Genomic DNA, 57,671 nt, shown 5'->3' with positions numbered 1-57,671 from the left:
TGCCATTGATCGGTGAGTTTGAAACCATAGGCTTTGCCTAATGCTTCCAGCGTTTGATTGTAATAGGGGGACGAGGATTTTGCCCAAGGCGCAATTGCGCCATCTTTTATGCGCAGGCTCTCATCGGGCACGATGAGGTTGGGATCAATTGCCTGCTGGGCGCCAAGGCCATCACAGGCAGGGCAGGCTCCAAACGGATTGTTGAAGGAAAACAGGCGCGGCTCAATCTCGGCAATGGTGAAGCCGGAGACAGGGCAGGCAAATTTCTCCGAAAACAAAACCCGTTCATGGGTGTCATTCTTCGATTTATTGGCGCTGTCGGCCGCGGTTTCTTCAGGCGGCAGCGGTTTATCGGCGAATTCGGCAATGGCCAGCCCTTCCGCCAGTTGCAGGCAGGTCTCCAGACTGTCGGCAAGGCGGGAAGCGAGATCGGCGCGCACAACCACGCGATCAACCACCACATCAATATCGTGCTTGTATTTTTTATCCAATGCCGGCGCATCGGCTATTTCGTAGAAAACACCGTCGATTTTAACGCGCTGGAAGCCTTTTTTCTGTAATTCTGCCAGTTCCTTGCGATATTCTCCCTTACGGCCGCGCACAATGGGCGCCATAATATAAAGGCGCGTACCTTCCTCAAAAGCCATGATACGATCAACCATCTGGCTGACTGTCTGGCTCTCGATCGGCAAACCGGTGGCCGGTGAATAAGGCACACCAACACGGGCATAGAGCAGGCGCAAATAGTCGTAAATTTCTGTGACTGTGCCCACTGTGGAGCGCGGATTGCGGCTTGTGGTTTTCTGCTCAATGGAAATTGCAGGAGACAGGCCGTCAATCTGATCAACATCGGGCTTTTGCATCATTTCCAGAAACTGGCGGGCATAGGCTGAAAGGCTTTCAACATAGCGGCGCTGCCCTTCTGCATAAATTGTATCAAATGCCAGCGAGGATTTGCCGGAGCCGGATAATCCGGTCATGACAATTAATTGATCACGCGGCAGGTCGATATCGATATTTTTCAGATTATGTTCACGGGCGCCGCGAATGGAAATATATTTTTGATCGCTCATCAGATCGTGCCTGCAGTTGGTGCAAAACTGAATTCATACGCATCCTTTGTCAGGAATGCACAAAATTTCAAACAGTGCTGGCTTTGATGATTTTTAACGTTTCAAACACCATCACACAAATTTATAAGACTTATAGAACAAAATACGAACAATAGTCCAGCAGGATTTTATGTAATTTTACGCCTCATATTTTGGTGGCAGCCGCTGTAAAAGGGGGCTGTAATATAATGTGAAAACCTGTGAGTTGACGAAGGGGCAGGACAGGCGCACACTGAACCTGTCTTCAGCAAAAGCGGAGGATTTGGCGAAAGCCACCGGCTGAAGATGGGTGAAAGCCCACAGGAGCTTGCACTGTTCCGCGAAACAGGAGGAATAGAAGGATGAGTCCGCCTGACCAGAAATGACGGTATTGCACCGTCGAAAATTCATGTTTTTTCTGAAACTGCCGGTTTTTCATAAAACTGTCTGAAAAGATGGTTTTGGGAAAATATTCAATGATGGATTTTACATATCCGCCCTGTCAGGGTGAGGGATGTAAGGTTTGGGTTTGTCAGGCTTAAATGTTTCGGAGTCTATAGCTGAATGCTATATCTGCGGTCCGGAACGCGCTGTTACAAATGAAAGTTGACGTGTGGTTTTATTGAAAAAACAACAATTTAACTTTTCTGCAGATTTTCTGCCATTGCGGCGGATTTCTGAAAGCTTGCCGGCGAATGACTACCGGCAAAATGGGATGAACCCCAATCCAAAGCCCTGCGCGCCAGAATAAGTGAGCGGCAGGGCATTTTTTTGCCGGCTGTTGCGGGTTTTGGACAAAAATATCGTGGCGGGGCAATTTGTCTGATTATTTCCCCCGATCTGCCTCTTGATTAACCTCGCTGGTTAACTTCAACAGCTGTGTTTTTCTGCTTCATCTCCATGTCGTATAATCTGCGTAAAGTTGATGAAATGGTTTTTATGCGGGCGGGGGCAGATTGTCGCTTGGCACCTTCCTTATTGCGAACATGGGCAGTTCGCTTTATGCGATGCTGTAAAGGCGTTAATGCAGCACGATTGAGATATTTATGAATCTTCACAACAAAAATTTGAGCGATTTGCCGGATACAGCTTTGCAGGAGCATATGGCTGCGTCCGGAGTATCTGCGCCGGCTGATGAGCCGGTTGATTATGCAACAGCACCGGACAGTGACGGGAATAATGATGGCTGCCATCCGTTGTTTCGCAATGTGCTGTCTTCTGTCGGGTTTAACAAGCTGCGCAAGCGTCTGCTGCGCCAGACCCGTCAGGCTCTGGATGATTTTGCCATGGTGTGCCCGGGTGATCGCTGGCTGGTGGCACTGTCTGGCGGCAAGGATTCTTACGGGCTGCTGGCTCTGCTGCTGGATCTGAAATGGCGCGGTTTATTGCCGGTTGATCTTATCGCCTGTAATCTTGATCAGGGGCAGCCTGGTTTTCCAAAACATATTTTGCCGGATTATCTGACCAAAAACCAGATTGCACATCGCATTGAGTATCAGGATACTTATTCCATTGTGACGGATAAAGTGCCTGAAACCCAGACCTATTGCGCCTTATGTTCGCGTTTGCGCCGCGGCAATCTTTATCGTGTTGCCCGTGAGGAAGGGTGTTCGGCACTGGTGCTTGGCCATCATCGTGAAGATATTCTGGAAACCTTTTTTATGAATTTGTTTCATGGCGGGCGTCTGGCCTCCATGCCGCCTAAATTGCTGAATGATGAGGGCGATTTGCTGGTGTTGCGCCCGCTGGCCTATGCGGCAGAGGATGATCTGGCAAAATTTGCGGCTGCGATGGATTTCCCGATCATTCCCTGCAATTTGTGCGGCAGTCAGGATGGTTTGCAGCGCAATATGATGAAGGCCATGCTGAATGATATTGAAAAACGCATGCCTGGCCGCAAGGATACGATGATCCGCGCATTAACCAATGTGCGCCCCAGCCATTTGCTGGATCGCAAGATTTTTGATTTTGCCTCATTGCTGGCACCGGAGCAGCCTATTCTTGAAAAATAACGGAAGCTGATATGTTTGATCGTCAGGAAATTAACTGGCTGGCTGATTTGCTTGCCGCAACCGCTGATGCGGAAATTCTGCCGCGTTTTCGCCGGCTGGACAGTCATGATATTCGCCGGAAAACTTCAGCGGCCGATCTGGTGACCGAGGCCGATATACACTCAGAAAAGATGATTACGGCTGCGTTGCGGGCGCGTTTTGCCAATGCGATGATTGTGGGGGAAGAGGCTTGCAGTGATAATCCGGCCTTGCTTGAAGGCCTTGGCTCTGCCGAGCTGGCTTTCACCATTGATCCGGTGGATGGCACATTCAATTTTGCATCCGGTGTGCCATTGTTCGGTGTCATGCTTTCGGTAAATATTAAAGGCGAGACGATTGCCGGTATTATCTATGATCCGATGGGGCGTGACTGGCTGATTGGCGTGAAAAGTGCGGGTGCCTATATCCGCCGCGCGGATGGCAGCGAACAAAAAGTGCAGGTTGCCAAGGCGCCGCCGCTTAAAGAAATGACGGGTTGTGTATCCTGGCAATATTTGCCGGAGCCTGACCGCACATTGGTGGCTGGTAATCAGGCCAGATTTCTCTCACATCTTGGTTATCGCTGTGCGGCGCATGAATATCGGGTGATAGCCACTGGGTGTGCGCATTTTGCTGTTTATAACAAGTTGATGCCGTGGGATCATTTGCCGGGCAATCTCATTCATCAGGAGGCGGGCGGCTATACTGCCAGGCTTGATGGCAGCGCCTATAGGCCGGGTCATGTTGATGGTGGTTTGATTGTTGCCCCTGATAAGGCAAGCTGGCAGGCTATCAAGCAGGCGCTGTGGCAAAAATAACAAGAGCCCGCCATAGATTGGCGGGCTTTATTTGTTTTATTTTTCAATCGTATGCTGTGGCGAGGCGGAAACTGTGCGGAATAATTTTCCCTGTTCGGCAATCAGCACAAAGACCATGGCAATTGCCCCGACGCTGAAATAACCAAGCGCCATCGGAATTGTTGTGCCGTTGAAGGACTGGCCGATGAGCATACCGATGGTGGTGCCGATAAGGGATTGCACAAAACCCAGTACAGAAGAGGCCGTGCCTGCCACTTGCCCCAGCGGCTCCATGGCCAGAGCGTTAAAATTGCCGCCTATCGAGCCAAAGCAGAACATGATCAATGCAAAAATCACGATATAAAGCGGGAAGGGCACCGGCCCCTGAAAGGCCACAGATAATACAAAGAGCAAAAAGCTGAGCGTGATAAAGGTAATCAGCAGGACTTGTGAGATACGGCGCATGCCAAACCGGCCGACCATGCGTGAATTAAGGAAAGAAGACAGCGCCATAAAGGCTGCCACTGCAGCAAATGCCACAGGAAAACCACGCCCCAGATCATAAATGCCGACATAGATCTGCTGGGCGGAATTGATAAATCCGAACAGCGAGCCAAGCATGAAAGAGGCTGCCAGCGTGTAGCAAAAGGCAATGCGATTACCAAGCACAATGCGAAAACCGCTGATGACAGATTTTGCCGTGAAAGGACGGCGATATTCTGCCGCCAAAGTTTCAGGCAGGCGCAAATAGGCCCAAAGGCCGATTGTGCAGGCAAAAAGCGCCATGAAACCGAAAATCATATGCCATTCGGCAAAAACCATAATCAGCTCACCGGTGGCAGGGGCAATGACCGGAACAATCATGAAGACCATCATGGCAAGCGACATGATCTCGGCCATTGCACGGCCGGAATAACGGTCACGGACAATGGAAACGGTCATCACGCGGGTGGCTGCGGCTCCGATACCCTGCAAAAAGCGCAGCACGAGCAACATGCTGAAATCAGGTATCCACATACAGGCCAATGATGTGAGAACATAAATGCCAACGCCGATCAGCAAGGGTTTTTTGCGTCCGAACCGGTCGCTGACCGGGCCGTAAAACAGCTGCGAAACTGAAAAACCAAACAAGTAAACGGAAATGACATATTGGTGGTGGTTGGCTGTCATTACCCCAAGGGTTGAGCCTATCTCGGCTAAAGCGGGCAACATAATATCAATTGCCAGCGCATTGATGGCCATCAATGCGGCAATAAGGGCAATAAATTCTGTGCGGGATAATTTAAACCCGTCTGAAGGCAGATTGCCGGATGAGGGCATAACGCCCGATAAGGGTTCACTTTTCATCTATTATCAAACCTCGTCCGGATGATTTGAACCGGATCAGAAAAATCAATGTACAGATCAGGAGGCACAGCAAACAAGCAATCATTGCTGCCTTGCCAGTCATGGTCTATCAGGTTGATCAAACCTGAATGTGAATTGGTCCGGATCGCGCAGTTTTGCAAAGTTTGCGCTGTCTCCGGTTTGCAGGATTTTGCATAGAGCGGTCTCAGGTTGAGGTAGCAACACTGTACCGCTCCGGGCATTTGTCTTGTCCGCATTCTGTGTCACTAAAACTGCTCAACAGTTTTGTCGCAAAATGCTCCGGCCGCTTATGCCATATTTCGGCGAAAACCATGTATCATATGAATACAGGCTATCCGCAATTTATGCCCGGGATTTCAGGAGTTATATTTATCAGCCAACAAAATATGCGGCCTTATGCCAAGGCAATGCCGCTGATAAATATTGTTTGAAAAACTGGCAGATTGTCAGAATGTTTCGTTTTTGTGCTGTTTGTTCAACACAGGATAAAACGAAGCAGTTCTGTATCCTGATATCTGTACCATATATAGATTCATTAAGATGACAATCTTGCCGGAATGATAATTTTTAATTTAAAATTTTAAATATAAAAAAACGGCAGCTGTACTGCCGTTTTTAAAATATCACAATTTCGTGATAGCGCGAAATAGCCGTTACAATTTGCGCTGATGCTCTCTCATCACAGGCTTTGCGTTTTAGCTGCCTGCAAAATTTTGGCCATAGAGCCTGCCTGAGACAATTCCCTTTTGCCAAAGATTATATCAGGCTGCTTTGGTGGCAATGCCTTTTTCTGCAAAAAGAGCCTGCAATTCACCGGCCTGGAACATCTCGCGCACAATATCGCAACCGCCGATAAATTCACCCTTTACATAGAGCTGGGGAATGGTTGGCCAGTTGGAATATTCCTTGATACCCTGACGCATTTCATCAGAAGCCAGAACATTGATGCCCTTATAATCAACGCCGATATAATCCAGCACCTGCACAACCTGACCGGAAAAACCGCATTGCGGAAAATCCGGAGTGCCTTTCATAAAAAGCACAACATCGTTGTTTTTAACTTCATTATCAATAAGGGCGCTGATGCCGCTCATGGAAGGATCCTTTCATTGCCGGCGGGACAAGTTCCGCCAGAGTTAGGCATTAAATTGAATTTCTGCGCAGCTAATAAACGAAACTGCAATCATGTTCCAGAATGCGCATTGCCGCAGATTTATTGTGCGGCTCGGGCAGAGTAATACTGCCGGAGCCGGCTATTTAAATTTCGGCTTATTCCGGTGCGCGGGTTTGCAGGGCAAGGGCGTGCAGAACTCCGCCCATATTGCCGCCCAGCGCGTCATAAACCATTTGATGCTGCTGCACGCGGGTTTTGCCGCGGAAGGCTTCCGCAACGACTTCGGCAGCGTAATGATCACCGTCTCCGGCAAGGTCGCGGATGCTGACAACAGCGCCGGGAATGCCTGCCTTGATCATGTCTTCAATATCACCAGGTGCCATAGCCATATTAAAATCCTCCGAGAGCATTTTTTCTGATTAGATTTATAAATACCCTTTAATTTCCGTTTGTTCAAAACGGCTGTTTTTACCGAGTATTATTTAAGTTGGAGCCTGCGCCTAGGTGTTTCAAGGCGCAGGCTCATTTATTCGCCGGTATTGAGAACCGGTATTATGATTTGCCGTTCATATAGTCAGGGAACCATGATTCATAGGCCTGATGCAACTCTTCAACAGGCAGGGCTCTGGCATTGCCCAGAATAACCGCCTTGCCGCCGGTACGGCCAATAAGCGGGACAGAGACCCCTGCTTTTTCAGCGCGTGCCTGCACTTGTGCCAGATTGGCCTGTGTTACCGTGAGCACATAGCGCCCCTGATCCTCACCAAAGAAAGTGAGAACAGGACTATGTGCCGCAGGCTGGCTGATGGTTGCGCCCATGCCGCCCTTGATTGCCATTTCAGCAACCGCCTGTGCCAGACCGCCTGATGAGCAATCGTGGACGGCGGTCACAAGGCCGTCTTCAATCAGGCCGCGCACAAAATCACCGGTTGCTTTTTCATGCGCCAGATCAACATGCGGGGCAGGGCCGTCAATGCGGTTGTGGATGTCGCGCATATAGGCGGATTGGGCAATATGCGTGCCCCAGCCTTCCGGCGCGCCGGCAAGCAGAATGGCTTCTCCCTCTGCGGCAAAGGCAATGCGCGCCATTTTCGCCCAGTCCCTGATCAGGCCGACACCGCCAATGGTTGGTGTTGGCAGAATAGCCCGACCATTGGTTTCGTTATAGAGCGAGACATTGCCGGAGACGATCGGAAATTCCAGTATACGGCAGGCTTCGCCAATTCCCTTAATGGCATGAACAAGCTGGCTCATGATTTCAGGCCGTTCAGGATTACCGAAATTGAGATTATCGGTTGAGGCAAGCGGCGTGGCACCGGTTGCGGTGAGGTTGCGCCAGCATTCGGCCACAGCCTGTTTGCCGCCCTCATAAGGATCAGCTTCCACATAGCGCGGCGTTACATCCGAGGAAAAAGCAAGCGCCTTGGTCTCATGGCCGTCAACACGGATGACACCGGCATCGCCGCCCGGCAATTGCAGGGAATTTCCCTGAATCAGCGTATCATATTGTTCATAGACCCAGCGGCGGGAAGAGCCATTGGCAGAATTGAGCAGGCTGATCAGGCTGTCTGCAATATCGGCTTGCGGAATATCATCTGCCGCAAGCGGCTTTGGTGCAACAGCCGGCGTCCACGGGCGGTCATATTCCGGCGCTTCATCGCCAAGCTCCTTGATTGGCAGATCAGCAACTTGTTCCCCCTGATGGAATACACGGAAGCGCAGATCATCGGTGGTTTTGCCGACAATGGCAAAGTCCAGCCCCCATTTTCTGAAAATTGCCTTGGCCTCATCCTCTTGTTCAGGGCGCAGTACCATCAGCATGCGTTCCTGACTTTCCGAGAGCATCATTTCATAGGCTGACATATGCTCTTCGCGCACCGGCACGGTGTCGAGGTTCAGTTCAATACCGAGATCGCCTTTGGCCCCCATTTCAACCGCGGAGCAGGTAAGCCCGGCTGCTCCCATATCCTGAATGGCGATAACAGCGCCGGAAGCCATAAGTTCAAGGCAGGCTTCCAGAAGGCATTTCTCGGTAAACGGATCGCCAACCTGAACGGTCGGGCGTTTTTCTTCAATGGATTCATCAAATTCAGCCGATGCCATTGTTGCGCCGCCAACGCCGTCGCGGCCGGTTTTAGCACCAAGATATACAACCGGCAGGCCAACGCCTTCGGCTTTGGAATAAAAAATCGCATCGGATTTTGCCAGCCCTGCCGCAAATGCATTAACGAGAATATTGCCGTTGTAACGCGCATCAAACTCAACTTCGCCGCCAACGGTCGGCACGCCAAAAGCATTGCCATAACCGCCAATGCCGGAAACAACGCCGGAAACAAGATGACGGGTTTTGGGGTGATCAGGCTCGCCAAAACGCAGTGCATTCATCGCGGCAACAGGGCGTGCGCCCATGGTAAACACATCGCGCAAAATGCCGCCGACGCCGGTGGCTGCCCCTTGATAGGGTTCGATATAGGACGGATGATTGTGGCTCTCCATTTTGAAAACCACACAGTCGCCGTCATCAATATCAACAACACCGGCATTTTCACCTGGCCCCTGAATAACGCACTTGCCGGTTGTTGGCAGGGTGCGCAGCCATTTCTTGGAGGATTTATACGAGCAATGCTCATTCCACATGGCGGAAAAAATACCCAGTTCCGTGAAGCTTGGTTCACGGCCGATCAGGTCAAGAATGCGCTGGTATTCATCGGGCTTGAGGCCGTGTGCGGCAATCAGTTCCGGTGTGATCGGGTAATCATTACGGATTGACTTTTTGCTGTCCATATCGGTGTCGCTGTCTTCTCTGGTCTGTGAGCGGATGCTCGGATATGTGATGGGTAATGCTCAGTTTTATAATTTAGCAGCTTCGCTGGCGGTTTACATTCAGCAGCTTCGCTGACAGTTTACATTTAGCAGCTTCGCTGGCCGGCAGCCCAGCGCGCTGTATCGCGCTCGATGCGTTGTGCAAGCGGGCTTTGCATGAGCGGGCCAAAATGCTCCATACGCCCCGGATTGCCCTCAGCCTGCACAACCAGCAATGGCCGGTCATTGGGATTATTGGCAGGTACCACCAATATGCGCGGCCTGCCGGTGAAAGAATTGAGCTCCGGAGCAAGGCTGTATTTACGAAAATCCGCATCGCCGGATTTGAACCAGCATTGCTTAGCGCCCAGTGCCACGCGCTCCATGGTTGCCAGCGCCGTGTGGCTGACATTTGCCGCGGGAGGAGTGTTTTTTGGAGACGCGAAACAACCGCTCAAAGCGATTGCAGTCAGAATTGTGACAATCATATGCGCCGGTTTCATTAAAGACAGTGCCTTGTAACATAACGGGGTAACGGAAATTTTGATGCAAGGCCTGAAGACTGTTTTCAGGCCTCGCCGGTCATCAATATTCAGTTTTTGGTTTTTGTCAGCGCCTTGCGGGCATCCTGCATCTCGCCAAGCACCGCGGCAATCTCCGCAATGCCCTGCGCATTGGTCAGATAGCCTTCAATTTTGGGGCAATCTTCAAGGATTGTTTCAAAATTGGGAAAACGGCGCAGGCTCTCCAGCAGAAAGCGGGCAGGGGCAAGCCATGCATCTGCCAAAGATACCTCTTCGCCCAAAGCATAGGGGCCGGAAGAAATGCGGCTTTCAACCGTCATCAGCGCATGGCGTATATGGGTGAAAATCTGCGCGGTTTTTTCAGGCGATGGCGGATTGGCCGGCGCAAGCAAAACCGGAATAATGGATGGCAAAATATCCAGATCAATGAGGCGCATGATGATGCGGATCTGTGCCCGATCCTTGGGATCTGCCGGCAGCATCGGCTTTTCAGGAAAACGCTCTTCCAGATATTCAGCAATAACAGATGCCTCAAACAGGGTTTCACCGGAACCGGTGATCAGCACCGGTATGCGGCGCATGGGCGATATTTCACGAAAACTCTCCGGCAGTGGCGGGCCGGCAGGGGCATCAATCAGCTTGAGTGGCAGATTTTTAACTTCAGCAATAATGCGGATAAAGGCGCAATAGGGCGATAAAGGCTTGTTGTAGAGCTTCATAATATTTCTCCCGTTTATGCTGTTTGCCGGTTTTGCCACAGAGAAGATAATTCAGGGAAAAGCCCGCCCAGTCATAATTTTCTGTATGGGCTGTGCGGGCAATTTTTCGTTTTACGAAGCCAGACGCTCCAGTGCCGAGGCAAATAATGCGCGGCCATCTGTGCCGCCATGTGCCTGTTCAATCAGATTTTCCGGATGAGGCATCATGCCAAGCACATTACCCCCTTTATTGGTGATGCCGGCAATATCATTGACAGAGCCGTTTGGATTGGTGCCTTGCGCATAACGGAAGACAACCTGATCATTATCTTCAATGGATTTAAGCACATCGTTTGTCGCAAAATAATTGCCGTCGTGATGGGCAACAGGGCAGCGGATGATCTGGCCTTGCGCATAACCGCGGGTGAAAGCGGTGCGGTTATTGGCCACTTCAAGTTTCACTTCACGGCAGACAAATTTCAGCGATGTGTTGCGCATCAATGCGCCCGGCAACAGGCCGGCCTCAAGCAAAATCTGAAAGCCGTTGCACACGCCGATCACACGCACGCCGGCTTCTGCCTTTTTACGCAGTGCCTGCATTACCGGCATACGCGCGGCAATAGCGCCGCAACGCAGATAATCGCCATAAGAAAAGCCGCCGGGAATGACGACCAGATCCACATCGGGAATTTCAGTATCGGTCTGCCACACGGTTTGCGGAGCCTTGCCGCCGATTTTGGTCAGCGCGGCAATCATATCGCGGTCGCGGTTGAGACCCGGAAGAAGGATAACTGCTGATTTCATAATGCAGGTTACTCTCTTTTAATCCTAGGCAGCACAGGCAAAGCACAAGTTACTCTGGCAAAGCTGCATCAATATCTCTTTGTTATATGGCGCTGAACAGCGGCCAGATAAAGAGATCAGGCGATATCGAAGCTGTAATCTTCAATAACCGTATTGGCGAGCAGTTTTTCGCACATGGCTTTCAGTTCTGTTTCCGCTTTTGCTTTGTCTGCAGTATCGAGAACAACATCAAAAACCTTGCCCTGACGCACAGAATTGACGCCATTAAAGCCAAGGCTGCCGAGAGCGCCGACAATTGCTTTGCCCTGAGGGTCGAGAACGCCGTTTTTGAGGGTGACGGTGACGCGTGCCTTAATCACTTTGTTATCCTGTAATCTAGAAGAGGAAATGTTTGGTTCCCGCAATGCGAAAACACTGCCCGAAAGACACAGCCCGGAAAGCGGCAGACTTCCCGGGCTGAAATCACATTATTTTACCAGAGTGGGGCCGGTAGGGCGCGGCGGCTCGTTCTCATTGATAATGCCGAGACGGCGCGCAACTTCCTGATAGGCCTCAACCAGCCCGCCCATATCGCGGCGGAAACGGTCTTTGTCCATTTTTTCATTGGTGGTCACATCCCACAGCCGTGCTGAATCCGGCGAAATTTCATCGGCCAGAACCACACGCATGGTATCGCCCTCAAACAGGCGGCCACATTCAATTTTAAAATCGACCAGCTGAATGCCAACACCAAGAAACAGGCCGGTGAGGAAATCGTTGATGCGGATGGCAAGCGCCATAATATCATCAAGCTCTGCGGGTGTTGCCCAGCCAAATGCAGTAATATGCTCTTCTGATACCATCGGATCGTCAAGCGCATCGGCCTTGTAATAAAACTCAATGATCGAGCGCGGCAGCACCGTGCCTTCCTCAATACCCAAACGCTTGGCAAGCGAACCGGCCGCAACATTGCGCACAACCACTTCCAGCGGGATAATCTCCACTTCCTTGATCAGCTGTTCGCGCATATTGACGCGGCGGATAAAGTGGGTGGGGATACCGATCTTGTTCAACTGGGTGAATATATATTCGGAAATGCGGTTGTTCAGCACTCCCTTGCCGTCAATCACTTCATGCTTTTTGGCATTGAAAGCTGTGGCATCGTCTTTGAAAAACTGAATGAGAGTGCCTGGCTCTGGTCCTTCATAAAGGATTTTGGCCTTGCCCTCGTAAATACGGCGGCGTCGATTCATGGGGTTGTCGAACCTCTGGGGTTTGCTGAAGACCGATTGAGACCATGGTCTCTTCAGGGGCGCGGCCATTTTAGCCGCAATGTCTGCGTTCCCTAGCGCATATGAGAGCTTTTAACAATCATCCTTTATGCCGCTATGTTATTTTTCAGCATTTGTTATATGCTTTTTCTGTGCGCAGTCTCTGGTTGTGCTGTTATAAGCACCCTATATGTCTGGCAGGCAGGTGTTTATAAATTTGCCGGCAAAGATGTGGCAGCGTGTTTTGCTGCTGCGGGTGTTCAGTTGTTGACCCTGAAGGTGAGGAACCTATGAGCGGAATGGATGAACGGCGTGATGCTTTTGAAAAGAAATTTGCCCATGATGAGGATTTGCGTTTTCGCGCAGTAGCACGCCGCAACAAGCTGCTTGGCTTGTGGGCTGCGGAAAAACTGGGCAAATCCGGCGATGATGCGCAGGCCTATGCCATGCAGGTTGTGCGCGCTGATCTGGAAGAAGCCGGTGATGAAGATGTCATCCGCAAGCTTGTTGCCGATTTTAATGCTGCATCTGTTGCGGTGGGGGATGCAGAACTGCGGGAGAAAATGCAGGCCCTGCTTGAAGAGGCTGTTCAACAGATCAGCGCTGAATAATGTAAGCATAAATTGCATTCAATAATGCCGTATGGACATGCGCCATACGGCATTTTTATTTGTTATGCTACTGATATCCGGAACATTCCCTTTGGGATAGAACTGTTTTATTATTCATATTATTCCGTTTGTTAGCGCATATAGGCTCAGTCAGCGGATTTGCTGATTATGCTGATAGTGCGGCTTTCCGGCTCTGATTATTTACCGGATTCTGTTACAGGTGATTCATGGTTTCATCTTCTTCTTTGGCGGCAAGGCTGCGCTTTGGTGAAAATATCTGCTCGGCCTGGAGCATGTTTTCTGATCCGCTTTTGCTGGAGGCAGTATGTGCATTGAATTTTGATGCGGTGACGCTGGATATGCAGCACGGCGCCCATACGCAAGCCAGTGTGCAATATGGTGTGGGCACAGTCAAAAATGCCGGAAAGCCGGTTTTGGTGCGCATTCCTGTCGGTCGTTTTGATATGGCAAGCCTTGCGCTGGATTTTGGCGCCGATGCGGTTATCGCACCAATGATCAATTCTGCCGATGAGGCTAAAGCTTTTGCAAATGCGATGAAATATCCCCCTGTCGGAGAGCGTTCATGGGGGCCGTTGCGCAGCAAGGCCGGTTATGGCAGCCCGGGCTCCAATGATTATCTGTTGCGGGCTAATCAGGAGACACTGAGCTTTGCAATGATTGAAACCCGCGCTGCCTATGAGGCGCTGGATGCGATTCTGGCTGTGCGCGGCATTGATGGCGTGTTTGTGGGGCCTGCGGATTTTTCCATTGCATGGAGCAATGGCCGTGAGGCTAATCCGCATTCTGAAGCGATTGCAGAACCTTTGCGCCAGATTGCCCAAAAGGCGGCTGCCAGCAACAAGATTGCCGGTATTTATGCGCCGGATATCGCCTTTGCCAAACGCTATAATGCATCGGGCTTCCGCTTTGTAACCCTTGCTTCAGACAAGGCCTATTTGTCAGCCGGCGCCAATGCCATGCTGCAGGCATGGCAGGAAAAATAATTGAACAGGAACACAAAAAGCCGCGCATTGGTCAAGCGCGGCTTTTGTCATGAAAATTGGCTATTAACCGGGATACCGGAATTATTTTTTACTTTAAAGCCGCGATAAAAATTCCGTGAAAACCATGGTGCCTTCCGGCCAGGGGCCATGGCCTGATTCTGTATTGATATGGCCTGATTCGCCGGCATCTATCAGCAATGATCCCCATGCAGCGGCAATATCTTCCGCAGCTTCAAATTTTGAAAAGGGGTCATTGCGGCTGGCTATGGTAATTGCAGGGAATGGCAGCCGCTCACGCGGATAAGGGCCAAAGGTCATCAGATGTTTCGGGCGGATGGTTTTATCCGTTACATCCGGCGGGGCAACGAAAAAGCCGCCTGCAACCTTATCTTTAATATGCGCAATTGCATGTATGGCGGTTGGCACGCCCAGTGAATGGGCAACAAGCACCACGGGTTTGGTTGCCTCGTCAACATGTTTGATGAGTGAGGCAACCCAATCTTCCCGCACAGGTTTTGACCATTCTGCCTGTTGCACACGGCGTGCGGTGGAAAGTTTTTTCTCCCAGCGGCTTTGCCAGTGATCGGGGCCGGAATTGGTATAACCCGGTATAATTAAAATATCTGCGTCTTTTACTTTCATGGGGCTGATCTACTCTTCCTGAGCAATTTATTCAATATTCTGTTCTGTTCTGTTCCGTTCAAGACATAGCGGTTTGTGCGGGAATGGAAACTGCAAATGTTTTTGTAAATAAAACGGGCGGGCGTGCAGGATAACGGCAATAAGGGGGAGGTGATGGCTGATCCTGAATATGCATATTATGATTATGCGGCAGAATTTAAAGGGGGAATTTTATCCGCATCATTGTGCACTGGAGTGTGAACAGCTTGTTTGCCGGTTTGAGGATTGAAACGCAGCCCTTTCAGCGTGATGTATACCCCATGCCGAAGCGTGTTCTATGCCTGTAAATGGCCGCAAGCCGGCTATAAACCGTAACAAGGATGAAGATAATGGGTCAATTGCCATTTGCTGTCACATGCCCTGCCTATATTGAGCGTGTCGGGCTAAAGTCACGGGATGCGGAGACATTGGCGCAATATTATCAGGATGTTATCGGCTTGCGTGAAATGGCGCGCCGAGGCGTTTCTGTCATTCTTGGTGCCGGTGATCGTGAATTGCTGGAAATTGAACAATCATCTGCCCTTAAACCGGATGATCCGCGCAGTGCGGGCCTGTTTCATACTGCTTTTCTGCTGCCTGCACGTGCTGATCTGGCGCGCTGGATCCGCCGTGCGATTGACCGGCAATTGCCGGTTGCCGGCGCATCTGACCATGCAGTGAGCGAAGCCGTCTATCTGACTGATCCCGATGGCAATGGTATTGAAATTTATGCCGACCGTGCGCCTGAACAATGGCGCCGGAATGGAGATCAGGTGCATATGGTAACCGACAGAATGGATGTGAATGATATTTTGCAGGAACTTAATAACGCGCCTGCAGAATGGATAAAAGCACCGCAGGGCACAGTTATCGGCCATGTCCATTTGCGTGTTGGCCAGATTCAGCCGGCTGAAGATTTCTGGCATGATGAACTGGCTTTTGACACGGTGGCAAAATATGGCACAAAAGCAGTGTTTCTTTCTACCGGCGGTTATCACCATCACATTGCCAATAATATCTGGCAAAGCCATGGTGCTGAAAAGCGTGATCCTGATCGCAGTGGCCTGTCCTTTGTACAAATTAATGATATGCGCGCCGGCAAGCCCCGTGTGGTTGAAGACCCGTGGGGCAATGAAATCCGCATCAATAAAATTTAACAAGCCGGAAGGAATGTAAAACACCGCCTGAGCTTTTCAGGCGGTGCTTGACAGGATTAAACAATAAGCTGTTTAGAAGCAGTTTTATTTTTGCGTGCCGAAAACACGGTTGAAAATCGTATCCACATGTTTGGTGTGATAGCCGAGGTCGAATTTTTCACGGATGACTTCTTCAGAAAGTGCGGCGCGCACTTCCTCATCTGCCAGCAATTCTTCCAGAAAGTCCTTGCCCTGTTCCCAGACCTTCATCGCATTGCGCTGAACAAGGCGGTATGCATCCTCACGCGAGACACCGGCCTGTGTGAGCGCCAAAAGCACGCGCTGTGAATGCACCAGACCGCGGAATTTGTTGAGATTGTTCATCATATTTTCAGGATAAACCAGCAGCTTCTCAATCACACCGGTGAGGCGATGAAGCGCAAAATCCAGCGTAACGGTTGCATCCGGGCCGATCATGCGCTCAACAGAAGAGTGGGAAATATCACGCTCATGCCACAGTGCCACATTTTCCATGGCGGGCATGGCGAATGAGCGCACCATACGGGCAAGGCCGGTGAGATTTTCTGTCAGCACAGGATTGCGCTTATGCGGCATGGCCGATGAGCCTTTTTGGCCGGGTGAGAAATATTCTTCCGCTTCCAGCACTTCGGTGCGTTGCAGATGGCGGATTTCAACCGCCAGACGCTCAACCGAAGAAGCGATAACACCAAGTGTTGCAAAGAACATGGCATGGCGGTCACGCGGGATGACTTGTGTGGAAACCGGCTCAGGCTTCATGCCAAGAGCTTTGGCCACATGTTCCTCAACGCGCGGATCAATATTGGCAAAAGTGCCGACAGCACCGGAAATGGCGCAAGTGGCAATTTCCTCACGCGCTGCAACAAGGCGTGCGCGGCAGCGTTCAAATTCGGCATAGGCCAGCGCCATTTTTACGCCAAAAGTTGTTGGCTCTGCATGAATGCCGTGGCTGCGGCCGATGGTGATGGTGTCTTTATGTTCAAAAGCGCGGGTTTTCAGTGCTGCCAGCAGCTTATCGAGATCGGCGATAAGCAGGTCGCTGGCACGCATTAATTGCACGTTAAAACAGGTATCCAGAACATCTGATGATGTCATGCCCTGATGGATAAAGCGGGAATCGGGACCGACAAATTCAGCCAGATGGGTGAGGAAGGCGATAACATCATGTTTGGTAACCGCCTCAATCTCGTCAATGCGTGCCACATCAAATTTGGCCGCGCCACCTTTTTCCCAGATGGTTTTGGCGGCTTCTTTCGGGATAACGCCGATTTCAGCCAGCGCATCACAGGCATGGGCTTCAATCTCAAACCAGATGCGGAATTTTGTTTCCGGCGACCAGATGGCAACCATTTCAGGGCGGGAATAGCGCGGGATCATGTGCGTTTCCTAAAAATTTATTCGACAGGAAGGCCGGCAAAGCCGGCAGCGTAAATAAAGTCAGACGGAGTTTTAACTGCGAGCCTGTTCCGCAGCCTTGCGGATGGCGGCAATATTGGTGCGGTAGCCTTCAAGATTACCAGCCTTATAAACAGAAGAACCGGCAACAAGGGAATTGGCGCCGGCCTTGGCTGCCGCGCCGGCATTTTCTGCCGTCACACCGCCGTCAATCTGCAAATCAATCGGACGGTTGCCGATCAGCGCATGAACCTGCTCAATCTTTGGCAACATGGAGGAGATGAATTTCTGGCCGCCAAAACCCGGATTAACCGTCATAACCAGAATAAGATCAATATCATCAATCACATTTTCCAGAGCGGAAACCGGTGTTGCGGGATTGAGCGCAACGCCGGCTTTTTTGCCGAGATTTTTAATCGCCTGTAATGAGCGGTGCAGGTGCGGGCCTGCTTCAGCATGAATTGTGATCTGATCAGATCCGGCCTTGGCAAAAGCCTCCAGATAGGGATCACAAGGCGCAATCATCAAATGGGTGTCAAAAAACGCATCCGTGTGCGGGCGGATTGCCTTTACCACATCAGGCCCGAAGGTAATATTGGGCACAAAATGCCCGTCCATCACATCAATATGAATCCAGTCTGCGCCGGCGGTCACAACATCCTTGATTTCCTGACCAAGTCGGGAAAAATCAGAAGCGAGAATGGAAGGCGCAATAAGAATCGGGCGGGACATGGGAGAATCCTTGTTTTAAAAGCCTGCAGCAGGACTTTGTTCCATTTTGAGGCGGTTACCATGTCCGGCACCGGCGCACAAGTTTATGTGAGGTCGCATAGCGCCAAACCTGCAATTAACCCCAGCGTTTATGGAACCACATCCATTGCCCGGGATATTCGCGCACCCAAGCCTCAACCGTATCATTGAGCAATTGCGCTGTTGCGGCAATATCCACCTGACCTTCCGCATCACGGGGTAATTCCATGCGTTCTTGCAGCTCCAAACGATAACGCCCGCCGGGCAGGCGGATGCAGCGTGCCGGATAAACATCGCAATCATATTGGCGGGCAAGCTTGGCCAAAAGCGGGTTGGTTCTAACCGGCAGATTGAAGAATGTACTTTCAACGCCACGGTGGAATTTCTGGTCAACCAGCATGCCCACATTATCATTTTGGCCAAGCACTGCGGCCAGCGACCATGCCGCACCGGCTTTGGAGGGCACCAGATGCCCCATATTGGTGCGGCGCGCTTTCAACACTTTGCGGGCGATAAACGGATTGTTTGGCGGGCGGAAGAGGGCGGTTACATTGAGGCCGAAAGTTGCAGCGCAAATCGGCAGCAGTTCAAAATTTCCCGTATGGGCGGTGAAGAAAATATGCGGCTTTTTCTCATCAAGCAGACGGCGGAAAATCTCTTCGCCCTCAACCTCAATCAGCCCCGGCTCTTTCGCATCAGGATCAAAATCAAAGATTGCATCGAGAAACACATATTCAGCCAGCAGACGCGCCATGCTATCCCACATTTCCAGTGCGATCTCCTGTAATTCAGCCGGAGATTTTTCAGGATAGGCATTGGTAAGATTGCGTATTGCCACTTTATGGCGCGATGACAAGGGGCCGATTTTGCGGGCAGCCCAGGCCGTAAAGCGAATGGCTGCTCTGGCCGGCAGCAACCGCAAGAATGCCAGCAGAATGAACACAGCCTGCGCCCACAGCCAGTAATTGGCAATTTTCAGCTTTTGCCAATATTTGAACGCAAGAAGTTTCAGTTTGAACATGAAGAGCCTTAAGTTTTTATAAATTTACAGCGCCCTGCCTGTTTAAAAAGCCGGGCGCTGTTGTGAGTGCCGGAAAATAGCCGGTCAGTCGATTTTCAGAATAATTTTTCCGAAAACGTCACGGGTCTCCATGCGTTTTAACGCCGTGTCGATTTCATCAAAACCAACGATTGTGTCAATAACCGGTGAAACCTGACCTTGCGCCATTTTCTGCATGGCATTGGCCATATTTTCCATGCGACAGCCAAAGGAGCCCAGAAGCTTGAGTTGCTGCTGGAACAGCATCATCAGATTCATATTGGTGGAAACGCCAGAAGTGGAGCCGCAGGTTACCAAACGGCCGCCGCGCTTGAGCGAGAGCATGGAGCCTGCCCATGTATCAGCGCCGACATGCTCAAATACCACGTCAACACCTTTTTTCCTGGTCAATTTGCGCAGCACCCCTTCAAAACGCTCTTCACGGTAATTGATCACATGATCAGCGCCGAGCGCCCTGGCTTTTTCAATTTTGTCGTCAGAGCCGACAGTGGTGTAGACGGTGCAGCCCATTTTTTTAGCCAGTTGAATGGCGGCAGTGCCAATGCCTGACCCGCCGGCCTGAATGAGAATGCTTTCACCCGGTTGCAATTTGGCATTATCAAACAGCATATGCTCAACCGTGCCAAAAGTGACAGGGGCAACCGCAGCGCCAATGGCATCCACATTGGGCGGGGCAGGCACCAAAAGGCGGGCAGGCAGATTAACAGCCTCACAGGCAAAGCCGTCGAGGTGGAAGCCGTGAACACCTGAAACATGCTCGCAAAGATTGTCGCGCCCTTCACGGCAGGCCTTGCACAGGCCGCAGGTGCGGGCGCCATAGATTGACACCAATTGCCCCGGCAGGACATTGGCGACACCCTCACCAATTGCGGTCACAATGCCTGAAGCTTCTGCGCCGATGGTGAGTGGCATTTTGCGCTTGGCAAATGCCATGCCGCGCCAGCCCCATACGTCAATATGGTTGAGGGCAACCGCTTTAATATTGACGGTAACTTCTCCAAAACCTAGTTTTTCAGGTGCCGGAATGTCGGTCATTTCAAGGCGGCGATCATCAAGAAGCTGTAATGCGCGCATGTTTGAATTCTATCCTTATATATTGAGTGCCGGTATTGCCGTGATAAGATTGTGCGCTGAACTTACGGCGCTGCAACCACAAGGCTGGCATTCTGGCCGCCAAAGCCGAAGGAGTTCGACAAAATAGCGGTGACATTGGCATTTCGTTTTACATTTGGCACCACATCAAGCGCAATTGCCGGATCGGGATTGTCGTAATTAATGGTTGGCGGCAATGTACCTGTCCGGATGGTGAGAAGCGAGAATACGGCCTCGATAGCACCGGCAGCAGTGAGCGTGTGCCCGATCATTGATTTGTTGGATGAGACCGGCACGGAGCCGAGCCTGTCGCCGAAAACGGATGATAATGTGAGATATTCCATCTTGTCATTTTCCGGTGTGGATGTGCCATGGGCATTGACATAGCTGATATCGTCAATGGTCATACCGGCATCGGCCAGCGCCGCACGCACGGTTGCAATGGCTGGTGAGGCATCAGGGCTGGAGCGGGTGCGGTGGAAATCATCTGCCTTCTCGCCGCAGCCTTTGAGAAGACCGAGAATTTTTGCACCACGGGCAATAGCGCTTTCCAGCGATTCCATCACCAATGCGCCGGAGCCTTCAGCCATGGCAAAGCCATCACGATCCTTGCTGAACGGTTTGGAAGCCTTATGCGCCGGATCATTCTGGGTGGAGAGAGCCGAAAGCAGTGAGAAGCGGATCAGCGCCTCAGCGGAAACAGAGCCATCTGTGCCAATAGCCAAAACACGGTCACTCTCGCCGCGGCGGATGGCCTCCACACCCAGTTGAATGGCTGTGGCACCTGATGCGCAGGCCGTGGACATGGTAACAGGCAGGCCGCGCGTGCCGAAATTATCTGCCAGACGCTCGGCAATATAGCCAAATTGCGTGGTGTTGAACTCTTCCATACGCGGATTGGCGCGGCATGCTTCCAGCAGCAACTGGTAGCTTGGCGCTCCCTTATCCTTCACCAGAGCATCGAGCGCAAAACGGCTTTTCCAGTCAAGTTCAACAGGCGGGGCTGCCAGAAAAAGCGGGCCGCCAAAATCATGAACAGGCAGGCCTGACTGGGCAATGGCTTCCTCGCCTGCAAGACGCGCCAGTTTTTCAGATAAGGCCGATGCACCGATTGTGCTTTCCGGCAAAAAATCCACCGTACCGGCAATGCGGGTTTTGAGATTTTCAGTCGGGAAACGATTAATGGTATGAATGCCGGATTGCCCGCCGGAAAGGGCGTTCCAATTATCTTCCTTGCCGGTGCCAAGCGGCGAAACCACGCCAGCACCGGTAATAGCAACTAAAGGACGGCCGAGATGATCGGTAAATTTTGACATGTAGACCTCTGGAACGTATCCCGGAAAGTGTGAAACGGTTTTCGGATATGATACGCGTAAAAACCAAAAAACAGAGCATTTTTATGATTCAGATTAAACCGGAAATGCTCCGGATATTGTAACCGGTGATCAGGCTTTGGTAATAATGGCTGCACCCTCGGAGCGGGTGGCTCCGACTGTGAGCGCAATAGCGCGTTCAATTGCGCCGTTATGCGCAGGTTCATCATCAGAGAGCGGGGCAAAGGCTTCGCCCTTCCATACGCTGAGTGCAGCCAGTGCCAGCACCAGCGGAAACTGCGCCTCGCGCATATGGCCAAACAGGTCGGAAATGCCGCGATAACTGGCGTTTTTGGCATAAAGCGCCGCTTTTTCCGCGCTGGTTGGCTGATGGACACCGGAAGCGCCGCTAACAACAAAACTGTTATCTTCCACCAATTCGCAAACAGCGGCAGTTAAATCCTGGCTGCTGCGGCGGATCTGGCCGCTGGTAATAGAGGCAATCTCACCATAGGCGCGCGCATTGCGCGCTTTGGCATGTTCTGCCTCTTCAAGAACAAGAAAAATACCGCCTGAGCCGGTGATCATGCCGCCGCCTGCCGAGCCCTCACGCTTCCAGACCGGAGCCCAGCCGTCAGATTTGAGAAAACCGCCAAGTTCATGGCCAAGCAGCATATCAAAATGCTCGGCATTATAGGAACCGCCGACAAGCGCATGGGTGCTCTGGCCGGTGCGGATGCGCGCTGTTGCGGTCTCAACCGCGGAAATACCTGAACCTTCTTCCCCCATGAAGGTGCGGGAAGAACCGGTTACCTTATGAACAATAGAAATATTTCCGGCGAGCAAATTGGAAAGCTGGGCAAGAAACAGGGTGGGGCGCAATTCTGTAGAAAGCTTTTCGTTGAGCAGTTCACCCGGCTGATTGTTGCCGCGCGCCTCAGCCAGAATTTGCGTATCCACGGTAATATCGCGTTCGCCGCCACCGGCGCCCACAATCATATCCATGGTTGCACAAAGATTTTCATCATCTTTGATGCCGGCATCTTCCAGTGCAAGGCCGGCGGCATAAGTGCCAAGCCTTTGCCAGGTTTCCATCTGGCGCTGGTCGGAGCGTTTGGGGATTTGTTGCGACCAGTCAACTTCTCCGAGCGGATGCACGGTGTAAGGCGCGAAATTCTCTGTATCGAGCTTCGGCTGCGCTCCCTTTTTTGACAGGGCAGACCAATGGGCATCCACACCCTCTCCAAGAGACGTGATGAGGCCAATGCCGGTGATGAGAACTTTTTTGCTGTGCATGAGCTGCTCGCTTGATTTTTGGTCGTAACTTTCCCAAAGGCCATATTTGCAGTGGCTGCTATCCGGGGCTGGCTATCCGGGGCTGGCTATCCGGAAGAAATCCGCAACTATATTTATGAATGACAAAAGCCGCATCAAGCGGCAATCAATGTTTTGTGACGGATCATCATATTACAGGACACTCTTGCCTCTGCAAAACCTCTTGCCTCTGTGTGTAAAAAGACGCGCAACATGATCTATAATCTGTATTGCGCGTCAGTTTAACTGAATCAGGCCTGTTTGGCAGCGACGAGTTCGTCGATTTTGGTGCAGAGATTCTTCAGAACAAAATATTCTTCTGTATCTGCTTTGCCTTCATTCACTTCCTGTGTCCACTGTTCAAGCGGAATCTTAATGCCAAAAGCTTTGTCGATAGCAAAAACGATATCAAGAAAATCAAGGCTGTCGATGCCCAGATCATCAATTGTATGGCTTTCAGGGGTGATGGAAGCGCGATCAATCTCGCTGGTTTCTGCAATAATATCAGCTACTTTGTCAAATGTTGAGGACAATTTGATAATCCTTGTATCAAGCCCGATACCAACAGGCATGTTGTTCAATCAGGGCGTGTCTATCGTTTTTCACCCAAAAGGGAAAGATGAAATTCCTTTTTAAGTAAGCCCCTGTGCAGGCTCAGATTATTTGGCCATATCTGTTTTTACGGTGAGATGTAAAGCAGAATGACAGTTTTGCCGTTATGATTTTTCATATTGCGCATAATTATGAACAAATTAGCAAGAGTTTGACGATTTACAATCATTTTGCAACTCGCTAATGCAAAAGAAGAAAATTGCGGAATAAAATCTGTTCTTAAATTATTTTTTTAGTTTGGCAGCGGGGCTCTGCAATAAGGAAATCAGGCAGGAAGTGCGGGGATCATGGGGCTTGCCGGTATAATTGCTATTATTTTCAGCATTATCATGCTGGGATATATATTGGCGCACTTTCGCATATTGAGTGCTGCTACCGGTGATGGTCTGGCCGATTTTGTATTTACGGTTTCTACTCCGCTTTTGCTGTTTCGCACTATTTTGACGGCAGATTTCAGCTCTGGCGATCCTGTGACATTGTGGCTTGTTTATTTTACAGGCGTTGTTGTTACGTGGACTGCGGCGCATTGCGGTATTCGCCGGATCTTCGGGCGGGACAGGCGGGCCGGCGTGGTGGCCGGTGTAACCGGCGCTTTCTCCAATCTTGTCTTTCTTGGCATGCCGTTGATTCTCAGCGTTTACGGCGGGGCGGGGCTGGTGCTCATTTCCCTGATCATCAGTGTGCATATGCCGCTGATGATGGCAGCCTCCCTGATTTTGAATGAATGGGCACTGCGTAAGGATGGCATTATCAGCGGTGAAATCGGATTTGTGCAGACCACGGCCAAATTTTTCAGCTCATTGCTGCGCAACCCTTTGGTGATTGGCATTCTTGCAGGCTGGCTGTTGCGCCTTATCGGCTGGTATCCTCCGCAGCCTGCCATGAAGGTTGTTTCAATACTGGCTGATGTGTCAGGGCCGCTGGCTTTGTTTGCCATGGGAATGGGGCTGAAGAAATTTGGTGTTACCGGCAATATATTCGCCGCCGGCGTGAATGCCTCCTTTAAACTTTTGCTCATGCCTGCCGTGGTTTTTGCCATGGCCTGGCTTATGGGCGTGCCGCCGCTCACTGCCAAAGTGGCCGTTGCCGCTGCGGCTTTGCCTTCCGGGGTTAATTCCTATCTTATTGCCACCCGCTTTGGTGTGGGGCAGGGGTTGTCTTCTGCCTCTATGGTGCTGGCCACAGCGGTTTCTGCCCTGACACTGGCATTATGGATGACCCTGACGCAGGCTGTCTGGGGCTGAAATTTATTGCAGCTATGGTTATTGTTGATCATCACTATGTTAGCCGCGTCCGGCATCTGCATAGGTTTTATGAGCTATTCGGCAAAATAATTGTGTTTTTTCAGGCAAAAGAGCGGTTTTTCAGAATTCTGTCATAATAGATACGGACTATGCAGCTATAAAATGCCCGATTGCAGGGCTGACTTGTGCCGGATCTGTATGGTTTATATTCTGTTGCAGCCTTTATTCTGTAAGGTGAAAATGCAGCCGCTCTCTGCCGCAATCAGCAATAAGGGATTTTTATGCGTTACGCTATTTATTTCACACCTCCTGCCCATGATCCGCTGCTGCGTGTGGCCGCCAATTGGCTGGGGCGCAATGCATTTAACGGTATGGTGGTGCGCAGGCCGGCGCCGGCAGGCCCGGGATTGGCGGATATGAATTGCGAGGAGATCAGCGCACTCACGCAGGAGCCGCGCCGTTATGGTTTTCATGCAACGCTTAAGGCGCCGTTTCGCCTGCATGAAGATTATGAAGAGCATCATCTTTTATCGGCAATGATGCATTTTGCATCCGGCTATCAGCCTGTATATTTGCCGCCACTGAAAATAGCACAGATCGGGCCGTTTTTTGCGCTGGTTCCCACGGAGCCCTGTGCCGCGCTGCAACAGCTTGCCAATGATGTGGTGGTGCATTTCGAGCGTTTTCGCGCGCCGCTCAATGAGGCGGAGCTGGCAAGGCGCAAACCGGAAAAGCTTGATGCTGTGCACCGCGCCAATCTGGATCAGTGGGGTTATCCTTATGTTTTTGAACAGTTTCGCTTTCATATGACGCTGACAGGCGCAGTGGCTGAGGAAAAACAGGCACAAGTGCGTAATATTCTGGAGGAGTTTTTTGCGCCAGTGCTCAATGAGCCGGTTAAAATTAACAATCTTGCTTTGTTTACCGAGGCAGAATCAGGCGCGGCTTTTGAAGTGCATTCCCTCCATCCGCTGACGGGCAGAACCGTTACTGAAAATAAGGCTGCCTTTGTGCAGATGAGTGGTAAATTATCAGCTGAGGCTACCGGTTGATCAGATGCTGAAGATTTTAAGGGAAGATATGTCCGTTCCGGTACAGAAGACAGTAGAAACCATTTTGACCAATGCGCAGATTGTGTTGCCGGATGAGGTTATCACCGGCACTGTTGTGATGCGTGATGGCAGGATCGCAGCCATTGACAGGGGCATTTCCGCTTCCGGTAAGGATATGGAGGGTGATTATCTTATACCCGGGCTGGTGGAACTGCATACCGACCATCTGGAAGGCCATTATGCCCCGCGCCCGAAAGTGCGCTGGAATCCGCTTGCCGCCATTCAGGCGCATGATGCGCAGATTGCCGCTTCTGGTATTACCACGGTGTTTGATGCCCTGCGCGTTGGCCATGACGGCGAATGTGAGGTGGTGATTGAGGATATGGTGTTGCTGGCCGATGCTTTGCAGGCCGCGCAAAGCAAGGGACGCCTGCGGGCAGAGCATTATTTGCATCTGCGCTGTGAGGTATCCTCCAATGATTGTATGAGTGCGTTTGAGCGGCTGCGCGGTGCCGCCGGCGTGCGGCTTGCCTCATTGATGGATCATGCACCAGGGCAGCGGCAGTTTCCGGATATGGAATCCTACCGCATTTATTTTATGCGCAAAAATAAGCTCAGCGAAAGCGATTATCAGGCTTATTGCGCACGCCGTATTGGTGAATCACAGCGCAATTCCGCTAAAAACCGCGCCTTGATTGCTGAATATTGCCATGCCAATGGCATTATGCTGGCCAGCCATGATGATGCAACACAGGCTCATGTCGATGAATCGGTTATGCATGGTGTGAGGGTTGCGGAGTTTCCCACAACTGTCACCGCCGCTGCTGCATCACATGCCAATGGTATCGGCGTGATGATGGGCGGGCCTAATGTGGTGCGCGGGGGCTCTCACTCCGGCAATGTTTCGGCGCTGGAACTGGCGGAGAAGGGCTATTTGGATATTATTTCATCAGATTATATCCCTTTCAGCATGTTGCAGGCGGCCTTCAATCTGGCGCATGTGGTGGAGCATATTGATTTGCCGCAGGCTATCCGCATGGTCAGCATAAATCCGGCCAGAGCCGTGGGGCTGACAGATCGTGGTGCGATTGCTGAAAATCTGCGCGCAGATGTGGTGCGTGTTCATGCGGTTGACGATGTTCCGGTGGTGCGCTCAGTATGGCGCTGCGGCACCAGGGTGAGCTAAATCCGGTTTTTGCCGGCCTGCAAATTGCAGCTTTTTCTGCTTTTGTTGATCAAAAGGCGCAATTTTTGCCGCACCGGCAGGGACTGTCATGCGGTATAGACGGTGCAGGGACTGCCTTGTGGTATAGATGGGGCAGGGACTGCCATGGTTATAGTTGAACGGTTTGAAAATTATTGCGCTGCCTGTTCTGCACGGATGGTGTTATTTTCTTCCACCTCGGCGGCTGTGTCACACATCACCTGATAGGCTTTGCGGATGGTTTTGCTGTCTGCGTCATTGCGCGTGGCATCGGTTGAGAGAATTTGCCGCCAACGCCTTGAGCCTGCCTGCCCTTGAAACAGCCCCACCATATGGCGGGTGATATGGGCAAGACGGCCGCCTTCCGCAATGTGCCGGTCGGCATAATCGCACATGGCATCCAGCACTGTTTCCATCGGCAATGGTGCGGTTTCATCGCCATATATCAGGCGATCCGCATCGCGCAATATCATCGGGGTGTGATAGGCGGTTCTGCCCATCATCGCGCCATTTGTATGCTGCAAATGGCCGGCTGCGGCCTCCATACTGGTTATGCCGCCGTTAATACCAATAAAATGCTGCGGATAATCCTGTTTCAGCCGGTAAACGCGCTCATAATCAAGCGGGGGAATATCACGGTTTTCCTTTGGTGAGAGACCTTGCAGCCAGGCTTTGCGGGCATGAACCCACAGGGCATCAGCGCCTTGCGCAATCACCATGCGGGCGAGTGCAGACAGAGCGGCCTCCGGATCCTGATCATCCACGCCGATACGGCATTTTACCGTTACCGGAATTTTGACTGCCTGTTTCATGGCTGCAACGCAATCTGCCACCAATTGCGGCGTTAACATCAGGCAGGCACCAAAAGCGCCTGATTGCACCCGATCAGACGGGCAGCCAACATTGAGATTGATCTCGTCATAGCCATAGGATTCGCCTATTTTGGCTGCTTCGGCGAGTTTTGCAGGATCTGAACCGCCAAGTTGCAGGGCAACCGGATGCTCCTGAACAGAAAACCCAAGCAAACGTTCACGCTTGCCGTGAATGGCGGCATCAGCCACCACCATTTCCGTATAAAGCAGCGTGTGACGGGTGAGGAGACGATGCAAAAAACGGCAATGCCTGTCTGTCCAATCGAGCATGGGCGCGATGGAAAAGGTCTTTGCAGAGTAAAGTTTCGTTTTTTTTGTCACAGTCGTCTTCTTACATCTTGTTTAAAACCAGCAGGATAATAAAGGCAGGTTGCTGTTTTACCATTTTGTCAGTCGGTCATAATCAGGCGGTCGCGCTGCACCGTATAACTGCTTAAGCTGTTCATAAAATTCATGCCGAGCAGGCTGCCGGTTAAAAGCCCTTGTTGTGCCACCAGCGCACGCATATTATGGCGGGTAATATTACCGATTTTGATTTCCTGCAAGCGCACAGCAGCGGCCATAGTGCGGCCATTGGCCGTGCTGACCGGAATAGTATAGCTGAGGCTTGTGGTATCAACTCCGGCTTTTTCGGCATCCTGCTGTGAAAGCACAATGGCGGAGGCGCCGGTATCCACCAGAAAATGCACGCGCTGGTCATTGACAAGGGCATTCACCTCAAAATGCCCGTTGGCAGACTGACCAATGCTGACGGTTTGCGTGCCATCGGCATTATTGCCGCTGATGGCTGTGGCCGGTATCAGGCCGGCGGTGATGCGGCTGGCAATATTTGCAAGTTCATATTGATATTGATAGCCGGTGATAAGACCAAGAATTATCACCGCCCAGATTGCAATATTGCGCATGGCATGGCTGAGCGCAATACCCGAGCCGAGCAGGCCGGAAGCCACAATAAGCCCGAAAATACTCATATATGCAGCATTGGCAAAATCGTCATTGGCAAGGCCGAGAGTGGTGCCGTTCTTATCATTTATCATGAGAATGAGCAGGAGCGCGGCCATTGCAGCGATAATCAGCCAGAATAAACGGTTCATAAAATTTTGTTCCTGAAATGCCGGATCGGGTTTAATAATGGCCCCTATATGGGGGCTTTGGGTGGCAGGCACAATAATTTCATCTTTCAGTACTTTGAAAAACGGCGGGTAGAGCGTATAGCAGCCTTAAAAATTTTTACCAGATGAATGGATTGAGACACGTGAATACCAGCGGACTGCCATTTGATGATTTTCGTGAGCTGATCAGTCAGCTTCCTGAAGCAAGTGAATTTGCCGGCGCGGCTGTGCGTGAACGCGAGGCTCTTTTAAGCAAACCGCTTGGCTCGCTGGGGCGGCTGGAAGAAATTGCAGAATGGCTTGCAGCCTGGAGCGGCAAGGCCAAGCCGCAGATTATGCGCCCTTTGGTGGCAATTTTTGCCGGTAATCACGGTGTGCTGGCGCAGGGCGTGAGCACGCAGCCGCAAGCATTGACCATGGAAATGGTCAATAATTTTGCCGCAGGCGGCGCTGCTATCAACCAGATCTGTATAACCAATGATCTGGGACTGAAGGTTTTTGATCTGGCGCTGGAACATCCAACCGCTGATATTACTGTTTCTGCCGCCATGGATGAACGCACCTGTGCCGCAACCATGGCCTTTGGCATGGAGGCTATTGCCGGCGGTACAGATCTGCTTTGTATCGGTGAGATGGGGGCCGGCAATACAACGATTGCAGCGGCAATTTGTCTGGCTTTGTTTGGCGGAGAGGCGGAAGACTGGGTAAGCCCGGGTGCTGGTGAAGATGAAACTGTTTTGCCGGCAAAAATTGCTGCGGTGAAAAAGGCCGTTGCCTTGAATGATGGTCATTTGCGCGATCCGCTGGAAGTGTTGCGCCGGCTTGGCGGACGTGAAGTTGCGGCAATTGCGGGAGCAATTCTGGCTGCACGTGCAGAAAAAATTCCGGTTATTATTGACGGCTATGTGGCGGGTGCAGCGGCTGCTATCCTGAATGTTATGAATGTTTCTGCACTGGATCATTGCTTGTTTTCACATGTCTCTCCGGAAAAAGGGCATCGGCTTCTCTTGGAAAAAATGGGCAAAAAGCCATTGCTTGATCTTGATATCAGCCTTGGCAGCGGTGTTGGGGCGGCCCTTGCGACCGGCGTGGTAAAGGCTGCCGCACAATGCCATACGGGTATGGCTACCGCTAAGGATGCAGCTTTGAATGTCTCTGCCTGATAAAACTATTGATGAAATCAGAGCCCGCCTTGTGCGGGCTTTTTTTAAAAAAATCATAACTGCAAGAAATTGCGATTGTGTGATGCATTAATTTTTTTATGATGAATCTATAAAATACCGGTAGCGACTTTACTTCCAGTTATATTTTCCGAGTCATCAGCCGGACGGGTCGGATAAAAGTCCGTATCCGTATTTTCAACCATTTATAGTCTATGATTTTAAAATGTTACCGGAAATAATGGCACTGTTCCTGATTTGAGGAATAGTGCCATTTTTAATTTTATAACAGTGTAAAGCAAATAGTTACAGGTTATTCAGGCAGGTTTTAATTATTGTCCTTATCCAGAACCATATAATCCAGCGGCAGTTCTGTTGTATATTTGATCTGCTCCATGGCAAAGGATGATGAAACATTGCGGATTTCAATTTTGCTGATCAATCGCTTGTAAAATGCATCATAGGCAGCAATATCCGGCACTACAACGCGCAGCAGATAATCAACATCGCCGCTCATGCGGTAAAATTCCACCACTTCCGGAAATTCCTGTACAACCTCGGCAAAACGCTTCAGCCATTCATGGCTGTGCGAGCTGGTGCGCACCGCAACAAAAACTGTAACACGGGCATTGATCTTGACCGGATCAAGCACGGCAACGCGGCGCTTGATAATGCCGTCCTCTTCCAGTTTTTGAATTCTGCGCCAGCAGGGTGTGGTGGACAGGCCAACTTTTTTGGCAATATCTGCGACTGCTAATGTTGCATCTTCCTGCAACAGACGGAGAATTTTTCTGTCTAGTCTGTCCATATTCCCTCTCATTCAGCGCCGGAGCGGTTTTCTTTTGCCCAACCGGAAAATAGTTCAAATTATATGTTTGATGCGGTTTGTATAAAATGCAGGTTTGTTCTTGTTGAAATTGACCAAAATTGTTTTATCGCAGAACAATATAGCTTATGAATGATAGCTGGCGTAAATGCCAAGAATTTATTTCCATCTAATGCCTGTATAGTAGAAATTATTTTTCTTTTAGCAAGAGCGCATGAACTTTTTGCCGGAGTGCCGGCAAAAGCTCGGTTTCAAACCAGGGGGTGCGCTTAAGCCAGCCGCTATTGCGCCATGAGGGGTGGGGTAATGGCAAAATGGCAGGGCCTGCATTTTGATTGCTTTCCAGATAACGCCGCCAGTTCATCACAGTTTCTGTCATATTGAGCGGTTTGCATTGCGTCTGCAAATATTGCCGATATATGGGATTGCGTTTGAGGTGATAGGTTTGTGCATGGCTGCCTATTGCAATAATCAGCTCAATCTGTGGCATGAGGGCAAACAGATTATCGTGCCAGGTGAGGCGGCATTCACGGCGCGGCGGCAGATCGCCGCCATGTTTGTCATAACCCGGAAAACAAAAGCCCATGGGGATAATGGCAAATAAGGATGGATCGTAGAATTGCTCGCTTGTCACATCCAGCCATTCGCGCAGGCGTGCGCCGGAAGGATCGTTGAACGGAATGCCGGTTTTATGCACGCGAATGCCCGGAGCCTGCCCGCATATGGCAATTTTTGCGGTTGCAGAGGAAATACATACAGGGTTAGGCTCAAAGGGCAAAGGCTTGCCGTTTAAGGGGAGATCGCGGCAGATTCTGCATTGATCAATCCGGCTCTGCAATTGTTGCAGTGCAGATAGCGTTGCTTTCTTGTCTGGTTTGTCGGATTGAGGAATCATGGCCGGCTATCATTGATTTTGTTGTTTCGCTGCTGCCGATTGTTTTGCGCACCGGTTTGCTGGTTGCCCTGTTGGGCACGCCATCTGGAGGGGCGCTCAAATTCGCCTGCCCAAAGACCACGTCCGGCTTTGCGTGCTTGTGCTTCCTCCTTTTGATAAAGCCCGTAGGAAACAGCCCAGCCCTGTTGCACCAGCGTGCGGTTGAGGTCGGTCTCACCGGCGCTGCAAAAAGCGAGAATACGATTATATTTATCACGTCCCTCGGCAATGCAGATAACGGTCTGATTGCCGATCAATTCACGAAGGGCGGCTGTGGCATAATCTCCGCAGGGATAAATTTTGCCATGTGCCTTGCAGTTTTGCTTGTTTTCAGGGGTATCCATACCTTTTAGCCGGATGCGCTGACCGTGCAATGCAATTGTATCGCCATCATATATAGAGAGCTCCGTGCCGCGCCCGGTAAGAATGGCAGGGGGCGCGGTATGATTTTGCCCCTTTTGGGGAAGTGGCGCTGGTGTGTTGAACCAATGTGGTACACTGATCTGCATCAGTACATAAATGGCAAGCAGGATAAGCATTGTCGCTATACCGGAGCGGCGCAGCAGAGAATAGCGCCGCCGCAAGCGCACAGATTGCCGCCGGTATTGCGGCAGATATTTGCGGGATGGTGTTCTCATATGCGCAACTATAAAGCGCGCTTTCTTGAAAAAAAGGGCTCTGTGGATTTTTCAGGCGAAATTTCCGGCAATAAATATTGAGGGAATCGATTCTGCCTGACAGAGCACCTGTTATATTTTTATATTTGTAGTGACTTATTTAACTATATTCAGAAACTGGCTGACAACTATAGGGCGGAGAAAAGTGTTTTTAAGCCGCAAATGCGGGCTAAATTTAATATATAGGAATAAGTTTGTGCTGTTTTGGTAACAGTATTTATCTTTCATCCGGTTTATGGTTCGTCATGCAGGTTTGGTCTATTTCCCGCCATAAATGCAGGGCACCGATAAGGCGGCGGGCAAAAGTCCGGCCTGAAAAATGTTGAAACAACCCTTGTTCCGGCTGAGGTTCTTCGTTGAAGGAATTTTATTTTTATAAAAAATTTCAGCGAGTTAATGCAATAAATTGCAGTGATGCATTAAATTTGCGCAGTTCGAATAAGTTCTCTTTTGCACCATCGGGTCAAAGGGTCGTAATCTTGCCTGAAAAAACAGGTAGTTCTGTTGATGGTAAGGATAAAGCCTGTGCAGGCTTTATTTTGACAAGTGCTAATGAAAGAATACTGCCGTGACCGGGTTTCTTAAAAAAGTCTCTCATCCTGTTTTTGCTGCCGGTGTTGCGCTCTGTCTGGTGTGCAACAGCGCGCTGGCCTTTGATATTCAGGAGACGGGGGGTAAAAAGAGCAATCCGTTTGAGGTTTTCAAATTCGGATTGTCAGCTTTTAAAAGCGGCCACAAGGATGAGGCGCTGAAGGCGCTGCGCTATGCCGCGGATCAGGGGCATCCGGGAGCAAACTGGAAACTGGCCAGCATGTATGCTCAGGGGGATGGTGTTCCTGAGAATGATTATGAAGCCTATAAGATTTTTGAAAAAATTGTCCATGATGGCGCAGAGCCCGGCTCGCAGAATGAATCTTATGTCGCCGGTGCGCTTGTGCAGCTTGCCCGTTATTTGAAGCACGGTATTCCCGATACGCCGGTTGCTGCGGATCCGAATATGGCGGTGGATTATTATGTGCAGGCTGCATCCAGTTTTGGCGATGCCACAGCACAATATGAGCTGGGGATGATGCTGTTTAAAGGCGATGGTATCGAGAAAAACACTGTGCAGGCAGCGCGCTGGTTTCAGCTTGCAGCCAAAAAAGGCAATGCCAATGCGCAGGCCATGCTTGGCAATATGCTGTTTCAGGCCGGAAAGACAGTTCGTGGTCTGGCTATGCTGACCACAGCTTTTGAACGCTGCGCTGATGAGGATTGTGAGTGGATCCGCGCTATGCAGGAACAGGCATTTTCCATTGCCGGTGAGGCTGACCGCCGTAATGCGATTGCTCTGGCCGGCGGCACGATAAAATAAAAGCCGGAGAGGTTCCGGCTTGAGAGCGGTTTCAGCAATCTTGTAATCTTAATATTACGCGCATTTATTTATTGGGCGCATTCATTTTAAAATTTTCTATCAGATATTTTCAGCAGTCAAGTTCTATCAATACCGGCACGTGATCGGATGGTTTCTCCCAGCCGCGGGTGTGTTTTTCAATCTGCGCTCCCTTGAGCATATTGGCAGCTTCCGGAGAGAGCAAAAGATGATCAATGCGGATGCCATTGTTTTTTTGCCAGGCACCGGCCTGATAATCCCAGAAAGAAAACATCTGCTCATCACTGACATTGCGGATGGCATCATAAAATCCAAGATTTTCCAGGCGGCGGAATGCCTGTCTGCTTTGTGGCAGAAACAGCGCATCATTCACCCAGTTTTCCGGCTGTTTGGCATCTATCGGCTGCGGGATAATATTATAATCGCCGGCCAGCACCAGCGGCTCTTCCAGAGCAAGGCGGTTTTGTGCCCAGTCGTGCAGCCTTTGCATCCAGCCAAGCTTATAGGGGTATTTTTCCGTATCCACCGGATTGCCATTTGGCAAATAGAGCGACACCACGCGGATAACGCCTTTGCCCGCGGTAAAAACCGCTTCGATAAAACGCGCCTGTTCGTCACTGTCATCGCCGGGCAAGCCGCGATTAACTTCAACCGGTGAGGTTCTGGAGAGAATGGCAACGCCGTTAAAGCCCTTCTGCCCGTGGGTCTCCACATGATAGCCAAGGGCTTCAATCTCCATACGCGGAAAAAGATCGTCTACAGATTTTATCTCCTGCAGGCAGGCCACATCAGGCCGGCATTCCTGCAACCAGTGCAAAAGGTTTTCGATACGCGCTTTGACGCCGTTAATATTCCATGTGGCAATTTTCAAAAGACGTATCCCCATAGGTTAAATGTGAGAAAAACGCCGCGGGTCGCGCCCGCGGCAGTATCAATTCTGTCTGTCCTCAGAGCGCAAAGCTGACGCCGCAGCCGCAGGATGAGGTAACATTCGGATTATTGATCTGAAAGGACTGCCCCATAAGATCATCAACAAAGTCGATCACAGAGCCATCAATATAGGGCACGGAAATGCTGTCAATCAGCACTTTGGCACCGTCTTTTTCGATGATCATATCATCATCATTTACCTCATCAACGAGGTCGAATTTATAAGAAAAGCCCGAGCAGCCGCCGCCTTCAACCGAGATGCGCAGGGCTGATTTGCCGGTTTGTTTCTGCAGGATTTTAACAATTCGTCTGGCAGCTGCATCAGAGACAGTAATATCTGTCATAATTATCACCTTGGTGTCATATGCGGTTCAATTTCCGCACAGAATATTGTCAATGCCTGTAATATAGGGCAGGCGGGCAAGGGGTGCAATCATTGCTGCAGGCTGCGGGGACGATAAATTTTACAGTGCAGGCTGCTATATAAACAGATATGGCGGCAAGGCGGATAAAAATGCCTTTTGCAGCGTAAAATTGTTTCTTTCTTTTCGCAGTGCATAATCTTGTGTTATTGCAGACGAAAGATCAGCTTGCATATCAGCCTATGACAGGAAGAAACATGGATAATATCGGTTTCGGCTATCGTGAACGCGCCCCTTATGCCTGTGATCCTGCGCAGACGCGCGGGCGTCTGGTGCCGGAGGCTGAAAGCCGCACACGCACACCTTTTCAGCGTGACAGAGACCGGATCATCCATTCCACCGCTTTTCGGCGGCTGAAACATAAAACGCAGGTTTTTATCGCCCATGAGGGTGATCATTATCGCACAAGGCTCACCCATACTATTGAGGTGGCGCAGATTGCCCGGGCATTGGCGCGCGCCCTGCGGCTGGATGAGGATCTGGCAGAAGCGGTGGCGCTGGTGCATGATTTTGGCCATACGCCATTTGGCCATACGGGGGAGGATGCACTTAATGAGAAAATGGCAGATTATGGTGGTTTTGATCACAATGCGCAGTCTTTACGTATTGTGACATTGCTTGAAAAACGCTATGCGGAATTTGATGGCCTTAATCTGTCATGGGAAACGCTGGAAGGGCTGGTGAAACATAACGGCCCGCTGACCGGTGCTTATTCCGATGGTAAGCCGGTTCCGGGCTCTGTTCTCAAATATAATGAGCGGTTTGATCTGGAGCTTGACGGTTTTGCAAGCCTTGAGGCGCAATGTGCGGCAATTGCAGATGATATTGCCTATAATGCCCATGATATTGATGACGGCTTGCGCTCCGGCCTGCTTACGCTTGAGCAATTGGAGGAAGTGCCCTTAACCCGCGATATTTTGCAGGAGGTGCGGCGCTTTTATCCTGATCTTGATAAAGTGCGGCGCGGGCATGAATTGATGCGCCGGCAAATCACCCGCATGGTTGAGGATGTGATTTCACACGCACAGGTACAGATTAAAAAATTTAACCCGCAAAATGTTGCTGATGTGCGTGCAGCCAGTGAAATGATGGTGGGTTTTTCGCAGCCAATGGCACAGGCGGAAAAGACGCTGAAAGCTTTTCTTTATAAAAATCTTTATTTTAACGCCAAGGTGGTGCCAATCCGCAAGGAGGCGGAAAAGGTTGTTAAAGACCTGTTTGATGCCTATATGGCGGCGCCGGATGCCATGCCGGCAGATTGGCGCGCGGGCATTACCGGCAATGAGACTTCGGCTTTTGCCCGCCAGATTGCGGATTTTCTGGCTGGTATGACTGATAATTATGCCATGCGCGAGCACCGGCGATTGTTTGACCATACGCCAAACTTGGCTTAAACGGGCTGCAAAATTGCCATTCATGATTGTGTGATTTGCAGAGCCTGAGGGCTGTAACGGATTGCACGATATTTAATTGACCGAATGTGAACTGCGGGCAATATCTGTATTTCATGTTCCGACAGGACAGATTATGAATATCTTTGCTGATTTCGATGTTAAAATTAAAAAAGCACTGCAAGATCTTGGTTTAAAAAACAAAGATGGTGGTAAGCTTGATGTGTCGCGGGTTGGGGTTGAGCCGCCGCGCGATGCTTCGCACGGGGATATTTCCACCAATGCGGCAATGGTGCTCTCCAAGGCTGTGGGCAGCAATCCGCGTGAACTGGCTGCAAAAATTGCGGAAGCCCTGAAAGGCGATGCGGATGTGGCCTCTGTTGATGTGGCAGGCCCTGGCTTTATCAATCTGCGCCTTAATGATGATTACTGGCAGCGGCAGCTTGGTGCCATGCTTGCAGCCGGAACGGATTATGGCCGTTCAAAAATGGGGGGCGCACGCAAGGTTAATGTGGAATATGTTTCTGCCAATCCTACCGGACCGATGCATGTCGGCCATTGCCGCGGCGCGGTTGTCGGCGATGTTCTGGCCAATTTGCTGCAATTTGCCGGTTTTGATGTCACCAAGGAATATTACATCAATGATGCGGGCGCGCAGATTGATGTTGTGGCCAGATCTGTAATGTTGCGCTACCGTGAGGCGCTGGGTGAAGATATCGGAGAAATTCCGGCCGGTCTTTATCCCGGAGATTATCTGGTGCCGCTTGGCAAGGAGCTGGCAAGGGAATTTGGCGCATCTTTGCTGGAAAAGCCGGAAGATGAAGTGCTGCCTATGGTCAAAAATCGCGCGATTGATGCCATGATGGCAATGATCCGCGATGATCTGGCCTCGCTGAATGTGCATCACGATGTGTTTTTCTCGGAACGTGATCTGCATGCCGATCATGCCAGACTGATCCGCACTGCAATTAATGATCTTACCCTTAAAGGCCATGTCTATAAGGGCAAGCTGCCGCCGCCAAAAGGCCAGTTGCCGGATGACTGGGAAGACCGTGAGCAGACATTGCTGCGCTCCACGGAAGTGGGCGATGATATGGATCGCGCCTTGGTGAAATCTGATGGCAGCTTCACCTATTTTGCCGCTGATGTTGCGTATTTCAAAAATAAATTTGATCGCGGCTTTGAGGAAATGATCTATGTGCTTGGTGCCGATCATGGCGGATATATCAAGCGTCTGGAGGCGGTGGCCAAGGCTGTTGCCGGTGATAAGGCCAAGCTCACGGTGCTGATCTGCCAGATGGTCAAGCTGTTTCGTGATGGCGAGCCGGTGCGTATGTCCAAGCGTGCGGGGCAGTTTATCACCTTGCGCGATGTTGTGGATGAGGTGGGATCCGATGCCGTGCGCTTCATGATGCTTTATCGCAAAAATGACGCATCGCTGGATTTCGATTTTGCCAAGGTAACGGAGCAGTCCAAGGATAATCCGGTATTTTATGTGCAATATGCCTGCGCACGGGCGCATTCGGTTTTCCGTCAGGCAAAAGAACAGCTTGGTCTTGAGGCTTTTGACCGTACGCAACTGGCAAAACATCTGGCATTGCTGACCGATGAGAGCGAAGTTGCATTGGTGCGCAAGCTTGCGGAATATCCGCGCCTGATTGAAACAGCTGCTATTCATCAGGAGCCGCACCGGCTGGCATTTTACCTCTATGATCTTGCCAGTGCGTTCCATTCGCAATGGAATCGTGGTTCTGATAACCCGGACTTACGTTTTATTAAGGTTAACGATACAAACTTGTCACTTGCCAGGTTAGGGCTGGTGCAGGTTGTTTCTGATGTCCTTGCGTCCGGATTGTCGATTATCGGTGCGGATGCTCCGGCAGAAATGCGCTGAACAGGGCGGGACGGTTTAACAGACCGCCCGTATGTTCAGGGGAAAACGTGCACGAAATGGCGCAATTGCTGCCTTTTCGTGCCGGATACAAGAAACTACTGTCAATATTTGCCCACATTGCCTTGCTATATTTGTAATATCAGGGAGACGTCGGCGGGCGCTCCGTTTGAAATTAGGAAAACGCCATGACTGACAGTAGCGTGACGGGCCGCAATCAGAATCACAGCGAAATACGCGACGAATCGGCGCGGGATAATGATCCGCTGTTTGAATTGTCGCGCATTTTTGGCTTTGATGAACCGGCCGGCAATACCAATATTCCGGCTGCAGCGGCAACCGGTGATTTTTCTTCAGAAATCAGCCTTGAGCGTGAGCTGATGGCTGATTTTGACGCGGAACTTGCGGCAGGATTTAGCGATGAGCTGACCGATGAGCTGCCGGTTTCTGAAGGCGGCCTTGTGCAGAATGATTTGTCGGGCATCGTGCCGCAGGCTGGTGCGGAGCCGGAAAAAACGTCTGAAAGCCGCTTTGTGCGGCCACCAGTTATTGAACCGCGTTTTACCGGCTATGCGCCGCAGCAACGCGCTTATGCGGAAGAAAAAACGCAGCCTGTTGCCGAGCCGCAGGTTTTTGAAACAGCCGCACCCGCTGAGGACGAGTCATATTACCCCGCGGCGAAAACTGTGCAGAATGTGCCTGCGCAGGATCCGTATTATCCCGTACAGGCTGATTATTCTGCCTATGCGGGGCAACAACATGATTCGATTTTTTCTGTAAGGCCGGCGCCGGAACCCGTTGCAGAAACTTTTGCGGCTTATGATGCAGAATTTGCCATGCCTGAGCCAGAGCGTGGTGCATCGCCATTTGATGAGGCCGGTTTGCAGGCAGAGTCCGGATATCAGGCAGCAATTAACCCGCAGAATTTTGCGCAGCCTTATGATAGCAGCCAGTCTTACAAAACAGGGCCAAGCCTTGAAGATGAACTGGCCTTTTTGCTGGATGATGCGCCGTCGTCCCGCCCGTCATTGGGCAACAGAAGGGCGTTTGACGATGATTTTAAGCCCCTGTTTGATGCTCCGGCTGCTGCGGTTGCGCCGGTTGAGCCCGATGCGGCACATGCCGGTGAGGCAGATATTTTAGCTCAGGTGGAAGATGAATTTTTTGAAGCGCCGGATTTATCGCGTTTGCCAAATCGCGGTACACAATCTTTTGCCCATCGTGAAGACCATCTGTTTGACAGGCAGGCTGCAACACCGGTAGAAATGTCTGATTTACCTGATCTGGCTGATGAGGCTGATAATGCCGATTATGACGTTTATGACGATTATGATGGGCAAGCTGCTGCAGAGGCAGAAATACCGGCTGAAAGTTTCAGTCTTGGTGAGGATTTTTTTGCGGTTGAAGAGCCGGCACCTGTTGTTGAGGAACAGGCACCTGTTGCACAAGAGCCGGTGATTCCGCCTTTGGCCGCCAATGCCGTGCGCGGTTATTCTACTTATAAATTTGGCTCTGCAACGCCATCCGCAAATAGTATTGCGCAGTCTGCTGGCGCGCCGGTTGAGGCAGCCTCCTTTGAAATGCCTGAACTGAGCAAGACATCTTTTGAGCCGGAATATCAGGAAAACCCGGAATATCAGGAAAATGATGCGCAGTTTTTTGCCGGTGAGGCCGATGGCGCGGGTGAGGATTTCTTCAGCAATGATGATTTCAACTTCTCATTTGATGAAGATATACAACCTGCCGGTGATTATGCTGACACTGTTACAGAACAGGTTGAAGAGCCGGAAACACAATTACAGGCAGAATCAGGGATAACCGCTTATCCTGCGGCTTTTCAGCCCGCTGCAAAAAGCTTAGAACCGGCACCGGAAATTGATGTGGTTGCGGTTGCTGAAAACAAGGTTGAGCAGACACAAGCCCTTGATCTTCCTGAGATTAATTTTGATGATGAAAAAGATGCGGGGCTTAACAGCCTTGAATCGGAATTTGCTGAAATTTTCAGCACCATCAGTGTAACCGATACTGTGCCGGATACAACCAGCGAGGCAGACAAGGCGTTTGAAAATATTCTGCAGGATAATTTTGCAGATTATCAGCCGCAGATTCAGAGCACTGATCCGGTTCAGGATAATGGCTTTGGTCTTGCTGCCGGTGCAGGTGCTGCCGCTGTTGCAGGGGCAGGGCTTGGCGCTGCGGCAACCTATGCGGCAAATTATAAAACCGGCATGCAGCAGAATGTTGCGGGTTCTGCGCAGGCTTCTCAGGATGATTATTATAATCACTGGGCTGCGCAAGGCGCACAGACGAATGATTTTGAGACCTATAATCTGGGTGAGAATCTTGCCCGTGATGATGAGGCTTACGACGATTATACGCAGAATGCAGACAGGCCGCAGCGCAAACCGGTTTTCTGGGCATCGGTAGCCGCAGCTGTTTTGCTTGTTGCGGGCGGTGGTTATTATCTGCTCAAATCCGGCGGTATTGCCGGCGGAGAGCCGGAAATCCTGCGCGCGGATACCCAGCCGGTAAAAGTGCAGCCGGAAAACCCCGGCGGCATGGTGGTGCCTAATCAGGATAAAGCTGTGTATGATCAGGTTTCAGGTGCCAAGCCGGCTGCGCCAGAGCAAAAAGTGCTGATCAATACGGAAGAAGAGCCGGTTGATGTTGGCCTGCTTCAGGGGCAGGATGCTGAAGAGGATCGCCTGCCTTCCGATGATGGTGCGGCAACCCTTGGCGCAGCTGTGCCGCCGGCAGATGAGGCCGATCGGGAACTGATTACTCCGCGCACTGTAAAAACCATGGTTGTGCGGGCAGATGGCACGATTGTGGAAGGTGAGGCGCCAAAAACGCCCGCAACACAGAACAATGCCCCACAGAATAATGCGGATAATGGCCTGGATGAGGCCGCGCGCCTGATCAGCCAGAATGCGGTTCCCGAACGCCTGACAACGCAGAAACCGGAAACCCCTGTGCAAAATGCTGCCGCGCCGCGCGTGGTGCAGACACAGACTTTTACAGCCTCCGGCGAACAGGTTAAGCCGCGTGAGGTGAAAGCCGCCCCTGTTGTGCCGTCGCGCCCTGCAGAGCAGCCGGTTAATGTGGTTGGCAATGTGGAGCGTCCTGCGCGCAATCAGGCTGCACAGCAGGTTGCCTCGGCGGCGGCCTCTGCCAATATTGCGGCGGGCACATGGTTTATTCAGGTGGCTTCTCAGCCAAGTGCAGAACTTGCGCAGAAAAACTATGCCAATCTCAATGCCCGCTACGGCAATATTATCGGCGGCCGTGGTGTGGATATTAAAAAAGCGGATATTCCGGGCAAAGGTACCTATTATCGTGTACGTATTCCGGGTGGAAGCAAGGCAGAAGCCATTGCCCTGTGTGAGCGGCTTAAATCAGCCGGAGGCAGCTGCTTCCCGACAATGTAACGCTTGCAGAGTACAAAAATTGGATGCGCTGTGTATTGACGTTGATACACAGCGCATTTTTATATCCGGGGATTATGTAATGTTTTGATGAAAAGTGTTTCACAGTCTTCAGGATGCAGTTTAAAACTTTGGGATAATCTTATTATCCTGTTTGTAACATCAGAAGGCGAGGAGCATTGCCGCAATGACATTTAAAGCCATGATTACGGGTTTTGCCGGAACAATGCTGACGGAACAGGAGCAGGCGCTGTTTCGCAAAATCCGCCCCTGGGGGTTTATCCTGTTTGCGCGCAATGTTGAGAGCATTGCGCAATTGCAGGCGCTGACCAAACAATTGCGTGAAGTGAGCGGGCGCGAAGAAACCCTGATCTTTGTTGATCAGGAGGGGGGGCGTGTGCAGCGTTTGCGCCCGCCGCTCGCACCTGATTATCCTTCTGCGGCGCAGATTGGCGCGCTTTATGTGCAGGATGAGGAAAAGGGCTTGCGTGCTGCATGGCTGCTTGGCCGCCTCCATGCCTTTGATCTTATGCGTGTCGGGATTAATGCCAATTGCCTGCCCGTGCTGGATGTGCCGGTTGAGGGGGCGCATGATGTGATTGGTAACCGTGCCTATTCCCATGATCCGGAAGTGGTGGCTGTGCTCGGCAATGCTGTTGCTGAAGGGCTGATGGCCGGTGGCGTGCTGCCGGTGATGAAACATATGCCGGGGCATGGCCGCGCTTTTGCTGACAGCCATAAAGAACTGCCAAGCGTGGATGCGCCTTTAAGTGAATTATGCGCCCGTGATTTTGTGCCATTCTGCCAGCTGGATGATTTGCCGGCGGCAATGACGGCACATATTGTTTATAAATCGCTCGACCCGGAGCATCCGGCCACATTATCGCCTGTGGTTATCAATTGTGTGATCCGTGATATGTTGGACTATGACGGATTGCTGATGAGCGATGATATTTCTATGAAAGCCTTGTCAGGCAATCTGGATGATATTGCCCGCGATATTATTGCTGCCGGTTGTGATATTGTTTTGCATTGCAGTGGCGTGCTGCAGGAAACCATAGCTGTTGCCAATGCTGTTCCTGATCTGCAGGGAGACAGCCTGCGGCGTGCGGAATTGGCAGAGGTTTATGCCGGTGAGGCTGATTTGAGCAATGAGGCGGAAATTCGCGCTGAATTTGAAGAGATGTTTCCGCAGCAAGCTGTTATTGCCTGAGGCAAGATATTTTCTTACATGTGACAGGCGGATAGAATGAATGCTGCATCTGACAAGACTGTTGCTGAAAAAACGCCAAAGGCTGATATGCCGATGGATGCGTTGTGGCAGTCTGATACCGCGCTGATTATTCCGCCTGAAGACAGTGATGATATGACCTTGCATGTGGATGTGCAGGGTTTTGAAGGGCCTATGGATTTGCTGCTGCATCTGGCGCGCAACCAGAAAGTGGATTTGACGCAGATTTCTGTTCTTGCGCTTGCAGAGCAATATCTGGCCTTTATTGCAATGGCGCGTGATCGCAAGCTGGAACTGGCAGCCGATTATCTGGTTATGGCGGCATGGCTGGCTTATCTCAAATCACGGCTTCTGATTCCGAAAGTAAAGGATGAGGACGGCGAGACCGGTGAGCAGCTTGCCTCTGTATTACAATTTCGTCTCAAGCGGCTTGAGGCCATGCGCGATGCTGCGGGCAAGCTGGTGAATCGTGACCGGCTGGGGCGCGATGTTTTCGCCCGCGGGATGCCGGAAACTGTGCTGGTGGAAAAGACCAGTCTTTACAGTGCTTCGCTTTATGATTTGCTGACAGCCTATGCTTCGCAGCGCCAGCGGCAGGCCGTTTCTCATGTGCAGATAGCCAGACGCACGGTCTGGTCGCTGAAAGAAGCGCGTGTTTTATTGGTGCGTATGGTTGGCGAGTTGCAGGATTGGGTGACGCTGGATGCTTTTTTGCTGGACTATATTGCAAGACCGGAAGACCGCGCCACTGCCATTGCCAGTTCTTTTGCCGCCAGTCTGGAACTGGTGCGCGAGGGGCGGATGGAAATTCGCCAGAATGCAGCTTTTGAGCCGGTTTATATGCGCTCTGTTTTTAAAAATACTGCCGGTGCGCAGCTGCAGGATATGACGCAGGATAAAAATAGGGATGAGGCGTGAGTGACAGTGAAATGACGGCGGAAAATACGGCTTTATCTGGCCGTGAGGCACTGGGCGATGTGGTGCGTATGGTGGAGGCGATTATTTTTGCATCTGCCGAGCCGGTGAGCGAAAAAATGCTGCGTGAGCGCCTGCCGGTGGAAGTGGATCTGCCGCCGGTGCTGAAATTTTTGCAGGGTGAATATCGCCTGCGCGGGGTCAATCTGGTTAAGGCCGGTGAGGGGTGGGCATTTCGCACTGCGGCTGATTTAAGCTTTTTGATGAGCCGTGATCAGGTGAAGCAGAAAAAACTCTCCCGCGCGGCACTCGAAGTGCTGGCGATTATTGCTTATCATCAGCCGGTAACGCGGGCAGAGATGGAGGATATTCGCGGAGTGGAAACCTCCAAAGGCACGCTGGATGTTTTGATGGAGACGGGCTGGATAAAATTGCGTGGCCGCAGGCGCACGCCTGGCCGGCCGGTAACCTATGGCACGACAGACAGTTTTCTTGATCATTTCGGGCTGGCGGAGATCAGGGATCTTCCGGGGATGGATGAATTGCGCGGGGCAGGGCTGCTTTCAGCGCGGCTGCCGTCTAATTTTTCTGTGCCGATGCCCAATGTGCGGCCGGATGAATTGCAGGAGGATGAAGATCCGCTGACAGCCGGTGATATTGAGGAGCTTGGTTTGTTTATGCCAAAGGTTGAAGAGGAGCGCCCCTGAGCAGACAGGTGACTGCCGGTGAAAAAGAATAATCTGCAAAATCGATTTTGATTTTTGCAACTATGCTGTAGAACAGGCATAAATTGCGCGGATTGGGATGAAACAATGCTGCGCAGGGCTGTATTGCGGTTTATAAGTATATAAAAGCTGCAAAAAAGATCCGGTGGCGGATTATATCTCATCTGGACGTAAACCGTTGCGGCGCTTAAATAGAAACTGAATTTGGATAATCCTGCTCTGGTTATAATCGCCGGAGAACATTTAGGGGATGGGATATGGGTAGTTTTTCGATCTGGCACTGGCTTATCGTTCTTGCGGTGGTGCTGCTGCTGTTTGGCCGTGGCAAAATTCCGGAATTGATGGGCGATGTTGCCAAAGGCATCAAAAACTTCAAACAGGGTATGAATGAACCTGAAGAAACGGGTGCCACATCCTCCAAGACGATTGATAATGAAACCGGTGAGCCTGTGGAGCCGGTTTCCAAAACAAAGAAAAAGTCTTAAATTTAAAGCATCTGGCTTTTATTGTGCCGTTTTTTACGGCACAAATTTGCGCCGATGTGCTGATATGTTGTGTTCCGGCTGTGTATCGCGGATTTGCAACATTGTTACTGCTTTCCTGCCTGAGCGCAGGGCGGATATGCGATGAAATGGAACGCCGATGTTAGATTTGGGCTGGTCCGAGCTTTTGGTGATCGCTGTTGTGATGATCGTGGTTGTCGGGCCGAAAGATCTTCCGAAAATGCTGCGCGCATTCGGGCGTGCAACGGCGAAATTGCGTGCAACGGCAAGTGAGTTTCGCACGCATTTTGACGAGGCTCTGCGTGAAGCAGAGCTGGATGAGGTCAGAAAAACCATTGATGATGTCAAAAAATATGATCCGCGCAAAACCGTAGCCGATATTTTTGAACCGGTACGCAGCGCAGGCGATGATTTGCGAAACAGCCTGAATAACGCAACGCCAAAACCAGATGAAACGCCCGAACTTGCGCCGGCTGTGCCGATGGATTCGCCGTTTGATCCGGCTGAAATGAAGGATGAGACGGCAAAGGCGCAAAAGCCGGCTGAAACGGCAAAGACAAAACCGGCAACTGAAAAAACAGACGCAAAGAAATCTGCTGCGGCTAAAAAAACTGCGGTTAAAAAAACTGGGTCCGGCAGTGCTGTAAAAGCCGCCGCAACGGGTAAAACTGCAGCAAAAACGACCAAGAAGACAGGAACTGACAAGTGAGCAGTGATCAGGATGAAATCGACCAGAGTGCTGCGCCTTTGCTTGAGCATCTGATTGAGCTGCGCCGCCGTCTCATCTGGTCGATTGTGGCTTTTTTTCTGGCCTTTATATTGTGTTTTGCTGTTGCCAAACAGCTTTTCAACCTGCTGGTGCTGCCTTATCAATGGGCGCTGGACTGGGCGGGAATGGATCGCAGCAAGGCCGCGTTGATTTATACGGCGCCGCAGGAATTCTTTTTTACACAGGTAAAAGTGGCAATGTTTGGCGGCTTGGTGCTGGCTTTTCCTATAATTGCCTCGCAGATTTACAAATTTGTGGCGCCTGGCCTCTATAAGCATGAGCGCATGGCATTTTTGCCGTTTCTCATTGCCACGCCCTTGTTGTTTTTATTGGGCGGGGCTTTGGTTTATTTCTTTTTCACGCCAATGGTAATGTGGTTTTTCCTCGCTATGCAGCAATCCGGTGTCAATGGCGAGGTACAGATTTCCCTGTTGCCGAAAGTATCGGAATATCTGAGCCTGATCATGACGCTGATTTTTGCCTTTGGGCTGGTGTTTCAGTTACCGGTTATTACCACTTTGATGGCCAGGGTCGGGCTGGTGACAGCGCAGGGGCTGAAGGATAAGCGCAAATATGCAATTGTGATTGCGTTTGTGGTGGCTGCGGTTTTAACCCCGCCAGATCCGGCAAGCCAGATCGGCCTTGCCATACCGACAATCCTGCTTTACGAAATTTCAATCTGGCTGGCACAGATGGTTGAGAAAAAACGCATGCAGGCTGAAATTCTCAATAATTTGACAGCCGCTGATCATGACGGGCAAAAAACGTCCTGAATTCCGGAATTTATGATAAAAGATCAAAGGCGGTATTTATGCTGCCTTTTTAAGCATGACATCTCAAGAAGCATTTGCCTTTGATGGAATGCGCCACACTGCCGCGATAACTCTTTTAATATGTGTGATTGCGGTGAATCTGAACCTTGAAAAATAACGGTAGTTCCGATGCTGGATATTAAATGGATACGTGAAAACCCTGAAGCTCTTGATGCTGCGCTGCAAAAGCGCGGAGCCTCTGCCGTATCCTCTGAAATTTTGGCGCTGGATGAGGCGCGCCGTCAGCATATTGCCAAAGTTCAGGAAGCGCAGGAGCGCCGCAATGCCGCCTCGAAAGAGATTGGCAAGGCAATGGCTGAAAAAGATGCGGCAAAGGCCGATCGTCTGAAGGCTGAAATGAGTGAGCTGAAAAGTTTTCTCTCGCAAGCGGAAGAAGAAGAACGCCGCCTTGAAAAGGCACTTGGCGATGCGCTTTCCGGCTTGCCCAATGTGCCGCTGCCGGGTGTTCCTGTGGGCAAGGATGAGCATGATAATGTCGAGATACGCCGTGTGGGCGAAATTCGTGATTATGGTTTTGCGCCAAAGGAACATTTTGAGCTGGGCGAAGCACTCGGCCTGATGGATTTTGAACGGGCCTCACGCATGTCCGGTGCGCGTTTTACTGTGTTGAAAGGTGTGCTGGCGCGCCTTGAACGTGCGCTTGGCCAATTCATGCTTGATCTGCATACAACAGAGCATGGCTATAGTGAAACCATGGTGCCGCTGATGGTGCGTGATGATGCTGTTTATGGCACAGGCCAGTTGCCGAAATTTTCGGAAGACCTGTTTCACACCACCGATGGTCGCTGGCTTATTCCGACGGCAGAGGTGCCGCTGACCAATCTGGTCAATGGTGAGATTGTGGATGCGGCACAATTGCCAATGCGTGTGACTGCGCTCACCCCGTGTTTCCGTTCTGAGGCCGGTTCTGCCGGCCGAGATACGCGCGGCATGCTGCGCCAGCACCAGTTCTGGAAAGTGGAAATGGTGTCAATCACCGATGCTGACAGTTCTGAAGCAGAACTGGAGCGCATGACAGGTTGCGCGGAAGAGGTGCTGAAACGCCTTGGCCTGCCGTTCCGCACAGTTACGCTTTGCACGGGCGATATGGGCTTTGGCGCACAGAAAACCTATGACATTGAAGTGTGGCTGCCGGGACAGAACACATTCCGTGAAATTTCAAGCTGTTCTGTTTGTGGTGATTTTCAGGGACGGCGTATGAATGCGCGTTACCGCACCAGTGGTGAAAAGGGAACCCGTTTTGTACATACGCTTAACGGTTCAGGCGTTGCGGTTGGCCGTGCCCTGATTGCCGTGATGGAAAATTATCAGCAGGAGGATGGCAGCATTATCATTCCTGATGCTCTGGTACCTTATATGGGCGGCATAACCCGTATTGCCAAAGCCTGATTTTCCTGAAATCAGAAAACACAAATGCCGGTGGTTAAAAAAAGACCGGCATTTTATTTGCATACATTATCTCAGCATTTACAATTTTGAGTAATGATGCCGCTTTGTGATAAAAATATTTTCTATGCGTGAGCAAGGTTCATGAATATTCACATGCAGGCAAACAGGGAAATATACCGGATGAACAGCAAGGAGGGCTTTGCTTCCTTTGTGCTGCGTATGCGTGCCAGTGGTGTGCATGATCCGCGTTTGTTTGCGGCCATTGAGGCTACGCCACGACAGAATTTTATTGATTCATCCTATCAGGACTTTGCTTATGGCAATCGCGTTTTTCCGCTGCCATGCGGTGAAACAATCGAAGGGCTGGATGATCAGGCGCGGGTTCTTTCTGCTCTCGCTCTGGAGCCGGGGCATCGTGTGCTTGAGATTGGCACAGGATCCGGTTTTACAGCTGCGGTTATGGCGCGTCTTGCGGCGCGGGTAACAACGATTGAACGCTATAAAACGCTTGCTGAAGCTGCGCGTAATCAGTTCCAAACCCATAAAATTGAAAATATAGTGTGCAAACATGCCGATGGCCGCCACGGTGTGGCGGGCGGGCCTTATGACCGTATTATTGTGTGGCCGGCATCAGAGGCAATGCCGCGGCAATTTCTTGATCTTCTGGCCACGCATGGCGTGCTGATTGCGCCTGTCGGCCAGCCGGATGGCATACAGATTATGTGCCGTATGGCCAAGGTGGGCAGCCGTTTTGAGCGCGAGGATCTTATGACTGTGCGCTATCAGCCGTTTATTGAGGGCGCTGCGTCTTATCTTTGAAATTTATATTTTATTAAAATTTATTTTTATGAACCGTATTTGCCGGTGCATTAACGGGGTTAAATCAGGCTGACTTCATTAATATGGTATCTGTTTGATGAATCTTTTATTTTTTTTACACCAATTTTAACCAGCAAGTAACATTAACACGCTTTAATCAATCCAATGGAGCGGTTTGCGTTCTTATTGAATTTTGAGTTTGCTCTGGATTCTTTGAATGGCCGCATTGTCCTGTCATTCAGGTTGCACAAGCTGAACGGGACAGGCTGAGGAGCATTTCCGGCAAAAGCGCGAAGCGGTTTTGTGCCGGAGTAATGCGTAAACAAAGAATTGGAGCATTTCATTGCTTATGCAGAAAATGAAATGCTTTTGAGTTACGGGTATGGACGGGTTGAATATGCGTAAAAATGTTTTGCATCATACGTCCGAGCGTCTTCTGCGTCATGGCGCGGTCATTCTGCTTGCCGGAATGGTTGCAGGCTGCAGCGGGGATATGACACGCTTTACGGATGGTATTACGACCGGATCGACGAATAGCCAGCGTCCGATTATGCAGGCGCAGAATCAGTCCGTTCAGCAGATGAACGCGGACAGCTATCCGGTTATGCCTGCCACACAACGTGTTGTTTCGGGCAATGTTCAGCGTAATGAGCTGCCGCCTGTGGGCAGTGCCGCGCCGATGGGCGCTGCACAGGTTGCCCAGAATACGACCCGGAATGTGGTGCAGAATACGGTAAATACAGTTCATAATACCGGTCAGTCATTGTCTAATCAGGGGCAGCAAATTGCCGCTGCCGGCAGCAATGCGGGCAGGGCGGTTGCCGCTTCTGCCAATAGTGTTATGGTGCAGCCGGGAGAAACGCTCTATGGTGTTGCCCGCCGGTTGAATGTTTCGCCAAATGATTTGATGGCGGCCAATAATATCACTGATCCGAATATGCTGCGCGCCGGCCAGACCCTGACGGTTCCGGGTGTGAAGGCGGCTGCGGGCGGTTCGGTGGCCGCGGCAGGCAATAGCGGCGCACAGACATTGGGGCAGCTTAAATCTGCCGGCACACAGGCTGTTGCAGATGCCAAGCAAACAGCAACCAATAAAGTGAATACAGCTGTTGCCAATGCAGGCAGCAAGGTTGCGGCCGCTGCCGGTGGCTATACTGTGCAGAGCGGCGATACATTGCATGCTATTGCCCAGCGTTCCGGTGTTTCGGCTGCGGCTATCAAGCAGGCTAACGGCATGAGTGACGGCACAATCCGTGTTGGCCAGACCCTGATTATTCCGGCTGCGGCAAATGCGGCGGCAGTGCAGGTTGCAGCGGCAGCCAAGCCGGCGCAGGCTGCTGTTGATACAACTGTGAAAACTGCCTCCACGCCGCCTGCGGCTGCAAAGCACGCGCCTGATGGCAGTGTGAAGCCTTATACACCGCCGCAGACAAGCAATAAGGTGATTGAGAATGCCGAAAAAGATGTAGCTATGGCTCCGTCTGCAACCGGCATTTCGCAAATGCGCTGGCCGGTCAGGGGTAAGGTTCTGACCAGTTTCGGCCAGCGTGACGGCGGTACGATCAATGATGGTATTGATATTATGGTGCCGGAAGGCACGCCGGTTAAGGCCGCGGAAAATGGTGTGGTTATCTATGCCGGCGATGGTTTGAAAGAATTTGGCCAGACTGTTCTGGTGCGCCATGAAAATGGTCTGGTGACTGTTTATGGCCATAACAGCAAGCTGAATGTGCAGCGCGGCCAGAAAGTGCGCCGTGGTGAGGAAATTGCACGCTCGGGCATGAGTGGTAATGCCAAATCACCAAAGCTGCATTTTGAAGTGCGCAAGAATTCAACGCCGGTTAACCCTGCAAAATATCTTGAGGGCTAAAGCCTTTGCAAGCTAAAAATGCGAGGCGGTTTTGCCTGCATATAATGCGAGGGCTTAAAAAAATGAGAGCATTCCGGTTTGGTTAAAAAACACCGGAATGCTTTTTTATATGAATATTTATGCCTGTTGCAGGGTAATGCCGAGCCTGCCGGCTAAATCCTGCACAAATTGCCAGGCAACGCGGCCGGAGCGGTTGCCGCGCGTGGTTGCCCATTCAAGGGCTTCTGCATGAAGTTTCTCAGCCGGATAGTTAAAGTTGAAATATGCGGCATAGCCATCAACCATTGCCAGATAATCTGCCTGACTGCATTTGTGAAACCCAAGCCATAAGCCGAAACGATCGGAGAGCGAGACTTTTTCTTCTGTCGCTTCTGATGGATTAATGGCGCTGGAGCGCTCATTATCTATCATATCACGCGGCATAAGATGGCGGCGGTTGGAGGTGGCATAAAAAATCACATTATCCGGACGCCCTTCCACACCGCCTTCAAGGGCTGCCTTGAGAGATTTATAGGATGTGTCATCATGATCAAATGACAGATCGTCACAAAACAGGATAAAACGGTAATCGCTGTTTTTGATCATATTCATCAGCACCGGCAGGCTGTTGATATCCTCGCGATGAATTTCAATGAGTTTGAGCGGTTTTTGTGCGGATTGGTTGACAGCCGCCTGCGCGGCCTTGACCAGTGAGGATTTGCCCATGCCCCGTGCGCCCCATAGCAGCACATTATTGGCAGGCAGGCCGCGGGCAAAACGCTCGGTATTGCTCACCAGCTGATCGCGCACCAGATCAACACCGCGGATAAGCTCCAGATCAATACGATTGACTTTTTTAACCGGCGACAGTTCAAGCCGCGCGGGCTCCCACACAAATGTGTCGGCTGCTTCAAGATTGAGCGCCTTTGGTGCAGGCGGTGCCATACGTTCCAGCACAGCCAGTAATTTGTCCAGTTTATCGCTGAGAATTTGTTCAGTCATGTTCATTCAAAATGCCTATATGCCGGATTGATAAAAGCAATGCGCCTCTTTGCGATGAGCGCCGTGACGAGGGAGATTTCACTGCCGCTATCATGACTTTAGCAAGAATATTTGTTTTGAACAGTACCAATGGGTACGGTTTACAAGGTTTTATTTGTGTCATTTCAGAGGGGAGTTGATTGAAAAAAATCCGCTTGATCTGGTAAAGTGGTTCAAGAATTTGCATCTATGGTTGCATAACGGCATATAACCGTTGTAATGCGCAGTGAATAAGCAGATGTGCTGCCGGTGAAGCAGGCAGGCATGGCAGCATAATACCTCAAGCATTCAGGGGCTGAGGCATTAAGCTGTTGTCGGGCATCTGAAATTTTTACAGTTTGACGAGGAGTCACATATATGTTCGTAACCCCTGCCTATGCACAGGCTGCCGGTGCTGCCGGCGGCGCTGATATGCTGATGAGCATTCTGCCATTTATTCTGATTTTTGTGGTGATGTATTTTCTTATTATCCGCCCGCAGCGCAATCAGATGAAAAAACGCGCTGAAATGCTCAGCAATATCCGCCGTAATGATACAATTATCACAGGCGGTGGTATTGTTGCCAAGGTTACCAAGGTGATTGACGATAATGAGCTTGAGGCTGAAATTGCCGAAGGTATCAAAATCCGCATTCTGCGTTCTACTATTGGCGATGTGCGCACCCGTGGTGAGCCGGTTGCTGATAATAAAAACAAGTAAGCAACAAAAGCCTGCTATCAAACCCCGCTTCAGCGGGGTTTTTTATTGATTTTATGTAAGACAGGCATCTGTTTGCAGCATTTTTTAAGGCCGCTTTTGCGTAACCTGCCTTATAGGCATGTTTTACGATATCTTATGGAGGATGCTGCCTTTTATACGAATCACGTATAAGGGGCGGATAAGCGGAATTTACGAAAAATATTGCCTGTTTTACGGTAATTTTTATCTGTAGCCGCAGCGGAACATTTAATCCTGTCTGTCCTGTGTTTCATTGCGGGGCGGATTATCAAGTAACTCACGGATGGATTGCCGATGCTCTATTTCCCCCGCTGGAAATCGGTACTGATCTGGCTGGTTGTGCTGGCCGGTTTTATTTTTGCTTTGCCTAATTTCTTTTCTGCGCAGCAATTGGCAGGCTTGCCGGATGGTTTTCCCAAAGGGCAGCTTATCACCGGCCTTGATCTGACAGGCGGCACAAGAGTGGTTATGGCTTCGCCGAAGGCGACGACGCAAGACCTGCAAAAATCTGTTGTTGTCATGAATGCGCGGCTGACAGAGCTTGGCTATGATAATGCCCGTCTGGCCGTGCAGAATAAAAATCAGATTCGTGCTGAGGTGCCGGACGTTTATGATGCGCAGCTGATCAAGGATCTTTTGAGCCTGAAAGGGGAGATCAGTTTTTTACAGGCCAAAGAGGTGACAACACCGGACCCGCGCGCTGAGGGGCTGGTGCCGCAGGATTCAGAGGTTATTTATTCATTTGATGATCCGCCGGTCGGTTATATTGTTAAAAAGGCTCCGGTGCTTTCCGGTAGGGATATTGCTGATGCTGAAGTGGGTGTGAACAGCCGGCAGGATTCTGTGATTACCTTGTCCTTAACGGATGAAGGCAAGAAAAAACTTGCTGATTTTACCCGCAATCATATCGGCTCGGCTCTTGCCGTTGTTATTGATAATCAGATTGTATCGGCACCAATCATCCGCGAGGAAATTGCCGATGGCAGCTTGCAGATCAGTGGTGATTTTGATCTGGAAACGCTGAGCAATCTTGGCGTGGTGCTGCATTCCGGCCCGTTGCCTGCTGAAATGCAGGTGCTGGAGGAGCGCACAATTGCATCGGCACTCGGGCAGAATTATGCAAGCTATGGCTTTATCGCCGCTTTAAGCGCCCTGATTGTTGTGGCGCTGTTTATGATATTGTCTTACGGCTTGTTGGGGGTAATTTCCGCTCTTGCACTTGCTGTTAATGTGATGCTGGTGGTTGCTGCGGTTTCGGTTTTTGGCATTGCTGTGGGGCTCGCTACAATTGCCGGTCTGGTGCTGACAATCGGCATGGCGGTAGACAGTAATATTTTGCTGTTTGAAAAAATGCGCGAAGATCGTCGCAATGGTTATTCAGTGGTGCAGGCGATTGAGTCCGGTTTTGCCCGCGCGCGTGCCTGCGTGCTTGATGCCAATCTTACAACGCTGATCGCCGCACTGGTTTTGCTGCTGTTTGGCAGCGGCCCGCTTTATGAATTTGCGCTTATTGTAACAATCGGCGTGATCACCACGCTGTTTACCACTTATACTTTCACACGTTTGCTGATTTCTCTGTGGGTGCGTCAATCCAGGCCAACCACTGTTCCCGCGCGGGTGCTGAAACTGGTGCCTACCAATACAAAAATCGGCTTTATGAAGCTGAGCCGTTTGACGGCAGCCATTTCTGCTGCGGCCTGTGCGGCAGCTGCGATCCTCTATTTCAGCATGGGGCTTAATTACGGCATCGATTTTGATGGCGGCTCGGTTGTGGAATTGCAATCACGCGATGGCGCAGCCGATCTGGATAATATCCGGTTACGCTTATCTGAGCTGAATATTGACAATGCACGTGTGGTGCAGGGCAAAAATGCGCAATCGGCTGCATTGCTGATCGGTTCTCAGGATGCCGGTGATGATGCTGAACAGACTGTGGCGGTAAAATTGCGCGATGAGTTTGAGCAGGATTATGATTTTCAACGTGTTGAAGTGGTGGGGCCCAGCGTTTCCGATCATTTATCGAAAATCGGCAATGCTGCGCTCTGGCTGGCGCTGATTGGCGTGTTTGCCTATTTGTGGTTGCGTTTCCGCTGGCAGTTTGCTCTGGGGGCGGTGCTGGCAACGGTGCATGATATTGTGATTATGATCGGTGTTTTTGCGCTGTTCCGCTTTGAATATAATCTCTGGAGCCTTGCCGCATTGCTGACGGTTGTTGGCTATTCGCTGAATGATACGGTGGTGATTTATGACCGTGTACGCGATAATCTGCGCCGCTATCCGCATATGCGGGTGAGCATGCTGGTGGATGCGGCAATCAATCAGACATTGTCACGCACAATTCTCACATCGCTGGTTACATTGCTTGCCTTGATTCCGCTTTATATTTTTGGCGGAACGGATATTGGTTCTTTTGCGGTGATGATGGCGCTTGGCATTCTTATTGCCACTTATTCTTCTGTCTATATTGCGGGACCGCTATTGTGGTTGCTTGGTATCAAGCCATCAGATGTGCAGGACGATATGGAAAATCAGCCCTCTGCCTGATCACTGGCGATTATGCTATATATGTTTGGGATAATGGTTTTGCCCGCCGGTTTTTCCTGCGGGCAAAATATTCCGGGAAATTGCGATTTACCGCGCACCGTCTGGCAGGCGGCAGGATTTGAGTAAAAGAGAGATAATATGAGCATTGGGATTGAAATCCGCGAAGCGCATTTTCCGGGGCGCGCTCCGATAGATGCCTATGGCAATGGCGGATTTCGTTTTGCCGAGATGTCGCATCGCGGTTCTTTATTATGTCTGCCATCGGGCATACATGGCTGGGAGCCTAAAAGGCCGCCTGTGCTGGCTGCGGATGATCTGGCCATGATACTTGAACAGGCCAATGATATTGAGATCCTGCTGGTTGGCACAGGCATGGAGCTGCACCGCATACCGGAAGAAGTGCGTGCAATTTTGCGCGCGCATCGCATTGCGGCTGATCCGATGAGTACCGGAGCTGCGGTGAGAACCTATAATGTTTTGCTTGCTGAAGACCGCGCTGTTGCTGCCGCGCTCATAGCTGTGGAGTAACAGGGTGACAACAGCCAGTGAAAACAGGGAAACCCCTGAAAAAAGTGATGTGCATTATCAGCATTGCCTGCAATTATTGCGGCAAAGCGATTTTGACCGTTATCTCGCGGTGCTCTATGCGCCGGAAGATAAAAGACCGGCCTTGGCAGCCCTTTATGCGTTTAATGCTGAAATTGCGCGGATTCGCGATGTGGTGCATGATGCCTTGCCGGGGGAGGTGCGTCTGCAATGGTGGCGTGATCTTATCAACGGCACAGAGCATGGTGCGGCAACCGGTAATCCGCTGGCTGCCTTGCTGCTGGATGTGATCCGGGATTATCATTTGCCGCGCGGGGTTTTTGATGCCTATTGTGAGGCGCGGATTTTTGATCTCTATAATGATACCATGCCTGCACGCAATGATCTGGAGGGCTATTGCGGGGAAACTGCCTGTGCGATTTTGCAAATGGCCTGTATGATACTGGATCGTGAGGCGGCTGCATCATCGGCAGAATTATCGGGGCATGCCGGTGTGGCACAAGCGGTTGCCGGTTTGTTGCGGCTTATGCCGCTGCATCGTCGCCGCGGGCAAATTTTTGTACCGGCAGATATATTGCAGGCTGTCGGGGTGAGTGCGGAACAATTTTTGAAAAATGATCAGCAGGCTGCAAAGCGTGTTGTCAGTGCATTGGCGGCACTGGCGCGGGAGCATTATGCAGCTTTTGTAAAACAGAAACTGCCTGCAAGTCTCAGGCCGGCCTTTTTGCCTGTGCGCCTTGTGCCGCTGATTTTGCAACGTGCGGAGCGCAAAGCCGCACAGGTGGCTGAGCAGGGCGTTGAATTATCGCAATTGCGCCGTCAGTGGATTTATCTGAAAGCCTCGTTCTAAACGATTTTGATCTAAAATATTTCACGCTACGGCTTGCATATGCTTAAAGCGCGTTTTTTGCGCTTAATTTGAGCGCGGAATTCGGCATATAATTATTCTGCGGCTCTGGCAGCGATATTGTGGTGCTATGATAAAAAGAAAAACCCTTCAGTTTTAAGCGTAAAATGCACTTGAACTGAAGGGTTTTATTCGGAGCCGCATTGTTTGGGCAATGCGGCTTTTTTTAAAGCTTTGCGGGCTGATTATTCAGCTGCGTTATCAGCCTTTTTAGCAGCTTTTTTCTTCGGAGCTGCTTTTTTTGCCGGCTTCTTTTCTTCCGCTGCATTGTCATCTTCGTCAGCGGTCAGCTCTTCCTTGCTCACCTTTTTATCGGTGACGGAAATTGTGCCGAGCAGATGATCTACAACCTTTTCTTCAAAGATCGGAGCGCGCAGATTGGCCACTGCATCAGGGGTTTTGCGTAGGAATTCATAAACCTGCTTTTCCTGACCAGGATAACGGCGCACCTGATCATAAACAGCACGCTGCAGTTCTTCTTCGGTCACTTCCACGCCGGCTTTTTCACCGATTTCGGAAAGAACAAGACCAAGACGAACACGGCGTTCAGCAAGTTTGCGATATTCTTCGCGGGCTGCTTCTTCTGTTGTATCTTCATCTTCAAAGGTTTTGCCGGCCTGCTGCAGGTCAAAATTGATCTGCTGCCAGATATTGTTGAATTCAGCATTCACCAGACGTTCCGGTGTTTCAAACTGATATTCAGCATCGAGACCATCAAGAATCTGACGTTTTACCTTCTGACGGGTGATCTGGCCATATTGGCTTTCAATCTGCTCACGAACAACGGTGCGCAGACGATCGAGCGTCTCAATACCGAGTTTTTTGGCTACATCGTCATTGAGTTCCAGTTCACCGGGTTTGGCAACTTCCTTGACGGTAATATCAAAGGTTGCTTCCTTGCCGGCCA

53 protein-coding genes (2 of these 53 only partly in view) are annotated in these 57,671 nt (G+C 50.8%); 26 read left to right on the top strand and 27 right to left on the bottom strand.

All coding sequences use genetic code 11. The features are described from left to right. A protein-coding gene (uvrA, locus tag ACSTTO_RS07105; protein WP_439272454.1) for an excinuclease ABC subunit UvrA crosses the window boundary here: on the bottom strand, positions 1–1,073 show its start. It extends 1,849 nt beyond the left edge of the window; the window shows 1,073 of its 2,922 coding nt (coding positions 1–1,073); its start codon is at positions 1,071–1,073; the stop codon falls past the left edge of the window. 1,121 nt (positions 1,074–2,194) lie between these two features. On the opposite strand from uvrA, the gene ttcA reads away from it, so the two are divergent. Together ttcA and ACSTTO_RS07095 are read left to right on the top strand one after the other, a co-directional pair. After that, positions 2,195–3,103, top strand: a complete 909-nt coding sequence (ttcA, locus tag ACSTTO_RS07100) for a tRNA 2-thiocytidine(32) synthetase TtcA (RefSeq protein WP_439272453.1) — start codon at positions 2,195–2,197, stop codon at positions 3,101–3,103. A gap of 11 nt (positions 3,104–3,114) precedes the next feature. Beyond that, positions 3,115–3,939 (top strand): inositol monophosphatase family protein, encoded by an 825-nt coding sequence (locus tag ACSTTO_RS07095; RefSeq protein WP_439272452.1) that lies wholly within the window; start codon positions 3,115–3,117, stop codon positions 3,937–3,939. A gap of 36 nt (positions 3,940–3,975) precedes the next feature. Here the strand turns inward: ACSTTO_RS07095 and ACSTTO_RS07090 are convergent, their stop codons facing one another. From ACSTTO_RS07090 to purC, 9 genes are all read right to left on the bottom strand, one after another. After that, complete coding sequence (locus ACSTTO_RS07090; protein WP_439272502.1) at positions 3,976–5,238, bottom strand: multidrug effflux MFS transporter; 1,263 nt, start codon at positions 5,236–5,238, stop codon at positions 3,976–3,978. Between the two features lie 809 nt (positions 5,239–6,047). Next, positions 6,048–6,380, bottom strand: a complete 333-nt coding sequence (grxD, locus tag ACSTTO_RS07085; RefSeq protein WP_439272451.1) for a Grx4 family monothiol glutaredoxin — start codon at positions 6,378–6,380, stop codon at positions 6,048–6,050. A 175-nt stretch (positions 6,381–6,555) separates the two neighbouring features. After that, complete coding sequence (locus ACSTTO_RS07080) at positions 6,556–6,789, bottom strand: BolA/IbaG family iron-sulfur metabolism protein (RefSeq protein ID WP_022711527.1); 234 nt, start codon at positions 6,787–6,789, stop codon at positions 6,556–6,558. Between the two features lie 163 nt (positions 6,790–6,952). After that, entirely contained in the window at positions 6,953–9,184 is a 2,232-nt protein-coding gene (gene purL, locus ACSTTO_RS07075; protein ID WP_439272450.1) for a phosphoribosylformylglycinamidine synthase subunit PurL, read from the bottom strand. 125 nt (positions 9,185–9,309) lie between these two features. After that, positions 9,310–9,705: a hypothetical protein gene (locus ACSTTO_RS07070; protein ID WP_439272449.1), complete on the bottom strand. Its 396-nt coding sequence runs from the start codon at positions 9,703–9,705 to the stop codon at positions 9,310–9,312. An 89-nt stretch (positions 9,706–9,794) separates the two neighbouring features. Then, positions 9,795–10,445: a glutathione S-transferase family protein gene (locus ACSTTO_RS07065; protein ID WP_439272448.1), complete on the bottom strand. Its 651-nt coding sequence runs from the start codon at positions 10,443–10,445 to the stop codon at positions 9,795–9,797. 111 nt (positions 10,446–10,556) lie between these two features. Beyond that, positions 10,557–11,228: a phosphoribosylformylglycinamidine synthase subunit PurQ gene (gene purQ / locus ACSTTO_RS07060; protein WP_439272447.1), complete on the bottom strand. Its 672-nt coding sequence runs from the start codon at positions 11,226–11,228 to the stop codon at positions 10,557–10,559. A 116-nt stretch (positions 11,229–11,344) separates the two neighbouring features. Beyond that, positions 11,345–11,587: a phosphoribosylformylglycinamidine synthase subunit PurS gene (gene purS / locus ACSTTO_RS07055; RefSeq protein ID WP_439272446.1), complete on the bottom strand. Its 243-nt coding sequence runs from the start codon at positions 11,585–11,587 to the stop codon at positions 11,345–11,347. A gap of 108 nt (positions 11,588–11,695) precedes the next feature. Further along, entirely contained in the window at positions 11,696–12,460 is a 765-nt protein-coding gene (purC, locus tag ACSTTO_RS07050; RefSeq protein ID WP_439272445.1) for a phosphoribosylaminoimidazolesuccinocarboxamide synthase, read from the bottom strand. 308 nt (positions 12,461–12,768) lie between these two features. Between purC and ACSTTO_RS07045 the strand changes: the two genes are divergently transcribed. Both ACSTTO_RS07045 and ACSTTO_RS07040 read left to right on the top strand, forming a co-directional pair. After that, positions 12,769–13,089, top strand: a complete 321-nt coding sequence (locus ACSTTO_RS07045) for a DUF1476 domain-containing protein (protein ID WP_439272444.1) — start codon at positions 12,769–12,771, stop codon at positions 13,087–13,089. Positions 13,090–13,316: 227 nt separating this feature from the next. Beyond that, the gene (locus ACSTTO_RS07040) at positions 13,317–14,093 is read left to right on the top strand and encodes an HpcH/HpaI aldolase family protein (protein ID WP_439272443.1); all 777 of its coding nucleotides are present in this window, start codon (positions 13,317–13,319) and stop codon (positions 14,091–14,093) included. A 93-nt stretch (positions 14,094–14,186) separates the two neighbouring features. Here ACSTTO_RS07040 and ACSTTO_RS07035 read toward each other — a convergent pair whose 3' ends face one another. Further along, complete coding sequence (locus tag ACSTTO_RS07035; RefSeq protein WP_439272442.1) at positions 14,187–14,735, bottom strand: RBBP9/YdeN family alpha/beta hydrolase; 549 nt, start codon at positions 14,733–14,735, stop codon at positions 14,187–14,189. A gap of 359 nt (positions 14,736–15,094) precedes the next feature. Between ACSTTO_RS07035 and ACSTTO_RS07030 the strand changes: the two genes are divergently transcribed. Continuing rightward, positions 15,095–15,910 (top strand): VOC family protein, encoded by an 816-nt coding sequence (locus tag ACSTTO_RS07030; protein WP_439272441.1) that lies wholly within the window; start codon positions 15,095–15,097, stop codon positions 15,908–15,910. 84 nt (positions 15,911–15,994) lie between these two features. On the opposite strand, the gene purB is transcribed toward ACSTTO_RS07030, so the two are convergent. The 7 genes from purB to ACSTTO_RS06995 all read right to left on the bottom strand — a co-directional run bounded on the left by purB (position 15,995) and on the right by ACSTTO_RS06995 (position 23,385). Then, positions 15,995–17,305: an adenylosuccinate lyase gene (purB, locus tag ACSTTO_RS07025; protein ID WP_439272440.1), complete on the bottom strand. Its 1,311-nt coding sequence runs from the start codon at positions 17,303–17,305 to the stop codon at positions 15,995–15,997. A 72-nt stretch (positions 17,306–17,377) separates the two neighbouring features. Continuing rightward, on the bottom strand, positions 17,378–18,055 hold the full coding sequence (gene rpe / locus ACSTTO_RS07020) for a ribulose-phosphate 3-epimerase (RefSeq protein ID WP_439272439.1): 678 nt from the start codon (positions 18,053–18,055) through the stop codon (positions 17,378–17,380). 115 nt (positions 18,056–18,170) lie between these two features. After that, entirely contained in the window at positions 18,171–19,094 is a 924-nt protein-coding gene (locus tag ACSTTO_RS07015) for a lipid A biosynthesis lauroyl acyltransferase (RefSeq protein WP_439272438.1), read from the bottom strand. 84 nt (positions 19,095–19,178) lie between these two features. Further along, on the bottom strand, positions 19,179–20,207 hold the full coding sequence (locus tag ACSTTO_RS07010; protein ID WP_439272437.1) for a zinc-binding dehydrogenase: 1,029 nt from the start codon (positions 20,205–20,207) through the stop codon (positions 19,179–19,181). Between the two features lie 62 nt (positions 20,208–20,269). After that, a complete protein-coding gene (locus ACSTTO_RS07005) occupies positions 20,270–21,541 on the bottom strand; it encodes a beta-ketoacyl-ACP synthase (protein WP_439272436.1) in 1,272 nt (423 codons plus the stop codon). Between the two features lie 129 nt (positions 21,542–21,670). After that, on the bottom strand, positions 21,671–22,834 hold the full coding sequence (locus ACSTTO_RS07000) for a beta-ketoacyl-ACP synthase (RefSeq protein WP_439272435.1): 1,164 nt from the start codon (positions 22,832–22,834) through the stop codon (positions 21,671–21,673). 269 nt (positions 22,835–23,103) lie between these two features. Beyond that, complete coding sequence (locus tag ACSTTO_RS06995; RefSeq protein WP_439272501.1) at positions 23,104–23,385, bottom strand: acyl carrier protein; 282 nt, start codon at positions 23,383–23,385, stop codon at positions 23,104–23,106. A 366-nt stretch (positions 23,386–23,751) separates the two neighbouring features. Here ACSTTO_RS06995 and ACSTTO_RS06990 point away from each other — a divergent pair, with 366 nt between their 5' ends. The 3 genes from ACSTTO_RS06990 to ACSTTO_RS06980 all read left to right on the top strand — a co-directional run bounded on the left by ACSTTO_RS06990 (position 23,752) and on the right by ACSTTO_RS06980 (position 26,946). After that, a complete protein-coding gene (locus ACSTTO_RS06990) occupies positions 23,752–24,708 on the top strand; it encodes an AEC family transporter (protein ID WP_439272434.1) in 957 nt (318 codons plus the stop codon). A 281-nt stretch (positions 24,709–24,989) separates the two neighbouring features. Beyond that, complete coding sequence (locus ACSTTO_RS06985; RefSeq protein ID WP_439272433.1) at positions 24,990–25,760, top strand: DUF1045 domain-containing protein; 771 nt, start codon at positions 24,990–24,992, stop codon at positions 25,758–25,760. A gap of 28 nt (positions 25,761–25,788) precedes the next feature. Next, positions 25,789–26,946, top strand: a complete 1,158-nt coding sequence (locus ACSTTO_RS06980) for an alpha-D-ribose 1-methylphosphonate 5-triphosphate diphosphatase (protein ID WP_439272432.1) — start codon at positions 25,789–25,791, stop codon at positions 26,944–26,946. A 170-nt stretch (positions 26,947–27,116) separates the two neighbouring features. Here ACSTTO_RS06980 and dusA read toward each other — a convergent pair whose 3' ends face one another. Beyond that, the gene (gene dusA, locus ACSTTO_RS06975; RefSeq protein WP_439272431.1) at positions 27,117–28,157 is read right to left on the bottom strand and encodes a tRNA dihydrouridine(20/20a) synthase DusA; all 1,041 of its coding nucleotides are present in this window, start codon (positions 28,155–28,157) and stop codon (positions 27,117–27,119) included. A 68-nt stretch (positions 28,158–28,225) separates the two neighbouring features. Continuing rightward, positions 28,226–28,930: a retropepsin-like aspartic protease family protein gene (locus ACSTTO_RS06970; RefSeq protein ID WP_439272430.1), complete on the bottom strand. Its 705-nt coding sequence runs from the start codon at positions 28,928–28,930 to the stop codon at positions 28,226–28,228. A 161-nt stretch (positions 28,931–29,091) separates the two neighbouring features. Here ACSTTO_RS06970 and cobT point away from each other — a divergent pair, with 161 nt between their 5' ends. Next, on the top strand, positions 29,092–30,111 hold the full coding sequence (gene cobT, locus ACSTTO_RS06965) for a nicotinate-nucleotide--dimethylbenzimidazole phosphoribosyltransferase (RefSeq protein WP_439272429.1): 1,020 nt from the start codon (positions 29,092–29,094) through the stop codon (positions 30,109–30,111). A gap of 325 nt (positions 30,112–30,436) precedes the next feature. Here cobT and ACSTTO_RS06960 read toward each other — a convergent pair whose 3' ends face one another. From ACSTTO_RS06960 to ACSTTO_RS06950, 3 genes are all read right to left on the bottom strand, one after another. Next, the gene (locus ACSTTO_RS06960; RefSeq protein ID WP_439272428.1) at positions 30,437–30,916 is read right to left on the bottom strand and encodes an Lrp/AsnC family transcriptional regulator; all 480 of its coding nucleotides are present in this window, start codon (positions 30,914–30,916) and stop codon (positions 30,437–30,439) included. A gap of 208 nt (positions 30,917–31,124) precedes the next feature. Next, positions 31,125–31,829 carry a uracil-DNA glycosylase family protein gene (locus ACSTTO_RS06955; RefSeq protein WP_439272427.1) on the bottom strand — a complete coding sequence of 235 codons (705 nt, stop codon included), beginning with the start codon at positions 31,827–31,829 and terminating at the stop codon, positions 31,125–31,127. Next, on the bottom strand, positions 31,826–32,506 hold the full coding sequence (locus ACSTTO_RS06950; protein ID WP_439272426.1) for a thermonuclease family protein: 681 nt from the start codon (positions 32,504–32,506) through the stop codon (positions 31,826–31,828). The genes ACSTTO_RS06955 and ACSTTO_RS06950 overlap by 4 nt, the downstream gene beginning before the upstream one ends. A 607-nt stretch (positions 32,507–33,113) precedes the next feature. On the opposite strand from ACSTTO_RS06950, the gene ACSTTO_RS06945 reads away from it, so the two are divergent. Beyond that, positions 33,114–33,899: a tetratricopeptide repeat protein gene (locus ACSTTO_RS06945; RefSeq protein ID WP_439272425.1), complete on the top strand. Its 786-nt coding sequence runs from the start codon at positions 33,114–33,116 to the stop codon at positions 33,897–33,899. Between the two features lie 109 nt (positions 33,900–34,008). On the opposite strand, the gene xth is transcribed toward ACSTTO_RS06945, so the two are convergent. Together xth and erpA are read right to left on the bottom strand one after the other, a co-directional pair. After that, positions 34,009–34,788, bottom strand: a complete 780-nt coding sequence (gene xth / locus ACSTTO_RS06940) for an exodeoxyribonuclease III (RefSeq protein ID WP_439272424.1) — start codon at positions 34,786–34,788, stop codon at positions 34,009–34,011. A 76-nt stretch (positions 34,789–34,864) separates the two neighbouring features. Next, on the bottom strand, positions 34,865–35,191 hold the full coding sequence (gene erpA / locus ACSTTO_RS06935) for an iron-sulfur cluster insertion protein ErpA (RefSeq protein WP_439272423.1): 327 nt from the start codon (positions 35,189–35,191) through the stop codon (positions 34,865–34,867). A gap of 260 nt (positions 35,192–35,451) precedes the next feature. On the opposite strand from erpA, the gene ACSTTO_RS06930 reads away from it, so the two are divergent. The 12 genes from ACSTTO_RS06930 (at position 35,452) to ACSTTO_RS06875 (ending at position 51,030) form a co-directional block, all read left to right on the top strand. After that, the gene (locus tag ACSTTO_RS06930; protein WP_439272422.1) at positions 35,452–36,663 is read left to right on the top strand and encodes a deoxyguanosinetriphosphate triphosphohydrolase; all 1,212 of its coding nucleotides are present in this window, start codon (positions 35,452–35,454) and stop codon (positions 36,661–36,663) included. Between the two features lie 133 nt (positions 36,664–36,796). After that, positions 36,797–38,554 carry an arginine--tRNA ligase gene (argS, locus tag ACSTTO_RS06925; RefSeq protein ID WP_439272421.1) on the top strand — a complete coding sequence of 586 codons (1,758 nt, stop codon included), beginning with the start codon at positions 36,797–36,799 and terminating at the stop codon, positions 38,552–38,554. Between the two features lie 185 nt (positions 38,555–38,739). Then, positions 38,740–41,979: an SPOR domain-containing protein gene (locus ACSTTO_RS06920; protein ID WP_439272420.1), complete on the top strand. Its 3,240-nt coding sequence runs from the start codon at positions 38,740–38,742 to the stop codon at positions 41,977–41,979. Between the two features lie 184 nt (positions 41,980–42,163). Further along, on the top strand, positions 42,164–43,189 hold the full coding sequence (nagZ, locus tag ACSTTO_RS06915; RefSeq protein WP_439272419.1) for a beta-N-acetylhexosaminidase: 1,026 nt from the start codon (positions 42,164–42,166) through the stop codon (positions 43,187–43,189). Positions 43,190–43,276: 87 nt separating this feature from the next. Beyond that, a complete protein-coding gene (locus ACSTTO_RS06910; protein ID WP_439272500.1) occupies positions 43,277–44,125 on the top strand; it encodes a segregation and condensation protein A in 849 nt (282 codons plus the stop codon). An 11-nt stretch (positions 44,126–44,136) separates the two neighbouring features. Further along, the gene (gene scpB, locus ACSTTO_RS06905; protein WP_439272499.1) at positions 44,137–44,829 is read left to right on the top strand and encodes an SMC-Scp complex subunit ScpB; all 693 of its coding nucleotides are present in this window, start codon (positions 44,137–44,139) and stop codon (positions 44,827–44,829) included. Between the two features lie 275 nt (positions 44,830–45,104). Beyond that, positions 45,105–45,332, top strand: a complete 228-nt coding sequence (locus ACSTTO_RS06900; RefSeq protein ID WP_439272418.1) for a twin-arginine translocase TatA/TatE family subunit — start codon at positions 45,105–45,107, stop codon at positions 45,330–45,332. A gap of 157 nt (positions 45,333–45,489) precedes the next feature. Next, entirely contained in the window at positions 45,490–46,059 is a 570-nt protein-coding gene (tatB, locus tag ACSTTO_RS06895; protein ID WP_439272417.1) for a Sec-independent protein translocase protein TatB, read from the top strand. Further along, a complete protein-coding gene (tatC, locus tag ACSTTO_RS06890; protein WP_439272416.1) occupies positions 46,056–46,892 on the top strand; it encodes a twin-arginine translocase subunit TatC in 837 nt (278 codons plus the stop codon). Before tatB ends, tatC begins: the two co-directional genes overlap by 4 nt. Positions 46,893–47,060: 168 nt before the next feature. Then, complete coding sequence (serS, locus tag ACSTTO_RS06885; RefSeq protein ID WP_439272415.1) at positions 47,061–48,341, top strand: serine--tRNA ligase; 1,281 nt, start codon at positions 47,061–47,063, stop codon at positions 48,339–48,341. Between the two features lie 180 nt (positions 48,342–48,521). Next, on the top strand, positions 48,522–49,160 hold the full coding sequence (locus tag ACSTTO_RS06880; RefSeq protein WP_439272414.1) for a protein-L-isoaspartate(D-aspartate) O-methyltransferase: 639 nt from the start codon (positions 48,522–48,524) through the stop codon (positions 49,158–49,160). A gap of 397 nt (positions 49,161–49,557) precedes the next feature. Further along, on the top strand, positions 49,558–51,030 hold the full coding sequence (locus ACSTTO_RS06875) for a peptidoglycan DD-metalloendopeptidase family protein (RefSeq protein ID WP_439272413.1): 1,473 nt from the start codon (positions 49,558–49,560) through the stop codon (positions 51,028–51,030). Between the two features lie 117 nt (positions 51,031–51,147). Here ACSTTO_RS06875 and ACSTTO_RS06870 read toward each other — a convergent pair whose 3' ends face one another. Continuing rightward, positions 51,148–52,011: an ATP-binding protein gene (locus tag ACSTTO_RS06870; protein ID WP_439272498.1), complete on the bottom strand. Its 864-nt coding sequence runs from the start codon at positions 52,009–52,011 to the stop codon at positions 51,148–51,150. Positions 52,012–52,407: 396 nt separating this feature from the next. On the opposite strand from ACSTTO_RS06870, the gene yajC reads away from it, so the two are divergent. The 4 genes from yajC to ACSTTO_RS06850 all read left to right on the top strand — a co-directional run bounded on the left by yajC (position 52,408) and on the right by ACSTTO_RS06850 (position 56,707). Then, positions 52,408–52,749 (top strand): preprotein translocase subunit YajC, encoded by a 342-nt coding sequence (yajC, locus tag ACSTTO_RS06865; RefSeq protein ID WP_439272412.1) that lies wholly within the window; start codon positions 52,408–52,410, stop codon positions 52,747–52,749. A gap of 312 nt (positions 52,750–53,061) precedes the next feature. Then, the gene (gene secD, locus ACSTTO_RS06860; RefSeq protein ID WP_439272411.1) at positions 53,062–55,311 is read left to right on the top strand and encodes a protein translocase subunit SecD; all 2,250 of its coding nucleotides are present in this window, start codon (positions 53,062–53,064) and stop codon (positions 55,309–55,311) included. Positions 55,312–55,449: 138 nt separating this feature from the next. Next, positions 55,450–55,839 carry an Mth938-like domain-containing protein gene (locus ACSTTO_RS06855; protein WP_439272410.1) on the top strand — a complete coding sequence of 130 codons (390 nt, stop codon included), beginning with the start codon at positions 55,450–55,452 and terminating at the stop codon, positions 55,837–55,839. Between the two features lie 49 nt (positions 55,840–55,888). Further along, a complete protein-coding gene (locus ACSTTO_RS06850) occupies positions 55,889–56,707 on the top strand; it encodes a phytoene/squalene synthase family protein (RefSeq protein ID WP_439272497.1) in 819 nt (272 codons plus the stop codon). A 242-nt stretch (positions 56,708–56,949) separates the two neighbouring features. Here ACSTTO_RS06850 and tig read toward each other — a convergent pair whose 3' ends face one another. Beyond that, positions 56,950–57,671, bottom strand: the 3' portion of a protein-coding gene (tig, locus tag ACSTTO_RS06845) for a trigger factor (protein ID WP_439272409.1). It continues 700 nt past the right edge of the window; only the last 722 of its 1,422 coding nucleotides appear in the window; the start codon falls outside the window, past its right edge; the stop codon is at positions 56,950–56,952.

Origin of the sequence: Pseudochrobactrum albidum (genome assembly GCF_051851455.1) — a bacterium.
In the GTDB taxonomy this organism is placed as follows: domain Bacteria; phylum Pseudomonadota; class Alphaproteobacteria; order Rhizobiales; family Rhizobiaceae; genus Pseudochrobactrum.
Note: the sequence above shows the minus strand (reverse complement) of the source record. Positions and strands in the feature narration are given on the sequence as shown.

Bases quoted from the DNA above. Each gene is read 5' to 3' on its own strand.
- ttcA (WP_439272453.1), top strand. From the start codon at position 2,195: ATGGCTGCGTCCGGAGTATCTGCGCCGGCTGATGAGCCGGTTGATTAT.
- ACSTTO_RS07095 (WP_439272452.1), top strand. From the start codon at position 3,115: ATGTTTGATCGTCAGGAAATTAACTGGCTGGCTGATTTGCTTGCCGCA.
- ACSTTO_RS07090 (WP_439272502.1), bottom strand. From the start codon at position 5,238: ATGCCCTCATCCGGCAATCTGCCTTCAGACGGGTTTAAATTATCCCGC.
- grxD (WP_439272451.1), bottom strand. From the start codon at position 6,380: ATGAGCGGCATCAGCGCCCTTATTGATAATGAAGTTAAAAACAACGAT.
- ACSTTO_RS07080 (WP_022711527.1), bottom strand. From the start codon at position 6,789: ATGGCTATGGCACCTGGTGATATTGAAGACATGATCAAGGCAGGCATT.
- purL (WP_439272450.1), bottom strand. From the start codon at position 9,184: ATGGACAGCAAAAAGTCAATCCGTAATGATTACCCGATCACACCGGAA.
- ACSTTO_RS07070 (WP_439272449.1), bottom strand. From the start codon at position 9,705: ATGAAACCGGCGCATATGATTGTCACAATTCTGACTGCAATCGCTTTG.
- ACSTTO_RS07065 (WP_439272448.1), bottom strand. From the start codon at position 10,445: ATGAAGCTCTACAACAAGCCTTTATCGCCCTATTGCGCCTTTATCCGC.
- purQ (WP_439272447.1), bottom strand. From the start codon at position 11,228: ATGAAATCAGCAGTTATCCTTCTTCCGGGTCTCAACCGCGACCGCGAT.
- purC (WP_439272445.1), bottom strand. From the start codon at position 12,460: ATGAATCGACGCCGCCGTATTTACGAGGGCAAGGCCAAAATCCTTTAT.
- ACSTTO_RS07045 (WP_439272444.1), top strand. From the start codon at position 12,769: ATGAGCGGAATGGATGAACGGCGTGATGCTTTTGAAAAGAAATTTGCC.
- ACSTTO_RS07040 (WP_439272443.1), top strand. From the start codon at position 13,317: ATGGTTTCATCTTCTTCTTTGGCGGCAAGGCTGCGCTTTGGTGAAAAT.
- ACSTTO_RS07035 (WP_439272442.1), bottom strand. From the start codon at position 14,735: ATGAAAGTAAAAGACGCAGATATTTTAATTATACCGGGTTATACCAAT.
- ACSTTO_RS07030 (WP_439272441.1), top strand. From the start codon at position 15,095: ATGAAGATAATGGGTCAATTGCCATTTGCTGTCACATGCCCTGCCTAT.
- purB (WP_439272440.1), bottom strand. From the start codon at position 17,305: ATGATCCCGCGCTATTCCCGCCCTGAAATGGTTGCCATCTGGTCGCCG.
- rpe (WP_439272439.1), bottom strand. From the start codon at position 18,055: ATGTCCCGCCCGATTCTTATTGCGCCTTCCATTCTCGCTTCTGATTTT.
- ACSTTO_RS07015 (WP_439272438.1), bottom strand. From the start codon at position 19,094: ATGTTCAAACTGAAACTTCTTGCGTTCAAATATTGGCAAAAGCTGAAA.
- ACSTTO_RS07010 (WP_439272437.1), bottom strand. From the start codon at position 20,207: ATGCGCGCATTACAGCTTCTTGATGATCGCCGCCTTGAAATGACCGAC.
- ACSTTO_RS07005 (WP_439272436.1), bottom strand. From the start codon at position 21,541: ATGTCAAAATTTACCGATCATCTCGGCCGTCCTTTAGTTGCTATTACC.
- ACSTTO_RS07000 (WP_439272435.1), bottom strand. From the start codon at position 22,834: ATGCACAGCAAAAAAGTTCTCATCACCGGCATTGGCCTCATCACGTCT.
- ACSTTO_RS06990 (WP_439272434.1), top strand. From the start codon at position 23,752: ATGGGGCTTGCCGGTATAATTGCTATTATTTTCAGCATTATCATGCTG.
- ACSTTO_RS06985 (WP_439272433.1), top strand. From the start codon at position 24,990: ATGCGTTACGCTATTTATTTCACACCTCCTGCCCATGATCCGCTGCTG.
- ACSTTO_RS06980 (WP_439272432.1), top strand. From the start codon at position 25,789: ATGTCCGTTCCGGTACAGAAGACAGTAGAAACCATTTTGACCAATGCG.
- ACSTTO_RS06970 (WP_439272430.1), bottom strand. From the start codon at position 28,930: ATGAACCGTTTATTCTGGCTGATTATCGCTGCAATGGCCGCGCTCCTG.
- ACSTTO_RS06960 (WP_439272428.1), bottom strand. From the start codon at position 30,916: ATGGACAGACTAGACAGAAAAATTCTCCGTCTGTTGCAGGAAGATGCA.
- ACSTTO_RS06955 (WP_439272427.1), bottom strand. From the start codon at position 31,829: ATGATTCCTCAATCCGACAAACCAGACAAGAAAGCAACGCTATCTGCA.
- ACSTTO_RS06950 (WP_439272426.1), bottom strand. From the start codon at position 32,506: ATGAGAACACCATCCCGCAAATATCTGCCGCAATACCGGCGGCAATCT.
- erpA (WP_439272423.1), bottom strand. From the start codon at position 35,191: ATGACAGATATTACTGTCTCTGATGCAGCTGCCAGACGAATTGTTAAA.
- ACSTTO_RS06930 (WP_439272422.1), top strand. From the start codon at position 35,452: ATGACAGGAAGAAACATGGATAATATCGGTTTCGGCTATCGTGAACGC.
- argS (WP_439272421.1), top strand. From the start codon at position 36,797: ATGAATATCTTTGCTGATTTCGATGTTAAAATTAAAAAAGCACTGCAA.
- ACSTTO_RS06920 (WP_439272420.1), top strand. From the start codon at position 38,740: ATGACTGACAGTAGCGTGACGGGCCGCAATCAGAATCACAGCGAAATA.
- nagZ (WP_439272419.1), top strand. From the start codon at position 42,164: ATGACATTTAAAGCCATGATTACGGGTTTTGCCGGAACAATGCTGACG.
- ACSTTO_RS06910 (WP_439272500.1), top strand. From the start codon at position 43,277: ATGCCGATGGATGCGTTGTGGCAGTCTGATACCGCGCTGATTATTCCG.
- scpB (WP_439272499.1), top strand. From the start codon at position 44,137: ATGACGGCGGAAAATACGGCTTTATCTGGCCGTGAGGCACTGGGCGAT.
- ACSTTO_RS06900 (WP_439272418.1), top strand. From the start codon at position 45,105: ATGGGTAGTTTTTCGATCTGGCACTGGCTTATCGTTCTTGCGGTGGTG.
- tatB (WP_439272417.1), top strand. From the start codon at position 45,490: ATGTTAGATTTGGGCTGGTCCGAGCTTTTGGTGATCGCTGTTGTGATG.
- serS (WP_439272415.1), top strand. From the start codon at position 47,061: ATGCTGGATATTAAATGGATACGTGAAAACCCTGAAGCTCTTGATGCT.
- ACSTTO_RS06880 (WP_439272414.1), top strand. From the start codon at position 48,522: ATGAACAGCAAGGAGGGCTTTGCTTCCTTTGTGCTGCGTATGCGTGCC.
- ACSTTO_RS06875 (WP_439272413.1), top strand. From the start codon at position 49,558: ATGCGTAAAAATGTTTTGCATCATACGTCCGAGCGTCTTCTGCGTCAT.
- ACSTTO_RS06870 (WP_439272498.1), bottom strand. From the start codon at position 52,011: ATGACTGAACAAATTCTCAGCGATAAACTGGACAAATTACTGGCTGTG.
- yajC (WP_439272412.1), top strand. From the start codon at position 52,408: ATGTTCGTAACCCCTGCCTATGCACAGGCTGCCGGTGCTGCCGGCGGC.
- secD (WP_439272411.1), top strand. From the start codon at position 53,062: ATGCTCTATTTCCCCCGCTGGAAATCGGTACTGATCTGGCTGGTTGTG.
- ACSTTO_RS06855 (WP_439272410.1), top strand. From the start codon at position 55,450: ATGAGCATTGGGATTGAAATCCGCGAAGCGCATTTTCCGGGGCGCGCT.